At 42.7% G+C, this 49,889-nt stretch carries 48 protein-coding genes and 7 pseudogenes; 29 read left to right on the top strand and 26 right to left on the bottom strand.

All coding sequences use genetic code 11. The annotated features are described in order from the left end of the window. The first annotated feature begins 130 nt into the window (after positions 1 to 130). From DXA15_RS12685 to DXA15_RS12655, 7 genes are all read left to right on the top strand, one after another. Positions 131 to 436, top strand: coding sequence for a hypothetical protein (locus DXA15_RS12685; RefSeq protein WP_128134262.1), 306 nt, complete (start codon positions 131 to 133; stop codon positions 434 to 436). Between the two features lie 5 nt (positions 437 to 441). Beyond that, positions 442 to 627 (top strand): GNAT family N-acetyltransferase, encoded by a 186-nt coding sequence (locus DXA15_RS27980; protein ID WP_158579658.1) that lies wholly within the window; start codon positions 442 to 444, stop codon positions 625 to 627. Then, entirely contained in the window at positions 624 to 1,556 is a 933-nt protein-coding gene (locus DXA15_RS12675; RefSeq protein ID WP_128134261.1) for a hypothetical protein, read from the top strand. Before DXA15_RS27980 ends, DXA15_RS12675 begins: the two co-directional genes overlap by 4 nt. A gap of 2 nt (positions 1,557 to 1,558) precedes the next feature. After that, on the top strand, positions 1,559 to 2,356 hold the full coding sequence (locus DXA15_RS12670; protein ID WP_128134260.1) for a helix-turn-helix domain-containing protein: 798 nt from the start codon (positions 1,559 to 1,561) through the stop codon (positions 2,354 to 2,356). A gap of 64 nt (positions 2,357 to 2,420) precedes the next feature. After that, a complete protein-coding gene (locus tag DXA15_RS12665) occupies positions 2,421 to 2,831 on the top strand; it encodes a DUF6463 family protein (protein ID WP_199676312.1) in 411 nt (136 codons plus the stop codon). 90 nt (positions 2,832 to 2,921) lie between these two features. Beyond that, positions 2,922 to 4,049, top strand: a complete 1,128-nt coding sequence (locus tag DXA15_RS12660) for a GyrI-like domain-containing protein (RefSeq protein ID WP_128134258.1) — start codon at positions 2,922 to 2,924, stop codon at positions 4,047 to 4,049. Beyond that, on the top strand, positions 4,046 to 4,747 hold the full coding sequence (locus tag DXA15_RS12655; RefSeq protein ID WP_128134257.1) for an epoxyqueuosine reductase: 702 nt from the start codon (positions 4,046 to 4,048) through the stop codon (positions 4,745 to 4,747). The genes DXA15_RS12660 and DXA15_RS12655 overlap by 4 nt, the downstream gene beginning before the upstream one ends. Before the next feature lie 137 nt (positions 4,748 to 4,884). Here DXA15_RS12655 and DXA15_RS12650 read toward each other — a convergent pair whose 3' ends face one another. The 4 genes and pseudogenes from DXA15_RS12650 to DXA15_RS27630 all read right to left on the bottom strand — a co-directional run. Continuing rightward, positions 4,885 to 5,406 carry a DapH/DapD/GlmU-related protein gene (locus DXA15_RS12650; protein ID WP_128134256.1) on the bottom strand — a complete coding sequence of 174 codons (522 nt, stop codon included), beginning with the start codon at positions 5,404 to 5,406 and terminating at the stop codon, positions 4,885 to 4,887. Between the two features lie 15 nt (positions 5,407 to 5,421). Continuing rightward, positions 5,422 to 5,981 (bottom strand): annotated as a pseudogene (locus DXA15_RS12645) (flavin reductase family protein). 6 nt (positions 5,982 to 5,987) lie between these two features. Further along, on the bottom strand, positions 5,988 to 6,524 hold the full coding sequence (locus tag DXA15_RS12640) for a flavodoxin (RefSeq protein ID WP_128134264.1): 537 nt from the start codon (positions 6,522 to 6,524) through the stop codon (positions 5,988 to 5,990). 281 nt (positions 6,525 to 6,805) lie between these two features. After that, positions 6,806 to 6,931, bottom strand: a pseudogene (locus DXA15_RS27630) (HU family DNA-binding protein); the annotation flags it as partial. A 233-nt stretch (positions 6,932 to 7,164) separates the two neighbouring features. Here DXA15_RS27630 and DXA15_RS12630 point away from each other — a divergent pair. From DXA15_RS12630 to DXA15_RS12610, 5 genes are all read left to right on the top strand, one after another. Beyond that, positions 7,165 to 7,806, top strand: a complete 642-nt coding sequence (locus DXA15_RS12630; RefSeq protein ID WP_128134254.1) for a hypothetical protein — start codon at positions 7,165 to 7,167, stop codon at positions 7,804 to 7,806. A gap of 5 nt (positions 7,807 to 7,811) precedes the next feature. After that, the gene (locus DXA15_RS12625) at positions 7,812 to 8,546 is read left to right on the top strand and encodes a DUF3307 domain-containing protein (RefSeq protein WP_128134253.1); all 735 of its coding nucleotides are present in this window, start codon (positions 7,812 to 7,814) and stop codon (positions 8,544 to 8,546) included. 66 nt (positions 8,547 to 8,612) lie between these two features. Beyond that, on the top strand, positions 8,613 to 10,064 hold the full coding sequence (locus tag DXA15_RS12620) for a sensor histidine kinase KdpD (RefSeq protein WP_128134252.1): 1,452 nt from the start codon (positions 8,613 to 8,615) through the stop codon (positions 10,062 to 10,064). 22 nt (positions 10,065 to 10,086) lie between these two features. After that, on the top strand, positions 10,087 to 10,770 hold the full coding sequence (locus DXA15_RS12615) for a response regulator transcription factor (RefSeq protein ID WP_028729143.1): 684 nt from the start codon (positions 10,087 to 10,089) through the stop codon (positions 10,768 to 10,770). Between the two features lie 73 nt (positions 10,771 to 10,843). Further along, entirely contained in the window at positions 10,844 to 12,586 is a 1,743-nt protein-coding gene (locus tag DXA15_RS12610; protein ID WP_128134251.1) for an SUMF1/EgtB/PvdO family nonheme iron enzyme, read from the top strand. A gap of 30 nt (positions 12,587 to 12,616) precedes the next feature. Here DXA15_RS12610 and DXA15_RS12605 read toward each other — a convergent pair whose 3' ends face one another. Further along, a complete protein-coding gene (locus DXA15_RS12605; RefSeq protein WP_128134250.1) occupies positions 12,617 to 12,871 on the bottom strand; it encodes a TIGR03905 family TSCPD domain-containing protein in 255 nt (84 codons plus the stop codon). Positions 12,872 to 12,951: 80 nt separating this feature from the next. On the opposite strand from DXA15_RS12605, the gene DXA15_RS12600 reads away from it, so the two are divergent. The 6 genes and pseudogenes from DXA15_RS12600 (at position 12,952) to DXA15_RS12575 (ending at position 20,780) form a co-directional block, all read left to right on the top strand. Continuing rightward, a complete protein-coding gene (locus DXA15_RS12600; RefSeq protein WP_128134249.1) occupies positions 12,952 to 14,259 on the top strand; it encodes a folylpolyglutamate synthase/dihydrofolate synthase family protein in 1,308 nt (435 codons plus the stop codon). A 24-nt stretch (positions 14,260 to 14,283) separates the two neighbouring features. Beyond that, a pseudogene (locus DXA15_RS12595) lies at positions 14,284 to 15,719 on the top strand (MFS transporter). A gap of 418 nt (positions 15,720 to 16,137) precedes the next feature. Then, positions 16,138 to 16,647: an RNA polymerase sigma factor gene (locus DXA15_RS12590; RefSeq protein ID WP_007656255.1), complete on the top strand. Its 510-nt coding sequence runs from the start codon at positions 16,138 to 16,140 to the stop codon at positions 16,645 to 16,647. A gap of 244 nt (positions 16,648 to 16,891) precedes the next feature. Beyond that, positions 16,892 to 17,701 carry a 4-(cytidine 5'-diphospho)-2-C-methyl-D-erythritol kinase gene (ispE, locus tag DXA15_RS12585; RefSeq protein WP_128134248.1) on the top strand — a complete coding sequence of 270 codons (810 nt, stop codon included), beginning with the start codon at positions 16,892 to 16,894 and terminating at the stop codon, positions 17,699 to 17,701. Beyond that, on the top strand, positions 17,680 to 18,126 hold the full coding sequence (locus tag DXA15_RS12580) for a class I SAM-dependent methyltransferase (RefSeq protein ID WP_233567243.1): 447 nt from the start codon (positions 17,680 to 17,682) through the stop codon (positions 18,124 to 18,126). The genes ispE and DXA15_RS12580 overlap by 22 nt, the downstream gene beginning before the upstream one ends. Positions 18,127 to 18,287: 161 nt before the next feature. After that, complete coding sequence (locus DXA15_RS12575) at positions 18,288 to 20,780, top strand: prolyl oligopeptidase family serine peptidase (RefSeq protein ID WP_128134247.1); 2,493 nt, start codon at positions 18,288 to 18,290, stop codon at positions 20,778 to 20,780. A 76-nt stretch (positions 20,781 to 20,856) separates the two neighbouring features. On the opposite strand, the gene DXA15_RS12570 is transcribed toward DXA15_RS12575, so the two are convergent. Next, positions 20,857 to 21,858 carry a malate dehydrogenase gene (locus DXA15_RS12570; RefSeq protein WP_128134246.1) on the bottom strand — a complete coding sequence of 334 codons (1,002 nt, stop codon included), beginning with the start codon at positions 21,856 to 21,858 and terminating at the stop codon, positions 20,857 to 20,859. 182 nt (positions 21,859 to 22,040) lie between these two features. Here DXA15_RS12570 and DXA15_RS12565 point away from each other — a divergent pair, with 182 nt between their 5' ends. From DXA15_RS12565 to DXA15_RS26450, 3 genes are all read left to right on the top strand, one after another. Then, the gene (locus DXA15_RS12565) at positions 22,041 to 23,855 is read left to right on the top strand and encodes a YgiQ family radical SAM protein (protein WP_128134245.1); all 1,815 of its coding nucleotides are present in this window, start codon (positions 22,041 to 22,043) and stop codon (positions 23,853 to 23,855) included. Positions 23,856 to 23,930: 75 nt separating this feature from the next. Next, positions 23,931 to 24,830 (top strand): alkyl hydroperoxide reductase, encoded by a 900-nt coding sequence (locus tag DXA15_RS26455; protein ID WP_233567242.1) that lies wholly within the window; start codon positions 23,931 to 23,933, stop codon positions 24,828 to 24,830. After that, positions 24,827 to 25,492 (top strand): hypothetical protein, encoded by a 666-nt coding sequence (locus tag DXA15_RS26450; RefSeq protein WP_233567241.1) that lies wholly within the window; start codon positions 24,827 to 24,829, stop codon positions 25,490 to 25,492. Before DXA15_RS26455 ends, DXA15_RS26450 begins: the two co-directional genes overlap by 4 nt. 116 nt (positions 25,493 to 25,608) lie before the next feature. Here DXA15_RS26450 and DXA15_RS12555 read toward each other — a convergent pair whose 3' ends face one another. From DXA15_RS12555 to rpmB, 14 genes and pseudogenes are all read right to left on the bottom strand, one after another. Next, a complete protein-coding gene (locus DXA15_RS12555) occupies positions 25,609 to 25,989 on the bottom strand; it encodes a RidA family protein (protein WP_122327662.1) in 381 nt (126 codons plus the stop codon). Positions 25,990 to 26,002: 13 nt separating this feature from the next. After that, positions 26,003 to 26,754, bottom strand: a pseudogene (gene rlmB / locus DXA15_RS12550) (23S rRNA (guanosine(2251)-2'-O)-methyltransferase RlmB). Between the two features lie 55 nt (positions 26,755 to 26,809). Then, a complete protein-coding gene (locus DXA15_RS12545; RefSeq protein ID WP_128134244.1) occupies positions 26,810 to 27,235 on the bottom strand; it encodes a hypothetical protein in 426 nt (141 codons plus the stop codon). A gap of 62 nt (positions 27,236 to 27,297) precedes the next feature. After that, positions 27,298 to 27,645 (bottom strand): DUF1622 domain-containing protein, encoded by a 348-nt coding sequence (locus DXA15_RS12540; protein WP_128134243.1) that lies wholly within the window; start codon positions 27,643 to 27,645, stop codon positions 27,298 to 27,300. 48 nt (positions 27,646 to 27,693) lie between these two features. Further along, positions 27,694 to 28,464, bottom strand: coding sequence for a hypothetical protein (locus tag DXA15_RS12535; RefSeq protein ID WP_233567240.1), 771 nt, complete (start codon positions 28,462 to 28,464; stop codon positions 27,694 to 27,696). Between the two features lie 68 nt (positions 28,465 to 28,532). Beyond that, positions 28,533 to 30,197, bottom strand: a complete 1,665-nt coding sequence (gene recN, locus DXA15_RS12530; RefSeq protein WP_128134242.1) for a DNA repair protein RecN — start codon at positions 30,195 to 30,197, stop codon at positions 28,533 to 28,535. 9 nt (positions 30,198 to 30,206) lie between these two features. Continuing rightward, a complete protein-coding gene (locus DXA15_RS12525; protein ID WP_046147001.1) occupies positions 30,207 to 31,121 on the bottom strand; it encodes a DUF4835 family protein in 915 nt (304 codons plus the stop codon). Further along, positions 31,118 to 32,320: a bifunctional phosphopantothenoylcysteine decarboxylase/phosphopantothenate--cysteine ligase CoaBC gene (gene coaBC / locus DXA15_RS12520; RefSeq protein WP_122327860.1), complete on the bottom strand. Its 1,203-nt coding sequence runs from the start codon at positions 32,318 to 32,320 to the stop codon at positions 31,118 to 31,120. Before coaBC ends, DXA15_RS12525 begins: the two co-directional genes overlap by 4 nt. A 113-nt stretch (positions 32,321 to 32,433) precedes the next feature. Then, complete coding sequence (locus DXA15_RS12515; RefSeq protein WP_128134241.1) at positions 32,434 to 33,585, bottom strand: iron-containing alcohol dehydrogenase; 1,152 nt, start codon at positions 33,583 to 33,585, stop codon at positions 32,434 to 32,436. A gap of 4 nt (positions 33,586 to 33,589) precedes the next feature. Further along, positions 33,590 to 34,363, bottom strand: a complete 774-nt coding sequence (locus tag DXA15_RS12510; protein ID WP_007657182.1) for a 3'-5' exonuclease — start codon at positions 34,361 to 34,363, stop codon at positions 33,590 to 33,592. 10 nt (positions 34,364 to 34,373) lie between these two features. After that, positions 34,374 to 35,498, bottom strand: a complete 1,125-nt coding sequence (dnaN, locus tag DXA15_RS12505; protein WP_007657184.1) for a DNA polymerase III subunit beta — start codon at positions 35,496 to 35,498, stop codon at positions 34,374 to 34,376. Positions 35,499 to 35,692: 194 nt separating this feature from the next. Further along, positions 35,693 to 35,845, bottom strand: coding sequence for a DUF4295 domain-containing protein (locus DXA15_RS12500; RefSeq protein WP_005638125.1), 153 nt, complete (start codon positions 35,843 to 35,845; stop codon positions 35,693 to 35,695). A gap of 16 nt (positions 35,846 to 35,861) precedes the next feature. Beyond that, entirely contained in the window at positions 35,862 to 36,050 is a 189-nt protein-coding gene (gene rpmG, locus DXA15_RS12495; protein WP_007657199.1) for a 50S ribosomal protein L33, read from the bottom strand. An 18-nt stretch (positions 36,051 to 36,068) separates the two neighbouring features. After that, positions 36,069 to 36,308 carry a 50S ribosomal protein L28 gene (gene rpmB / locus DXA15_RS12490; RefSeq protein ID WP_005638129.1) on the bottom strand — a complete coding sequence of 80 codons (240 nt, stop codon included), beginning with the start codon at positions 36,306 to 36,308 and terminating at the stop codon, positions 36,069 to 36,071. Between the two features lie 265 nt (positions 36,309 to 36,573). Between rpmB and DXA15_RS12485 the strand changes: the two genes are divergently transcribed. The 6 genes and pseudogenes from DXA15_RS12485 to DXA15_RS12460 all read left to right on the top strand — a co-directional run bounded on the left by DXA15_RS12485 (position 36,574) and on the right by DXA15_RS12460 (position 43,375). Then, a complete protein-coding gene (locus DXA15_RS12485) occupies positions 36,574 to 37,176 on the top strand; it encodes a nitroreductase family protein (RefSeq protein ID WP_010803279.1) in 603 nt (200 codons plus the stop codon). Between the two features lie 15 nt (positions 37,177 to 37,191). Continuing rightward, complete coding sequence (lpdA, locus tag DXA15_RS12480) at positions 37,192 to 38,541, top strand: dihydrolipoyl dehydrogenase (RefSeq protein ID WP_128134240.1); 1,350 nt, start codon at positions 37,192 to 37,194, stop codon at positions 38,539 to 38,541. Then, the gene (locus DXA15_RS12475; RefSeq protein ID WP_128134239.1) at positions 38,541 to 39,281 is read left to right on the top strand and encodes a lipoate--protein ligase family protein; all 741 of its coding nucleotides are present in this window, start codon (positions 38,541 to 38,543) and stop codon (positions 39,279 to 39,281) included. Before lpdA ends, DXA15_RS12475 begins: the two co-directional genes overlap by 1 nt. 114 nt (positions 39,282 to 39,395) lie before the next feature. Further along, positions 39,396 to 40,765: pseudogene (locus tag DXA15_RS12470) on the top strand (dihydrolipoamide acetyltransferase family protein). An 18-nt stretch (positions 40,766 to 40,783) separates the two neighbouring features. Further along, entirely contained in the window at positions 40,784 to 42,817 is a 2,034-nt protein-coding gene (locus tag DXA15_RS12465; protein WP_128134238.1) for a thiamine pyrophosphate-dependent enzyme, read from the top strand. Positions 42,818 to 42,832: 15 nt separating this feature from the next. Then, entirely contained in the window at positions 42,833 to 43,375 is a 543-nt protein-coding gene (locus DXA15_RS12460) for a flavodoxin (protein ID WP_128134237.1), read from the top strand. 10 nt (positions 43,376 to 43,385) lie between these two features. On the opposite strand, the gene DXA15_RS12455 is transcribed toward DXA15_RS12460, so the two are convergent. The 3 genes and pseudogenes from DXA15_RS12455 to DXA15_RS12445 all read right to left on the bottom strand — a co-directional run. Then, the gene (locus DXA15_RS12455) at positions 43,386 to 43,826 is read right to left on the bottom strand and encodes an AraC family transcriptional regulator (protein ID WP_010803285.1); all 441 of its coding nucleotides are present in this window, start codon (positions 43,824 to 43,826) and stop codon (positions 43,386 to 43,388) included. Between the two features lie 234 nt (positions 43,827 to 44,060). Further along, entirely contained in the window at positions 44,061 to 45,617 is a 1,557-nt protein-coding gene (locus DXA15_RS12450; RefSeq protein WP_233567239.1) for an alpha-L-fucosidase, read from the bottom strand. Between the two features lie 176 nt (positions 45,618 to 45,793). Further along, positions 45,794 to 46,119 (bottom strand): annotated as a pseudogene (locus DXA15_RS12445) (TolC family protein); the annotation flags it as partial. 64 nt (positions 46,120 to 46,183) lie between these two features. Here DXA15_RS12445 and DXA15_RS12440 point away from each other — a divergent pair. Continuing rightward, a pseudogene (locus tag DXA15_RS12440) lies at positions 46,184 to 46,366 on the top strand (helix-turn-helix domain-containing protein); the annotation flags it as partial. A gap of 61 nt (positions 46,367 to 46,427) precedes the next feature. After that, the gene (locus tag DXA15_RS12435; RefSeq protein WP_128134236.1) at positions 46,428 to 46,934 is read left to right on the top strand and encodes a hypothetical protein; all 507 of its coding nucleotides are present in this window, start codon (positions 46,428 to 46,430) and stop codon (positions 46,932 to 46,934) included. 84 nt (positions 46,935 to 47,018) lie between these two features. Here the strand turns inward: DXA15_RS12435 and DXA15_RS12430 are convergent, their stop codons facing one another. The 3 genes from DXA15_RS12430 to DXA15_RS12420 form a co-directional block, all read right to left on the bottom strand. After that, complete coding sequence (locus tag DXA15_RS12430; RefSeq protein ID WP_128134235.1) at positions 47,019 to 47,915, bottom strand: AraC family transcriptional regulator; 897 nt, start codon at positions 47,913 to 47,915, stop codon at positions 47,019 to 47,021. Positions 47,916 to 47,980: 65 nt separating this feature from the next. Next, a complete protein-coding gene (locus DXA15_RS12425) occupies positions 47,981 to 48,493 on the bottom strand; it encodes a cupin domain-containing protein (protein WP_128134234.1) in 513 nt (170 codons plus the stop codon). 145 nt (positions 48,494 to 48,638) lie between these two features. Continuing rightward, a complete protein-coding gene (locus tag DXA15_RS12420; protein WP_128134233.1) occupies positions 48,639 to 49,556 on the bottom strand; it encodes a cation diffusion facilitator family transporter in 918 nt (305 codons plus the stop codon). Positions 49,557 to 49,889: the final 333 nt, after the last annotated feature.

Genomic DNA, 49,889 nt, shown 5'->3' with positions numbered 1-49,889 from the left:
ATTCAGGATTAACTATTAGAACAAGTTGGATTAATGATTAGGCTATTAAATAGAATTAGCAGATTGATTCATTTACACTTATTGATATGACATATGAGATTACCTTTGCAAAAACAATAAGTACATTGAAATGATACGATTACAAAATATAAACCTAACTCCACCTGAGGATATACAGCAATTAGCAAATAATCACGCTATCGCTGTAAACTTACGGGATACTTTTCCATATCCTTATAAGATTGAAGATGCTACTACATTTCTTGATTTAGCTACAAATGGATCATTAGGAAACGTCTTCGGGATATATGAGAATAATACATTCGTTGGTTGTTGCAGCCTAATACCACAGTATGATGTATATCGTATTAATGCAGAAATTGGATATGGATTGGAGAACCTTATTGGGGCAAAGGATATGCCACCGAAGCGGTAAGGTTATTGATAAAATTTGCTTTTGAAGAACTTGACTTATTGAGGATTTATGCGAAAATTTACGAGTATAATATAGGCTCAATGAAAGTTTTGGAAAAAACAGGTTTTGAAAAGGAAGCCATTATTAAGTCCTCGGTTATAAAAGAGGGACAAATAGTTGATGAACATTTATATAGTATTAGGAAAAAATGAAAAAAGATATAGGCGATCACATTATTAGTAAATTAGATTTGCAGGATATAGTTAAAGTGTTGTCTGATGAATTAAGCGGGTCGGAACTGAACACTGTTTTACTGGACGTTTTCAACAAGCGTGTCGGGCAGGTAACTCCCTCGTCTTTACTAAGTAAATATGAGGGTAACAAGCTTGTTAAGCCCGCCTTATTAGAAGATGTTTTAGAATATAAAGAAAATGAATTACGGTGCTATAAATTAATAGCAGGTAGAGGATTTGAACCCATAGAACTTTCCCCGGTCGCTCAGTTTGGGACAAGTAGTGTTATAGCAACAGTAGATCAGAAAAAAGTCCTTACTTCTTTAAGAAACACAGAAGTACAGGCAGACCCGACGAATGCAATAGCATTACATTACGCATCGTTAAAGAAAAAAGGAGAATTAGATAACAAAACCTATAATTACAGTAATATTTCACGGGTAATAAGGACACAGGTATTTAATAATCCTAATTTCACTCCTCATTTTACTGTTCTCGCCCTTATTTCATGCGGTAGAGATACTGGTAGCTTTAATTTTGAGAAAGAAGAACTATTAAAACATTTAACTACATCGTATGAAATATGTAAAAGTTACGGTGTGGAGAAAATATATTATGAGATTATTCCATGCAAAGGTTATGACAGTCAAAGCCCGCTTATAATGGAATCAATATCGTATGTCCGGGAAAAGAATAGTAATCTTGAGGTCTTGGTTATAGCACCGGAACATGATAATAACTATTATCATGGTTTCAGAATAAAGCAGCAAATAGTGATCGGCGGCAATACTATTGAAATTGCTGACGGTGGATTGCTTGATTGGACACAACAGCTATTAACCAACAAAAAAGAGCGAATGATGACATTCGGGCTTGGTATTCAGGTATTATATCACCTAACTAAATAAACATGGTAAAGAGTAAAGTCATATTTGAAGATGAAGAACAAGTAGAAATTAAATATCCTTGTTTTGAATTAAAGGATATTGTTGAGTATTATTTTGAAATATGTACTCCTAACAATTCTATAACTCCATTTTCACTTGTGGCTTTGCCCAATGCTAATATCTTAGTTTCAATTTATATCTCCGATAGTAATCAGACATTCAAAGTACATCGTGAACATGGTATAATTGATACATCGGGTGATAAGATATCTGGTAGCTTAACAGAAGCGATCACTGTAATACACGCTCCCGGAACCCATGAATTTTCAATAAAATTCAAGCCGGGAGTTTTGTACTCCTGTTTATCTAAAGATATTTCAACTTTGGTGGATAATCATTTGTCTCTGCAAAAGTATCTAAATCAAAAAGTAATAGACGAACTAAAATTGCAAAGCTCTTTTGCCGAGCGAGTTCAGTTTGTAGAGAATTGGATTTTAAGTAATATGAAAATCTTTAGTTCTGATTTCAAACTCAACACTGTAATAAAAACAATTTACTATATCAATACTAACCGTAATTACAAATTGAACACAGTAAGTAAGGAAGTTGGTGTGTCAAATCCTACACTCAATAGATATTTCAAAGAAGTATTAGGTATATCACCCAAACAATGCTTTAAAGCTTTACGCTTTAAAACTGCATTGAAGAACTATCGTGCAAATGGTAGTTATGATTTATACGACGAATTGGGATATACCGACTTTTCCCATTTTGTAAAAGAAGCTAAAAATTTGGCAAACACAACTCCATCAGAACTATAAGAAAAAGTAATAAAGACTATAAAAGCACATTAATAAAATATTATCTATGACAATGAATGAAAATATGAAACTTTGGAAATACAGTGGGACATTTCTTGTTATAACAGGAGCAATCCACACAGTATATGCACTATTACTTGGGAAAGAGGACTTTACGGAGATGATAAAAGATGGATTAATAAACTCCACAGATGACAGTTACAGCCGTGCTTTCGCCCTTTGGTTTTTAGTATGTGGGATTATACTTATTCTTTGGGGGCTAACACTCCAATGCTATATCAAAAAAGAGCAGAAACCCGCACCTCTGGTTTTGGGGTATTGTATTTTGGCGTTTGCTGTGGTTGGATGTATCATAGAGCCGATTTCCGGTTTTTGGCTGTTTTTGCCGCAAGCATTGATAATAATTACTGCAAATAAGAAAATGGAAACATTAAATAAATACAGGAAATCACAGCTAAGAACTAACAAAAAATAGATTCTTGCAGCTAAAAAACAAAAGAAGGCTATTTATGGTAACTTTTTGCATAACATATTGACTAACTTTGCACTCAACAATTAAAAGCTTATGAAAATCAATGCTGAAACAAAATATTGCCAAACGTGTGGAATCCCTTTAGACATAGATTATACAAATCTTAAGGCAAGCCAAAATGTGGAGTATTGCGACTATTGTTTGCATAACGGGGTTAAACTCTATGATTTCTCAATGGATTATCTCATTTATCTTTGGGGGCTTTTCCCCGAAGAATATTATAAAGAGACAGGAGTCAACCTCACGTCGGAAGAATTGAGAGCGGAGATGTCCAAACGACTTCCAAATATCAAGAGATGGAAACAAAAGATCAATACGGCTCATGTACAATATGATTTGATTATAAGAGTTCAGGAGTATATCAACCGCCATTTGTTTGACGACCTTGATTCCGACAAGCTATCGTATGTTGCAGGTATCTCCAAATATTATTTTCGCAGGCTTTTCAAGGCTGTTTGTGGCGAAAATATGGGAACTTACATTCAACGACTGAGATTAGAGTACATTGCATTTAAGCTAATAACAACTGACGTAAGTGTACCGAAGCTTCTCGATCAAATCAATTATCAGAACAAACACACACTTTCGAGGGCATTCAAAAGTTATTTCAATTGTTCCATTCCGGAATTTCGCAAAAAGCATTCAAACGTCAATCCCGAAAGGAAAAATCCGATACGAATTGAACCAAGTATTGAAAAAATATCTGGTATCCGAATCGCATACTTGAAATTGGAAAGAACAAATAATGTCAGTCATAGCTACTCTGTTTTGTGGAAGCAGTTGCTACAATTTTCCGAAAAATATGAATTGTCTTCAAAAGGATGTAAATACGTGAGCTTGACTCTCGATTATCCGTATATCACGCCTGAAGAACAAAGTCGTTTTATGATTGGGGTAACATTGCCGCAATCATTTGAAGCGCCGAAAGGCTTTGGCGTTTATGAAATTCATGCGGGAGAATATGCAATCTTTCGTTTCAAAGGGTTTTATCATGAACTGAATAAAGTGTACTGTCATATTTATCTTGACTGGTTGCCGACAAGCGATTATACCCTGCGAGAACAGCTCACCTTTGAGACTTACATCAACACTCCCCAAAAAACTCCGGCTTCGGAACTTATAACAGATATTTATATCCCTATTACAAAAAAAGAAACATGAAATACTTAAACCAAGAGATAGAAAACGAATTAAAAAATCAAGGAGCAGAACTGATACGTTTTGTCAGTATATCGCATTTAGACGAAAAGCAAAACAGACAACTCCCGAACGCCATTGTTTTTGCACTTCCGCTAACCGCAGAATATGCTAAAATGGTATTTAATATTCCCGACTACGTACAAGCACGGATAGCGGATAATTACAATTTCGACGATGATGAATATTCGCTAACCGAACATAAGGTGGGAGAAATAGCAGACGAATTGGCCAAGTTCATCACCGGGAAGGGGTATAAAGCCATATCGCAATCCGATACAGGATTAGTGGCCGACAGCGTTTTCGATCATGAAACAAAAAAATCAGTATTACCCCATAAAACCGTTGCACTACTTGGCGGATTAGGGTGGATTGGAAAAAACAACCTGTTAATTACTCCTGAATATGGCGCAGCACAATGTCTCGGTACGGTTTTAACTGATGCTCCACTGGAAACGGTATTGCATGAACCTCTATCTCCAAAATGCGGAAATTGCATTACTTGTGTCAAGATCTGCGAGAGAAAAGTCCTTAAAGGTAAAGTTTGGAGTAGATCTGTTTCAAGAGATGAAATCGTTAACATACATGGATGCAGTACCTGTTTGAAATGCCTTGTGCATTGTCCCAGAACACAAACATATATAAAGAGGAATATTGTCTGAGTTTCTACAAGTGACAAACGAAGAATAACAAGTAGAAGAAGCCCAAACAAGGGTTCACAAGAATAAAAAACGGAAGGGATTGATTTCTCTTCCGTTTTTTTATTCTTATATTTTTATCATACCAATAATCGAAAAATCTAAATCTTCCGAATTACTCTGGCGGGATTACCTGCCACAATCGTGTTCGGTTCTACGTCCCTGGTCACAACACTGCCCGCCCCTACAACACTATTCTCACCGATTGTAACTCCCGGAAGGATCGTAGCCCCTGCTCCTATCCATGCCCTGTTACAAATATGTACCGGTCTACAAGTAATAATCGAGCGATTGTCAAGATCATGATTATTCGATATAAGTTGTACATTGGCGGCTATCTGAACATCATCGTCAATCGTAATACCACCGGCAGACATCATCAGGCAACCATTCATTATAACGACATGGCGGCCAATCTTCACCTCATGGGGACGAATGACAGTAAGCGGGGTATTCACACGACTGCCTTCCCCCATATTTGGAAAAAGACGATGAAGCAGCCCATCATATTCGTCCGTCATCGGCATAGTATGGTTCAGGCGGAATACCAATTGTGCCTGTTCTTTTGCCAAAGCAAGCTCCGCCTCACTCTGGTGTGCGCAGTCTATTCTTATTTCTTTCATATATAATGCTACTCCTTATTTCAATCTCTTTCCATCCGAAAAGGCATTACCTACCTTTTTACCCACTTCCAGGTAATCGTTATTGAATGGATCGAATATAATAGGAGACACTTTGGATACATCTACTTTTCCGTTTTCGTCAAGAGCACGTTCGTCTACACTTACGTTTATTATTTCGCCACGCAAAATACAGGTTTCTGAATTATAATCCTTCAATTTACATTCCAGCACTACAGATAATTCGTCAATCAACGGTGCATCTACAAACTCCGAACGGGTAGCATGGAAACCTGCACGAGCAAATTTATCCGGAACCTTATTACCGGAAACAATACCCACGTAATCACAGGCTATCACCTGTCCGACCTCTGCCATACTCACGGTAAAAGCCTTACGCTTCAGTATATTGGCTGTCGTTTTATGTCCCTCACTAATACAAATACTAATTTCATGCATCTCGCTGATACCACCCCAAGCCGCATTCATAGCGTTGGGAGTACCATTTTCATCATAAGCAGCGATAATAAACACCGGCTGCGGATAAGTAAAGGCTTTGCCCCAAAATTCTTTCTCATAACAATTTATTTTTTAGTCCATTTCTTAATATCTTCCTTCGTCGCACCATTCAAAAGCCGGCCCTTTTGCCATTTCAGATCAGGATAGGTTTCCTGCAACTCTTTTTCCGCATTAGAAATACTGCTGCTACCCGATGTTGCAAACGGAATAATTGTCTTGCCGGCAAAATCACCGCTTTCAATAAAAGTATTGATGATTCTCGGAGCTGAATTCCACCAAATAGGGAAACCTATATAAATGATATCGTAATCTGCAAGATTCTCCGGTTTAGATTTTAATGCAGGACGTGATTTAGCATTTGACATCTCCACACTGCTACGTGAAGATTTGTCATGCCAATCCAAATCAGCAGTGACGTATTCTTTTTCAGGTTGTATTTCGTAGAGCGTTCCACCTGTAACTTCTACAATCAACTTCGCTGCTTTTTCCGTCGTTCCTGTTGCCGAGAAATAAACCACCAATGTCTTATCACTTTGCGTCTGTGCATTTATGGGGATACATAACATCATGATCACTACCATAATCATACCTTTAACCTTCATTGCTGTCATATGTAATTCTTATTTTTATTGTTATGACACAAAATTACAGAATAGTATTCAATATAAAAGTATATAAATCACTGATTATCTAACCCAAATTACTGATCGTAAACCGCCAGCATATACGATTGTATTATTATTTATTTTTCAATAGCTCTTCACCCTCCGCAAAACTCCACCACCGTCGTCTTCCCTGCCAACACCAGCACCTCTTCACAGGCAATCTCCCCTTTGCCGATATGCCAGGCCAACGTACCGATCTTTCCGCAAATCTGAAAACAAAACTTTCCGGGTTTGAACTTGACACTTGTACGTGCCGGTATTGCACAAGAGATACCGGTACGGGGATTACGGCCGATACGCTCTTTTTGCAACCACGGAATAAAAGTACCGAAAACTTGAAGCAAACAGGATTATTCTGTTTCATTGCAATCCGCAAAGGATCAGTTAGAAAGTAATAGAAAAGAGTATTTCCGCCTGGAACTTTCCATAATCGATCGTTTCAACAAGAATCAACCTATTCCGGTTGTTTTTCCAAAATCAACCCAAACAGGTTGTTTTTATTAAATCAACCCAAATAGGTTGTTCTTTTAATAAATATCAGTATATTTGCTTCCGGATAAAACCTTTCCATAAATATATGAAAATAAAAGGAGTAATTACAGGAGATATCATTCAGTCCACTCACATAAATCCAGCAGACAGAAATCTATTGCTGGACACTATTCAGGGTATTATACAATGCACCCGAAAATGGGGAGAGAACCGACTGGATATCTATCGCGGCGACAGCTTTCAAATACTAGTGGACAACCCCATACAAGCATTAAGGATTACTCTGTTGATACGAGCTGGATTGCAGGCTAAGTCACCCACCGCTTTCCGATGGGACGCACGGGTTGCATTAGGTCTGGGAACGATTGATTTTGAAAGAGAACAAAGTGTAATCGAATCCGATGGAGAAGCTTTCCGTAACTCCGGTTGGGAGTTTGATAAATTAGGTCGTTCAAAAAAGCTGGCAATCAGAACTCCCTGGGAAAACTTCAATGAAGAATTTATAGTCAGCACCGCTTTGGTTGACGATATTGTTTCGAATTGGACGATCACACAGGCTCAGGCAATATTTTTGTTTCTATCAACCGGTAAAACACAAAAAGAGATTGCCGATGATTTACAAAAATCATCACAAGCAATCAGTAAACTATTAATTGGGGGAAAAGTAAACTTAATAGAACTTTACCTGAATCGCTATGAACAATTGACAACAACCTTAATACAATAATAATTATGGAATTAACAGACCTGAATCTTTTACTAAAACTATTATTCTCCCATTTGATTGTAGATTTCATTTTACAAACAAATAAAATTGTAAGAAAAAAACGGGAAGGTAAATACCAATATCATATCATCCACAGCCTGACACAAGCCTTGGTTACTTATATTGTTGCAGGACTATGGAATTGTTGGTTCATCATTCCTGTTATTTTCATAACACATTTCGCCATCGACTTATGGAAAATCACTCAGAAAGAGAAACTATATTCATTTATCATAGATCAGGTCTTACACATCCTGGTACTTTGTACGTTATGGGTGGTAATAACCAAACAATATGCAGCTGTCGGAGATATACTTCAAAACATTATGAAATGTGACAAATGTTGGATATATCTGATCGGTTATCTGCTTATACTAAAACCTGCATCTATATTCCTCGGACTGTTCACCAAAAGATGGAGAGATAAAGGTAACGTATCTGAAAGTCTTCAAAATGCAGGTCAATGGATTGGCTATCTCGAACGAATATTGATTATAACTTTTATATTGATTGGAAAAATTGAAGCAATAGGATTTCTTCTAGCGGCCAAATCTATTTTTCGATTTGGAGAATTGAATAAAAGTAAAGAAATCAAAACTACTGAGTATGTTCTGATCGGGACACTTGCCAGTTTCACCATTGCCATAATTATAGGGCTTATTATGAATTGGCTTTCTACTCATCCGGGAAGTGTTATTTAGTCTTATCATACCCCCGAAACTCCCGAACTTATCCATTACTTTTGTCTGAAAGAAGAGGTTTTAGACATGAAAACAAAATTAAGCTTCAAGATTATAGCCGCATTGATCAGTATATCACTGGCGGCACTGTTGTTCTCGCAGGGATACTGGCTGAAAGGATTGTATGACTCGACCTGGATACAAATCAATGGTAACATAGAGGAAGCTATGCGTATGGCTGATTATAAGGAAATATTTATCCGCATCGACGAATTGACCCAAGGAGAAACCCATGGAGAGATAAGTCAAAGTTTTACCTTTTCAAAAGAAGAGGATGAAGAAACTGAAAAAGCAGGAATGATGGATACTTTTGCCGTCCATACGGATAAGAATCCATTCAAAAATAAGGATATATCTAAATCGCTGAATGAATATCTTAGTTTGCTTACCGACCTGGAAGGGCAAATACAACAAGCACTCCACATGAAAATAGATTCACTCATGCCAGTCAACTATAATAAATACGACAGCCTCCTTTCCATAGAACTCAAACAGCATGATATTTTTGTACCTCACAAGCTGGAAGTCGTACAATTGGTCGACAGCTTGCCGAAAGTAGTAATGAGCATCCAGTCCACCGACTCTGTTATTGCGACAGAGAACTGGGATAAAGCCTCCCAATTCAACTATCCGATCTCTACACAATCGGAGCAATATTACCGATTAACATTAAAAACTCCTTTTCAACTGGTATTCAAACAAATGGCAGGAATACTCATCTCCTCCCTCCTGCTCGTGATCCTGATCCTGATAGCATTTATCTATCTGATCCATACTATTCTCCGGCAAAAAACCGTAGAAGAATTGAAAACGGACTTCACCAACAATATGACACACGAACTGAAAACACCGATCTCCGTTGCTTATGCGGCCAACGACGTATTACTCAATTACGACAACAACGCCAACGAAAAACAAAAGAAATACCTCGGAATTATCCGTGAACAACTGACCCAGCTAAGCGGCCTGGTCGAACAGATCCTTACGCTTTCGGTAGAGAATCGCAATACATTCCGTCTGAAACAGGAATCGATTCCTATCACGGATATCATTCCCCCGCTCATTGAACAACATAAGTTAAAGGCCGGTAAGCCTGTCAACTTCACCGTAAATATCCCGAACAACATTGCAGTATTTGCAGACCGCACGCATTTCTATAATATGTTGGGAAACCTGATCGATAATGCCGTGAAATATTCGGGAGACAAACCTTATTGTAATATCTCCATACAAGCAGAGACACAGACAAACGGGATCCGTATCTCCGTTACCGACAACGGAATCGGTATCAGTGAAGCCAGCCTGCCACATATATTCGATAAGTTTTACCGGGTACCCAGCGGTAACCTGCATAATGTAAAAGGATTCGGCCTGGGACTTTATTACGTAAAGGACATGATGAGCAAACACGGAGGATCGGTATCTGTAAAAAGCCAACCGGGCAAAGGAACCACATTTACCCTCCATTTTAAAAACTGAAAAAGAAAAGAAAAGAAAGACTATGGCAAAAATAAAAGTATTACTGGTTGAAGACGAACCGACCCTTGCAATGATCATCAAAGATACATTGGATGGCGAAGAGTTCGACATCGTGTTGGCAGCCGACGGCGAAGAAGGCCTGGCTCTTTACAAAGAAGTAAAACCGGATATCATTGTAACAGATATCATGATGCCGAAGATAGACGGCTTCACCCTGATACGCCATATCCGCAAGACCGACAGCCAGATCCCTGTCCTTTTCCTTTCGGCCCGTTCAGCAGCGAATGATGTGGTCGAAGGCTTCGAACTGGGCGGTAACGATTACCTCAAAAAGCCCTTCGGCATGGCCGAGCTGATCATCCGTATCAAAGCCCTGCTGAATAAGATCACCGTCCGTAAAGAAGAAAAGTCGACCTTCAACCTCGGACAATACACATTCGACTCCATCACGCAAACCCTGCAATACTGTGGAGAAAAGCAACTGTTAAGCAACCGCGAGTCGGAAATACTCAAACGTCTTTGCGAAAACAAGGATCATGTATTACCGATGAAAGATGTCCTACTCGACCTTTGGGGCGACGACTCTTTCTTTAATGCCCGCAGCCTTCATGTTTTCATTACAAAGCTGCGTCATAAACTATCGGACGATCCCAGTATAAAGATACTGAATGTACGGGGAATCGGTTACAAACTTATTATTGACTAAAAGTGCATTCTATGCCAAGACAGTGGATAAGTAAGGAATAACTATAAATGAACCATAGAATATACTGATGAATATGAAAATACTGATAAGCTTGTTACTTCTCTGCTGTACCTCATGGCTAACAGCAAACGACCGGTACGTAATACAAGCGCATATAACAGGCGTAAAAGACGGCACTGTCTTCTTTCTGAAACAATTCGATAACCAGCGGATCATCAACTCCATGCGGATCGAAAAAGATGCTTTCCAAATGAGAGGGACCTTATCGGATATTCCCCAGCATTTATGGTTATGTACAACTATTGAAGATGAATTTTATTACTGTGACCTCCTAATCGATAAAGACACTCTATACATCGAAGGTAACCTCTCCGACTTCCCGCACAATCTCAAATACAGGGGAGCTGAAACACATATAGGATATACAGATTATTTAAATAAGACCAGCCAGGTTAACCAAAGAATAGATAGCCTCAACATTATTTCCATGTATTTACATGATTTGAGAGCAAAAAAAGACAAACGTCTTGGTAATAAGAAAATGGCAAAAGCTGCCTTGGAATCTATCAAGAAAGAAATGGCTGCCAAAACTTTCGAACCCCAGACTGACTTGAGGTTACGTATAGCCCAACAAGAACGGGATTCCATCCGTATTTCATTTATTGAGCATAATATGGACAAATATGCCGGCCAGTTCCTCCTTACCCGTATCATGAAAAAGTTATCGCCAGACTCATTACGTCAGTTCTATCGCCTGATCCCGGTAGAGATGAAAAAGACGAAATTCGCCCGCCTCATCAGTAACCAGATCAATCCCTATGCAGATGACTGCATCCGGCAGGCAGACAACCTGCTGTCATTAAGCGGCAGTGCTATTCAAATCAATAAATACACGGAAGAAGCATATAAACTATATGAACAGGGAGTGCGCCTGGACCCGGAACGAACCGACGGATATATTGCCCTGTCAACGATGTACGAACGCCTGCTTCCGCTAAAAGGGGATGAAGCATACGACATATCCATCTCTTACCTCAACAAATTCATCGAAAGTGATGTCAGGGAGGAAGATCGCGAAGAAGCCCGGAAACGGATAAAAGATATAGAATTTCGCAAATGGCTGTCGACCAATATCAATCCGGAAATGATTGAAGTGAAAGGCAGTACATTTACAATGGGATCAACCTATAAAGAAGACAATAATCCACCCCATAAAGTAACGGTTAAAAGTTTTTCCATCAGTAAATACGAAATAACCAATTTCCAGTTTGCCGCTTTTTTAAAAGCTTACGGAAGTCAGGTGGTAAAAGAAGGGCCGGATGCAGGACAACCCTTATATTATGAATGTAACTGGGGAATCGGACAAGGGAAACCGATCCCCGGGTATGAAGCACATCCGGCCATTTATATTACCTGGTACGGAGCACAAGCTTATTGCCAATGGGCGGGCGGACGTCTGCCGACAGAAGAAGAATGGGAATATGCTGCCCGCGGCGGATTATACGGTAAACGCGATCATCTGTACAGCGGAGGGATGGAACTCGACAGCCTGGGATGGTATGCCGGAAACTCGGAAGGCAAACCGCATCCGGTCGGCATGAAGAAACCGAATGAACTGGGCATCCATGATATGAGCGGAAATGTATGGGAATGGTGTTCCGACAGTTTTGAAAAGGATGGCAAACTATATGCTGTCGTACGTGGAGGTACCTGGTTCAACGAACGGGCGAGTTGCCGTCCTACCTGTCATTATTATATTTACCCGGGAAGTAAACATTTCAACAACGGATTCAGGATCGTGAAAGATATCCCTTAATCCGTCGGAAATAAAACCTGGCAGCAGGGTTCAACTCAATTTCTTTAAAGCCTGTGCCAGTTGGTCCGGGCAAGAGGTACCCCGTTCACGGCAATCGATGCCCTCCAATCGTTGTATGGCGTCCTGTACTTCCATGCCAACCAGTAATTTTGATAAACCTTGTGTGTTTCCCTGGCATCCGCCTACAATCTGAACTCCGGTAATCACATTGTCTTCAGCGTCAACAATCATCATTTTAGAACATACCCCTCCTGTAGGAGTGTAAGCTATACGTTGTTTACTCATCTCTTTGTACTTTTATATTCACGGGGTGCAAAGGTATAAATAAAATTAAGTACTTTTGCCAATTATAAAAAACTAACAGCATGACTTACGAAGAAACGCTTCACTATCTATATACAAGCATTCCGGTATTTCAGCACAGCGGAGCATCCGCTTACAAGCCGGGACTGGACACCAGTATTGCACTGGACAATTATCTGGGGAATCCCCATAAAGCCTATAAGACAATCCACGTAGCAGGGACAAACGGAAAAGGTTCCGTCAGCCATTTACTGGCAGCGATCCTTCATCAGGCGGGATATAAAGTCGGACTTTTCACATCTCCCCACCTGATCGATTTCCGCGAACGCATCCGTGTCAACGGTAAAATGATACCCAAAGAATATGTAATAGATTTTGTAGAGCGCCATCGTACCACTTTCGAACCACTTCACCCTTCCTTCTTCGAACTGACTTCTACCATGGCTTTCGATTATTTCCGAGCTGAAGAAGTTGATTTTGCCATTATCGAAGTAGGCATGGGCGGACGGTTGGACAGCACCAACATTATCACTCCTATCCTGAGTATTATCACGAATATCAGTCTCGACCATACCCAGTTTCTGGGCGATACGGTAGAAAAGATCGCCTTTGAAAAAGCAGGGATCATCAAACCCAAAGTTCCGGCACTGGTAGGTGAAATATATACCCAAAGCGTTGCACAGGTATTTGCCGATGCAGCTCACAGGAATGAGACACTGGTTTATTTTGCTTCACAGGAAGACCTGCTAAACGAATCATATCTGATGGATACCGGCGAATGGTATTTTGATTCCGTCGAGTACGGACAACTATTCGGTGAATTGGGCGGAGTGGCGCAAGTAAGAAATGCCAAAACTGTACTGGCTGCTCTCAATCTGCTTTACACTCAGGGAATCGATATACCTCAGGAAGCTGTACGCGAAGGATTCGAGCATGTAGTTGAATTCACCGGACTAATGGGACGCTGGCAGGTTTTGCAGGAAAAACCAAAAGTGATATGCGATACAGGCCACAACACCGGCGGATGGCAATATCTGAACATGCAGCTGAAAGAAGTAATGAAGCGTTCCCGTCATACTTATATGATCGTCGGCATGGTAAACGACAAAGATATTAACGGTGTGCTGGACCTGATGCCCCAGGATGCTTTCTACTTTTTTACACAGGCATCCGTTCCACGGGCAATGCCGGCAGCCGAAATTGCCGCCATGGGTATGATGCACGGTCTTAGCGGCGTCACATGCGACTCTGTCGCCATTGCTGTTGAACGGGCGTTAGCCAGAGCCGGCGAAGAAGATACGATCTTTATCGGAGGAAGCACGTTCATCGTAGCCGATGCCCTCCCCCTTTTCATGAAAGAAGACAAATAATACAACTTAATAAAAACAAATATCATGGTAAAACAAATTCAAATGAAATTGAGCGAATCCAAAACGGCACGATGGTCGGTTTTGGCACTCGTTGCATTTACAATGCTTTGCGGTTACTTCATTACAGATATGATGGCTCCGCTTCAGGATTTATTACAAACCCCCGTCATGAGCGGCGGCCTTGGGTGGAGTGGCGATGACTACGGTAAATTTACAAGTGCATACGGCTGGTTCAATGTTTTCCTGTTAATGCTTATTTTCGGCGGTATGATCCTTGATAAGATGGGAGTACGTTTCACTGGTTTAATGGCCACCGGTATCATGCTGGTCGGTGTTTTCATTAAATGGTTCGGTATCTCTCATGATTTCGGTGGTGAAACAGTTTCTGTTTTCGGAACCGAATGGGGTTATCCTCTACTCATTGCCTCTTTAGGCTATGCACTCTTTGGCGTAGGCATCGAGATTGCCGGTATAACCGTATCGAAAATCATTGTCAAATGGTTTAAAGGTAAGGAAATGGCATTAGCAATGGGACTTGAAATGGCGTGTGCCCGTATCGGAACAGGTTTAGCAATCGGTATAACGCCTATTCTGAGCCGGGCTTTCAATAATTCTATCAGTATACCTATTTTTATCGGACTAATCTTATTATGCATCGGATTCCTGTCATTCATCGTATTCGTTGTAATGGATAAAAAACGGGATCAGGAAATCCTCGACGAAGGTGAAGAAGAGGAAGAAGCTCCTTTCCGTGCCAAAGATATCCTGGATATTATTACCCTTAAAGGCTTTTGGTATGTCGCCCTTTTATGCGTATTGTTCTATTCCGCCGTATTCCCGTTTCTGAAATACGCACCCAGCCTGATGATTAACAAATTCGGTATTGAACCTACTCTTTCCGGAATCATCCCCTCGATCCTGCCGTTTGGTACTATCCTGCTGACTCCGTTCTTCGGCAACCTGTACGATCGGAAAGGGAAAGGTGCCACCATCATGATGATCGGTGCAATCATGCTTGTATGCATCCATTTCACATTCTCTTTACCATTCCTGGATAATTGGTTGGTAGCACTTGTACTGGTTATCCTGTTAGGAATTGCTTTCTCGCTTGTACCTTCAGCCATGTGGCCTTCTGTTCCAAAAATTATTCCGGAAAATAAGTTAGGAACAGCATATGCCTTATTTTTTGGGTACAAAACTGGGGATTAATGGGTGTGCCTTACCTCATAGGTAAAGTACTCGATAAATACTGTATAACCGGTTATGTCAATGAAAAACCGACTTACGATTATACCATTCCAATGATTATCTTTACCTGTTTTGGTATACTTGCACTTCTCATTTCATATCTCCTGAAAAGAGAAGACCGTATAAAAGGTTACGGTTTGGAATTACCTAATATCCAAAAAGATGCAGATAAATATCTGGCTGAAGAGATGATCGGTGAAGGTCAGAGATAAATTCATTATATAAAAAAGACAATCATAAAGAGAGCGATGTCGGTAAATTACATAAATTACTGACATCGCTCTCTTTATTTATAAAAACCCGCATTCGATTTACTCTTGTTTCTTTTAATGATAATTACTATTCTTATCCGATAATTTTCTATATTTGTATTGATTGCTCAAGATTCATTTTATGCCTTGTTGAATAAATCAACACCAAACTTGTAAATGTTAAACATATACAAGCTACAAACTTGCAAATCCTACTCAGTATCAGACGTTTTTAGCCTATAAATATTAAGATTGAGCGTTAAGTATTAATATTATGCAAAGAATTAGTCTCATTGATTTAAATTACATATTTTTGTATTGTGCTTCAGTATTGAAACACAGCACATAACCGACAATAAACATTCAAAAAGTTAGTAATATGAATGGGATACAATTTCAACAAAAATTATTGAGCTTGCAAGAAAACATGATGAATTTTGCACTTATGCTCACTGCAAACCGGGACGATGCTCAGGATTTGCTACAGGATACTACATTAAAGGTACTAGATAATCAGGATAAATTCGTTGACAATGTTAATTTCAAAGGATGGGTTTTAACTGTCATGCGTAATATTTTCATAAACAATTACCATAAGATTGTGCGTGTACAGACAGTTGTTGACTCAAGTGCAGATTTATATAATCTGGATGTTGTCAATGATTCCGGATTTGATTCACCGGATAAAGCGTATCAAATTAAGGAGATCACCAAAGCGATCAACGGATTGAACGATGATCTGAAGGTTCCCTTCTCCATGTTTTTAAGTGGCTATAAGTATAACGAAATAGCAGAAAAACTTAATGTGCCCTTAGGAACAGTGAAGAGTCGTATCTTCTTTGCTCGTCAAGAATTACAGAAAAGGTTAAAGGACTTCCAAAATATGTAATCCCTCTTCCCTTTCCCAGTATAACATAAAAGCGACTACTATTCATTTGGTAGTCGCTTTTGCTATTTTCAAACAAATGTTTAGCGACCGATAAATTACATGACAACTATTTAATTGAAAAATAAATAAGTTCTTTTCTTTAGATTTATGACAGCTTCGATTATACAAGCTATACGTTACGTTTGTTTATCCTAATTATTTTGCCTACGTTTGTCTAAAAAACATAATTTAAAGGATCTATTCTATGATTTGTTTTCCTAATGCCAAAATAAACCTGGGACTAAACGTTGTTAGTAAACGGACAGACGGTTATCATAACATCGAGACTGTATTCTATCCTATCCCTGTGAAAGATGCACTTGAAATAGTGAATGCTGAAAAACTATCTTTCACCCAGACAGGAATACAGGTGGATGCTCCCATGGAAAAAAACCTTGTGATAAAAGCACTGAACCTGCTGAAAACACAATATGAAATACCGCCTCTGGAAATCCATCTCCTTAAAGCTATCCCTTTCGGAGCCGGACTGGGTGGCGGATCGGCTGATGCCGCTTTCATGCTGAAATTGCTGAATGATTTCTGCAAACTGGATATCCATGCAGACGAACTGGAAAAAATCGCAGCTTCCATCGGTGCTGACTGTCCGTTCTTTATCCGCAATACACCGGTATTCGCTACCGGAACAGGAAATATATTCGAACCAGTCGAATTATCATTAAAAGGCTATCATTTCTGCCTGATAAAACCGGATGTTGCCGTTTCCACTCCGGAGGCCTATTCATTAGTCACCCCAAAAGTTCCGGCAATCTCACTAAAAGATATTATAAACAAACCGGTTTCCGAATGGAAAAACTTAATGGTAAATGATTTCGAAAAGAGCGTCTTCAGCAAACATCCGGTTATCGGTCGGATCAAAGAAACACTCTACCAGGCTGGGGCCATCTACGCTTCTATGTCTGGGTCAGGTTCCTCCGTATTCGGATTGTTCGAAGCACCGACTCAGTTCAAAGAGCAATTCACCGATTGTTTTGTATGGGAGGGACAATTACCATGAATGTTATAGCCGGTTTCTTTGATGCATTAGCAGATCGCTGGGACGAACTTTGCTATCATGCACCAGAAAAAATCAATCAGATACTGGAACAGACCACTCTGCATAAAGGACTTCGCATATTGGATGTCGGATGCGGAACCGGTGTACTCGAACAGTATCTGTTAACTTATTCACCAGCCCATATTACAGGAATAGACATTTCGCCGCGGATGATTGAAGCAGCACAAAACAAATATGCTACCCCGATAGTCGATTTCCGTTGCATGGATGTTATGGAACTGAAAGACGAACAGTTCGATTTTATTATTGCCTATAGTGTTTTTCCTCATTTCGAACATCCGGATGAGATAATCGGCCATCTGGCAGAATTACTTGTCCCGGGAGGTGAACTTGTGATCTGCACAGCGAAGGGAGGGAAAACATAAACGGACATCACAATAAACAAGCAAACAGAATATCGTTCGGCCTGCCTACGGCTAGGGAAGTTGCCGCCTTGATGGAACCTTATTTTCATATCGAGGCAATGGAAGATACCCACGAACTTTATATGGTCAGCGGAATTCGCTATTAATTAATACAAGATAACATGAATAAATGTACCTATTTACTTTCTGCATTACTTCTCTCCGCCTTTACTCTACAGGCAGCAGAAGATATAAAAGTGATGCAATTTCTGCATACCGGTCCTGTTCCGGTTAATAAACCGATCATGGCAGACAGCCTGAATGTAAACGGAAAACCTTTCGAGATCAAAAATCTGTTAAAATCGACAGTCCCTTTCGACAAAGCATTCGCCAACGCGACCATTCTGGATGCAGATACAGCTGGAATAATCAGTTTCCAGGCTCCGGAAAAAGGATATGCCCTGCATCTTTTCTCCTTTTATCTGAACAGTGACCGTTATACCAAAGGAACTTTAGAAGTTTCCGGCCCCGGTTCTTTCGATGTGTATATAAATAACAAACCGGTGAGTGCAACTTCTGAACTGACAATGGAACCGCACCGGTATGAAGTGGTTGTGAAATACCTGACAGCCGACAACGATACCTGTCCGCCTACATTAAAGGCAATCTATAAAAGTAAGGAAGAAGCGAAAGTCGTTGCTTCACTTAATCCGGATAAAAGATATACCTCACGGGATATTCTGGAAGGAACAAACTTTCGTGGCGTTAGCCTGTCTCCCAACGGCAAATATGTATTAGTGAAATATTATACACGCCTGGAAGGTGGAAAAAGCGAATCATACGCTCAATTGCGTGAAGCCGCCAGCGGACGCATCCTTTTGCAGGATAAAGGATTTATCATGAGTGCCAGCTGGATGCCGACTAGTAATAAAATGTATTTCACCCGTACCGGCATGAATGGAAAGGAACTGGTGACAGTCGATCCGGCCAACATGCAGGAAGAGATACTGGCAGATAACCTGCCGGAAGGTAGCTTCAACTTTACCCCGGATGAAAAGACACTCCTCTTCACCATACAGGAGGAAGGTCCGAAGGATGGCCCCGACATGCTCCGTATCCTCGAACCGAACGACCGTCTGCCGGGATTCCGTAACCGTTATTTCATTTGGCGCTACGATCTGCAATCCGGACTATACGAACAACTGACATTCGGACATAACAGTACATATATTAATGATGTCAGCCCGGATAGCCGTTACCTGTTGTTCAGTACCAGTGAAACGGATTATACATCTCTACCTCATTCCAGCAACTCGTTATACAAACTCGACTTGCAAACGATGGCAGTCGATACCCTTTGGGAACATGCCAAATATGTGAACGGCGGAACTTTCTCTCCCGACGGAAAACAATTACTGGTTAGCGGATCGGGAAATGCTTTCGGTGGAATCGGTTTAAATATCAGGGAAGGACAAATCTCAAATACATACGACGGCCAGTTATTCCTGTATGATCCGACTACCCGGAAAGCAACGGCACTAACCAAGGATTTCAATCCGAATGTAACTGGTGCACTCTGGAACAAATACGACGGTCAGATTTATATGATGACGGAAGACCAGGACTATCTGCGTATCTATACCTGTAATCCGGCAAACGGAAAAATCAAACAGATCAATACTTCTGAAGACGTCGTTTATAATTACTCATTGGCAGAAACAGCTCCGGTAATGTATTATTACGGACAAAGTACTTCAAACGCAAATCGTTTATACGCTTATGACTTGAAAAGTGGAAAGAACCGTCTGATCTACGACCTGTCTGCAGAAAAACTCAAAGACGTTAAACTTGGAGAAGTTCATGACTGGAACTTCACGGCAGAAGACGGAACAACCATACAGGGACGTTATTATCTGCCACCAAATTTCGATCCGGACAAAAAATACCCGATGATCATCTATTACTATGGAGGAACTTCGCCGACGAACCGTGCTTTGGAATTCAGCTACTCCATGCATATGTATGCCGCCCAGGGATATGTAGTCTATACGCTCAATCCCAGCGGAACAACCGGATTCGGACAAGAATTTGCTGCCCGCCACGTAAATGCCTGGGGAGAACCGACTGCCGATGAAATTATCCGCGGCACAGAATTGTTTTGTAAAGAACATTCCTTTGTAAACCCTAAAAAGATCGGTTGTGCAGGTGCCAGCTACGGAGGGTTTATGACACAATATCTGCAAACCCGCACCGATTTATTTGCTGCTGCTGTCAGCCATGCCGGTATCAGTGCACTGAGCAGTTATTGGGGAGAAGGATATTGGGGATATGGTTACTGTTCCGTAGCCAATACCGGAACTTATCCCTGGAATAACCCTGAGTTCTTCACTAAACACAGTCCGTTGTTCAACGCTGACAAGATCAAAACTCCGTTATTGCTGTTACATGGCAATGCCGATACAAATGTCCCGGTTGGCGAAAGTATCCAGATGTTCCTGGCATTGAAACTACTCGGCAAGACAGTGGAATTTATCCAGGTTGACGGAGAAAACCACGGTGTAGCTGATTACAAAAAACGCCTGGAATGGCAGAACACGATTTTTGCCTGGTTTGCCAAATGGCTAAAAGATGAACCGGAATGGTGGGATGCCCTGTATCCGGAAAGAACATTATAAATAAAATTACAAAGAAAGAAAGGGAGTGCCGATTAACGGTCGCTCCCTTCTTCGTATATAACATATAAGAAACGGCTTATTTCATGTGCGGATTCAATGTATGCCACAGATGGATTTCAGGAATAATACCCATGCTGATCACTTCATCACGCAGTTTACTCAGATGAACATAACTTTCTGCCAGTTCTGCATTTTCTTTCGGTGTTCCTTCTACTTCTTTATAGAAAATACCGTCTTTAGTGATTTCTGTTTCCATCGCCATCATGATATGGTCGAATTTACCGGAGTGAACATATGTCCCGGCAGGCCAGCGGAATGCTTCGCCACCCATAGCGGCACGGATCATTTCGATTGACAGGTAAGACGGACTCTGGAAAGAAGAACGACCGCGAAGTTCGATGATACGTTTTCCACCCTGTATAACTTTCACTTTCAGGTCTTCCCATTGTTCGTCTGTCAGTTCCGGAGTACCGATCAAATCCAATAACGGTTTACCGTCGACAGTTGCAGTAGAAGCAAAAACAGCCATCTGTTCGCCATGACCTCCATAAGTACGGCAACCTTTTACCAGGTTCTGACGGATTCCGAAATGCTGTGCCAAAGCTGTTTGCAGACGGGTGCTGTCAAGTGCAGCCAAAGTACTTACCTGGGAAGGTTTCAATCCGGAATACAGCAATGTGATCAATCCGGTAATATCGGCCGGATTAAAAATAACTACCACATGTTTTACGTCCGGACAATAAGCACGGAGATCCTTTCCGAACTGAGCAGCAATTTCAGCATTACCTTTCAATAAGTCCTCACGGGTCATACCGGCTTTACGGGCTGCACCACCGGATGAAACAACATATTTGGCACCTCTCAGCGCTTCGCTGATATCGGATGTATAGGTTATGTTTGCATATTCAAATCCGGACTGGAACATTTCTTCTGCAACACCTTCCAAAGCCGGAGCAAAAGGGTCGTAAAGACAAATATTAGAAGTTAACCCCATCATTAAAGCTGTCTGGGCCATGTTTGAACCGATCATACCTGCTGCACCTACGATAGTGAGCTTTTCGTCTGTTAATGCTTTCATACTGTATTATTTTTTAATAATTATGTTTATTAAGAGAACACATATCTTATTGATAATGTTTACCGTTTCGCCTATATTTTTCTTTTCGGTTACAAAGGTAAAACATCCTTTCCTTATATGCCAATCATTAAAATCTATCCACTATAAGCTAAAGTTATAGCTCAAATTCCTACCTTTGCAACATGAAAACATTCAGACCGGAAGCATGGTTGCCCACCACCAAGAAAGAAGTTGAAGCGCGTGGATGGGATTATATAGATGTAATTCTTTTCAGTGGGGATGCCTATGTGGATCATCCTTCGTTTGGTGCTGCCGTTATCGGACGTACCTTGGAAGCCTTGGGGCTTCGGGTGGCTATTGTTCCGCAGCCGGACTGGCGCGGAGATTATCGTGATTTTAAAAAACTGGGCATTCCCCGCCTCTTCTTCGGAGTCTCACCCGGAGCAATGGATTCGATGATCAATCATTATACGGCCAATAAACGGTTACGTAGCGATGATGCCTATACTCCGGATCGCCGGGCAGGAATGCGCCCGGATTATCCCAGCATTGTCTATACCAAAATACTGAAAGAGCTTTATCCCGACGTACCGGTCGTACTCGGTGGAATCGAGGCTTCTTTACGCAGGCTGTCTCATTATGATTACTGGCAGGACAGGTTACGACCAGGTATCCTGATCGACAGTCCGGCAGATCTCCTGATCTATGGAATGGGAGAACTACCCATAAATGAATTAGTTACCCGCCTGAAGGCCGGAGAATCTTTTAATTCATTAAAAGATATTCGCCAAACAGTTTATCTGACAGGAAAGGAAGAGATAAAGCCCGATGACATCGTGCTTTTCTCACATGAAGAGTGTCTTCGCGATAAATTAAAACAGGCCAAAAACTTCCGTCATATCGAAGAAGAATCGAACAAATATAATGCATCGCGTATTCTCCAGCAGGTTGGAAAGCAGACTATTGTAGTGAATCCTCCTTTCCCTTCTATGACGGAAGCCGAAGTAGATGCTTCGTTCGATCTGCCTTACACCCGCTTGCCGCATCCCAAATATAAGGGAAAAGTCATACCGGCATTCGAGATGATCAAGTTTTCAGTAAATATGCACCGGGGATGCTTTGGAGGCTGTGCATTCTGTACAATCTCCGCCCACCAGGGAAAGTTCATCGCTTCCCGGAGCAAAGAGTCTATCCTGAAAGAAGTAAAGGCTATCACGGAAATGCCAGATTTCAAAGGATACCTGAGTGATTTGGGAGGTCCTTCCGCCAATATGTACCGGATGAAAGGCAAAGATCAGAGTATTTGTGCCAAATGTAAAAAACCGTCCTGCATCTCTCCTGCCATCTGTAAGAATCTGAATGCGGACCATACTCCGTTGCTGGACATTTATAAAGCAGTGGACAGTATGCCACAGATCAAACGCTCATTTATCGGTAGCGGCGTACGTTATGATCTGCTGTTGCACCGTTACGACGATGAAATCGTGAATAAGTCAGCTCAGAGCTACACGGAAGAGTTGATCGCCCGGCATGTATCGGGCCGTCTGAAAGTGGCTCCCGAACATACGGAAGACAATGTTCTGAAAATGATGCGTAAACCTTCTTTCGATCAATTCGGACAATTCAAAAAAATATTCGACCGTATCAACAAGCAGCAGGGACTTAACCAACAATTAATTCCATACTTCATTTCCAGCCATCCCGGCTGTACGGAAGAAGATATGGCAAAACTGGCTATCGAGACCAAGAAACTGCATTTCCAACTGGAACAGGTACAGGACTTCACTCCTACCCCCATGACACTGGCTACGGAAATATATTACACAGGTTATCATCCTTATACATTAGAAAAAGTATATACAGCCCGTACAAAAGAACAGAAACTGGCACAACGGCAATTCTTCTTCTGGTATAAACCGGAATTTCGCAGGCAGATAACCCAGGCGTTACAAAAAATAGGAAAAAAAGACCTGCTTACTAAATTATTCGGCCGGTAAACAATAATATTTCACCTATCCTGCTTGTTAATTACGAAAAAATCGTAATATTGCATTTACTTAATTCATATAAATATGGTAAAAGCACTTTTAGCAGGTATATCGCTTATATTCGTTATATCTGCACAAGCACAAAACGAATTCACGATAAAAGGCAAAATCTCCGGACTGGAGGACAGTACCCAGATTGTCCTTTATCGTAGTGACGGACAAGTCATGAGCCAGATCGCTCAGGATACGGTCATCAATGAATGTTTTACCTTCAAAGGTGAAACCGTCGACAATGCTCCCGAAGCATTAATGGTCTCCAGCCATGACAAAGGGTTTCCAAACACCTGGCTGGATGTATGGGTGGCTCCCGGCAAAGAGACAACCGTTACCGGTAATAATAAACTTATCAGGACATGGAATGTATCGGCCGATATCCAGGAACAGCAGGATTTAAACCGGTATGCCGACGCTTGCCGGGAAGAATGTAGTAAAGAACAGGAAATCTATATACAGTTAATGGATTTGTTCTCCAAAGGAAGGACGGGCAATCCTTCCGAAGAAGAAAAGAATGCGATCAGGAATGAAATGAAAGAACTTCAGAAAAAAACGGATTCATTACGACTGATCTCCTCCCAAAAAGAAATCGAAATAATGCAGCAAACTCCTAAAGGAACAGTCTGGATGGATAAATTGCTTGGCCAATGCAAGCAAAGTAAATACATGGAAAACTATCCTTATAAGGAAGATTTGATTGCTTTATACAACAAGTTATCCGATAATGAGAAAAACTCTCAGGCTGGTAAGGAAATCACGGTATGTCTTTATCCTCCCATTACAGTGAAAGAAGGCGATGAAATGGCGGATACCGACCTCTACGACTTGCAAGGCAATATTCATCATCTGGCCGACTATAAAGGTAAATATCTCCTGGTCGATTTTTGGAGCCGCGGTTGTGGTCCTTGTATGATGCTTTGCCGGAAATGAAAGAAATATCCGAAACATGGAAAGACAAAGTAACTGTCATTAGTCTGAGCACAGACACAGAAAAAGGATGGAAAGAGATTTCTAAAACGAAAGATATGTCATGGGTAAACCTGAATGATTTTGGAGGAATGAGCGGACTGGCAGCTAAATATAATGTAAGAGGAATACCTCATTATGTCATTATCTCACCGGAAGGGATCATCCTGCATAGCTGGAGCGGATACGGAAAAGGATTACTTAAACGTAAGCTAAACAAATGGGTAAACAAATCAGACCGTGTTATGTCTGTGAAAAAGGAAGGAAACACGACCATTGTTGATTTTCCTATCGAAAAATCAAGCAATACGGAAACTGTAGAGATCAACAGAATAGAGTTGACCGGTTCTGAAACGATTTTCCATATGAAAGCCTTTAACTCTCCCGGATACTGGGTAAGTATAGGCAAGGACACTTTCCTGAAAACAGAAGACGGTACTCATTATCCGCTAACATCAGCAGACGGCATCACACCGGACGAACGCTTCACAATGCCGGAATCAGGTGAGTACTCTTTTAAGTTGCACTTCCCCGCTTTGCCGGCCGGAACAAAAACAGTCGATTTCATCGAAGGTGATTGCGATTCCTGTTTCAAAATAGTAGGTTTGTCACTGACTCAAGAATAAAAATACGGGCTTGTCTGAAAAAAATAAGGGACTTTTGAAATGTTAAGACAGGACTTTTAAAAACGAAAGTCCTGACTTTTAACTTCAAAAGTCCCTTATTTTTTTGACAGTGATTATCAAGCCTTTACAGCGATCACTTCAATCTCTACCAAACCATTCTTCGGCAAAGTCTTTACAGCAACAGCCGAACGTGCCGGAAAAGCACCTTCAAACTGAGAGGCGTATACTTCGTTCATCGCTCCGAAATCACCCATATCAGCAAGAAATACAGTCGTTTTGACTACGTCGCTGATATCAAGACCGGCTTCTGCCAGGATAGCCTTCACATTCTTGAAAGCCTGAGCTGTCTGTTCCTTTACAGCTCCTTCTACGAAATTACCGGTTGCCGGATCGATACCCAGTTGTCCGGAAGCGAAAAGCATATTTCCTACTTGTATGGCCTGGCTGTAAGGACCGATGGCGGCCGGTGCATTTGTTGTTGCAATAACTTTTTTCATTGTGTTTATCTTTTTAGTTGTTTTGTTCTTCATTCATACGCTGGCGGACAACCTCATAAATCAGGATGGAGCTGGCTACCGAGACGTTCAGGGAACCGATCGTTCCGAACTGCGGTATTTTCACCATGCTGTCGCAGATTCGCAGGTTATCCATAGAAACTCCTTTATCCTCTGCTCCCATTACGATAGCAACCGGACCGTCATATTTGATAGAAGTATAGTTCTCGTAAGCTTTTTCGCTGGCTGCATATACCTTGACACCGCTTGCCTGTAAAAAGCGGATGGATTCTTCAATACTTTTCTCTTTACAAACAGGCAATACATGCAACGCTCCGGCAGATGTTTTGATGGCATCCGCATTCACCGTCACGCTTCCTTTGGCCGGAATAACAATGGCATCCACACCGGCACATTCGCAGGTACGGGCAATTGCCCGAAATTACGGACATCGGTTATACCGTCCAAAAGTACGATGAAAGGATTCTTTCCCTGTTCATAAACGAAAGGAATAATATCTTCCAGACGCTGATAAGTAACAGCTGGAATAAAGGCGATCACTCCCTGATGATTCTTCCGGGTCAGGCGGTCAAGACGTTCGGCCGGTACACGCTGTACAGGAATATCACGTCCTTTCAGCACCTCGAACAATTCACGGGAAAGTTCTCCCTGCAACTCGCGCTTAACAAGTATTTTATCTATTTCCTTATCGGCCTGGATAGCCTCGATTACGGCACGTATGCCGAACACCATTTCGTTTTCCTTCATCAAATATATATTAACTGTATGTCCTCTTTTAAATACGAATGCAAATATACAAACATTATTTACTGTTTCGCCATTCCTTCACGCCTTGAATAAGAAATAATACTCCTGTTATAATCAGTGCAGATGACAAACCTGTATAAAAAACGGAAATAAAAGAGTCCGGCAATATACGGGAATGACGGATTCCCACTCCTAAAGTGATCATAAAAAACATTACAATCCAACCTTTGGCATCAAAGAAAGAGAAAGGACAATTCTTTTCTCCTTTTTGGGCAATACGACGGCTATGCTTTCTGAACAAACGTAAAAACACAAAATTGAGGAATAACAGAAACACAATAACTGCTTCTCCTACCTTTAACACCGAGTAATGGGCATCATGCATCCACGTAAGAATTCCGATCCGGAGAATATTGACTCCGGCTATAATCCATACGCAACCTGCTATAAATAATAATATCCGCTTATTAACTCTGAACATCCGTCTACTTTTACTGAAATGCAAAAGTACGATTTTTAACGACATATCCTAATCCTGAAAGTTCATGAGGCCTCCTTTTCACTATCCAACTCTTTAATCTCCTTATTCAGAAAAACGGAAAGGATGGTCCTTAAAACAACAATACCGCCAAGGATAGCCAGTTCGTCCAAACTGGGTTCCAAGACGGTTTTAAGAATATCTGAAGCGATCAGCAACTCCAATCCCAATAATAAATAAGTACCTAATTCCGCTCGCAGCCGACGGATATTGACTGTTGAATATTGTCCGGTAAATCGCTTGAGTTCGTTTCCCAGAAAAGAGATAAAAGCGACCAGTGCCCCATAAGTAACGATCAGCAGGCTTACCACACTGATAATCGTAGCCAGAATATTTAGAAAATGCGTGAACATGAGTTTATTCTTTATACTAGGAACAAACTCATGTTCCGGAAAGTTCAATCAGTAATTTTCAGCTTCTGCGGTAAACTTCAGAGCGTTTACTTTCCTGCCGTTTATTGTCTTTTTCCTTTTTATCCTTTTCTTTTCTGTCTTTGTCTTTCCTGTCTCTATCACGGTCGTGGTCTCTCCGGTTGTCCGGTCTTTTATCCTTATCGTACCGATCATTTCCCGGTCTGGACGGTTTATTGAAATGCTGGTTATTATTGGGACGATTATGATTGTCCGGACGCCACTGTCCGTTATCATGATGATTGGGACGATCGTATTTACCCCGATACCACTTGCCGTCATCAAAACGCCCATTCCATCGTCCATTTGAATATTCCCATTGATTATGCCAGTAATGGTCTTCATAGCGCCAGCAAATATCAGAGGACGATAATTCGGATAGTGGGGGTTATTATACCATCCCTGATAATCATGGATACGCTGCGGACGTTCGCGAACAAAACGAACATACAGACGGAATTGCGAAGGAGAAAGAACTCGTTGCAACTTACGGTCACGTTCCATACGCAGATTAAATATCTTCTTGGCAGACTGGTCCCAATAGCGATAATGCTTACGGGCTTCCTTTTCTATTCTCTGACCGTACTTATGTACGATATTATGATAATCGGCGGCCTGTCTTCCGTTCAGGCGCATGGCCTGTTCCATCCAGAGACAACTCTGGCAATGTGGCTCATTCCAACCAAAACTGATCCAAAACTGAGCTTGTCCCGGCAAACTGCACAATAAAATCAACAAACATATAAAGCTAATCCGTTTCATGACTGTTCATTTTTAGTTAATAATTACATCTATGACCGTTCTAAGAAGAAAAGGTTTAACAGACATAATCAACGTTTGGTTTTCAATAACTCTTTTGCATTGGCTATCGAAGCGCCGGTTAGTGACGCACCGCTCAACATGCGGGCAACCTCTTTAACACGTTCTTCTTTATTCAATTTTTTAATGCGGGTTATCGTACGTTCCGTTGTATCTTCCTTATAGACAAAGAAATGATCTTTACCTTTCGCAGCAATCTGTGGCAAATGGGTAATGGTTATCACTTGCATCTTTGTACCCAGATCCTGCATAATATCCCCCATTTTATCGGCGATATCACCGGAAACTCCTGTATCCACTTCATCAAAAATAATAGCGGGAAGAGCTGTGAAGCCGGCAATCATTGCCTTGATGCATAACATAAGACGGGATATTTCACCACCGGAAGCAGTTTGGGCAACCGGTTGCAGTTCGCCACTCTTATTGGCAGAGAAAAGGAAACGAATATCGTCCATTCCATCGCTTTCCGGCTCCGGACGGGTAACAAAATCGATAGCAAACCTCACGTTCGGCATCCCCAGCGGAATAACCATTTTTACCAGTTGAGAGGCAATAGCTTTGGAGGCGATCTTACGTTGCTCACTCAAAACAGCGGCCTGCTGAAGTAATTCCTGATATGATATTTCCAACTGGGCTTTTATACCCTCGATCTGCTCGTCGAAAGAGTCTATATCATGTAGCTGTTCCGTATATTTATCCTGAATGGCAATCAACTCTTCCACTGTCGGAACCCGGTGTTTCTGTTCCAATGTGTACAAAGTGTTCAGGCGTTCGTTCACCCATTCGAGACGTTCAGGATTGAACTCGACATCTTCTTTAAGAACATCGGTTTCTGAGGCCAGGTCGTTCAGATCAATATAGGCAGAACGCAGACGTTCGGCAATCTCCCTGGCTTTTGGATAAAACCTTTCCAACGAATCGGCGGTCGAAAGGGCCTCTTTGATAAGCTGTACGCTTCCCTGCTCTTCGCCATTCAACAATTCTGTTATTTTATATAAGGATCCTTTAATATCTTCGGCATGCGACAATGTCTCCAACTCCTGCTCCAGTTCTTCCTGTTCACCGGCAACCAGATGAGCATCCGTCAGTTGTTCCAGTTGGAAACGGATATAATCCTCTTCCTGCCGATTCTGGTCAGCCTTCTCCGTCAAATCTTTCAACTCCCGTTTCAAAGAGAGATAACGCTGGTATTCTTTACGATACAGGATCAGAAGGATTTCGTTTTCCGCCATTACATCGATTACCTTCATCTGGAAGCGATTATCTCCGAGCAACAGGTTCTGATGTTGCGAATGTATATCGATCAGTCGGCTTCCCAGTTCCTTCATGACGGTAAGCGGCACAGGTGAATCGTTAACGAAAGCACGCGACTTGCCGGATGCAAACAGTTCCCTGCGAAGAATACATATTTCCGGATCATACTCCAGATCATTCACATGAAAAAATTCTTCCAGTTGATATTTGGAAACATCAAATGTTGCTTCGATCACACATTTATCCGAACCACTCTTGATACTTTTCCCGTCGGCCCGTTGGCCCAATACCAGCGACAAAGCCCCTAAAATAATAGACTTCCCGGCTCCCGTTTCACCGGTTATCACCGAAAAGCCGTTATCAAACTGAATATCCAGACTATCTATTAAGACAAAATTCTGTATGAATAAAGATCTCAGCATAATTCTCTTTTACTTTTTAAGTGGCTCCAAACGGGTTGTCATTGCCGGATACAGGTTAGAAAGCATTTTGTATCCTTCCTGCTTTTCGGTCGTAGTTGCTTTAGAATATATGGCAACAACTTCATCCAATTTGGAATCGGCAAACATTTGTAACAGGACAGATGTCGGACGGGTTTTCTTCAATTCCTCCAATGTCGGCAATAAAGACAAGATCGTAGTACGTCCGCGATCCACATTAGCAGCCATTTCATCGAGACCTTTCCGGTGATAATTATACCACATGTCACGATATCCTTCCGAAGCATTTTCATTCAATGCTGTTGCTATTGCGTGCCGGTTACGGTCACTGTCAAAGGCTTTCCAACCGTTCCACGACATTTGAGACTGCGCCAGGGTGACAACCTGTTGCGCTTGTTGGAAAAAAGCTGTTCCGCCTCTAGGTGAAAAGCTGTCGAAATCGAGTCCCAGAATCGTATATAAATAGAAAACAACAGTAGCGATCAGGTTACTGTTTAACGTATTCTCCGTATATTCCAACTGTTCGAACTCTGTGTAATCAAAGTCTAATTGTGTATCACGGAAATTCAGCAAAGTCGTTACATAACTTGAGTTGTACACCGGACGACTAGCCTGAATCTGCAATTCAGCCTTATAACTGTTATCAGTAGCCTCGTTGATAATGATATTAAAAGTACAGTCAATCCGTTCGTTGATACCAAAGGTTGCATCCGTCCATTTCCGGGTATTGATAAACTGAGTCAAAGCGTCCTGCAAAGTAGTATATACCTGCTTATTAGTCCCCTGGATCTTATCACTGTTGATTTTGACCTGGGCATTAAACTCGTTTGCTCTATCTTGCGCATAACCGATAAAGGATGTAGTTCCCAACAGGAACAGGAATAACAGTCTTTTAATCATTTTCATTTCAATAATGTTGCCAACTTGTTTACGATATCAACAGCTACCCCTTGTTTTGATTTCAACGGATAACCGGTTGTTTCTCCCTGACGGTCGATAATGGATATCTTATTGGTATCGCAACGGAAACCAGCGCCTGCGTCACGAAGCGAATTCAACACGATGAAATCGAGATTTTTCCGCTTCAGTTTACTTTCGGCATTCGTTGCTTCGTTGTTTGTCTCCAAAGCAAAACCAACCAAAACCTGTCCTTCCCGTTTAATTGCCCCTAAGGAGGCAGCAATATCTTTGTTCGGAACCAGGTGAAGCATCATTTCCCCTTTACTTTCGCGTTTGATCTTTTCGTCTGCTTGTATCTCCGGACGATAATCGGCTACAGCCGCACATAATATACCGGCATCCGCTTCGGGAAAAGCCGTCATGGCCGCCTGATACATTTCTTCGGCAGATTCCACATCAATCCGTTGTATATTCGGATGCGTGGTCGTCAACGATACCGGGCCGGCTATCAATGTAACTTCGGCCCCTTGCTGTGCACAGGCCTCTGCCAGTGCAAATCCCATCTTCCCGGAAGAATAGTTACCTATAAAACGTACGGGATCAATCTTTTCGTACGTCGGACCGGCTGTTATTACAATCTTTTTTTTTTCAAGGACGGTGCGGGAAGCGAAAAACTCTTCCAGAACAGCTATAATCTTGTCCGGTTCCTCCATCCTGCCTTTACCTACCAGATGGCTTGCCAATTCACCTTCAGCTGGTTCGATGATATGGTTTCCGAATGAACGGAGACGGTCCAGATTCTGTTGTGTAGAAGGATGGGCAAACATATCCAGGTCCATTGCCGGAGCGATGAAAACGGGTGCTTTGCAAGACAGGTAAGTTGTCACCAGCATGTTATCGGCTATTCCATTAGCCATCTTGCCGATTGTCGACGCTGTTGCCGGAGCAATCAGCATGGCATCTGCCCACAGTCCCAAATCGACATGGCTGTGCCACGAGCCGTCGCGGTTAGAGAAAAACTCACTGATAACGGGATTACTACTTAAGGCAGAGAGTGTTATCGGTGTAATAAACTCTTTCCCAGCAGGTGTTATTACAACCTGTACCTCGGCACCTTTCTTTACCAATGCACGGATAATATAAGCAGCTTTATAAGCAGCTATACTTCCTGTAATTCCTAATATGATATGTTTACCTTTCAGCATCATTCTTATTCATTCAAATAAATATTCATCCGAAAGGGATTTTAGTTTCATCCGGAAGAAATTTGGTTTTCTCCCGGATGGAATTAATTTTCCTCCCGGATGTATCTTTTTCCTTATAAACGCAACAACAGGATATCGCGCGTTACCTTACTGTCAATATTGTGATGTTCACCCAGATGCCAGCCTTGTCTATCCACCGGAGCAGCCAATGCATCCAGGTCGTTTTCTGTAATGCCACATTCACTCAAACGGGTCTTCAACCCCATCCGGCGGAAGAAATCTTCGCAGGCCGTGATTGTTCGACGGGCACGTTCTTCTTCCGTTCCGCCGGTTATACCGAAAACCACTTCACCCATACGGGCCAGTTTTACCTGTTTCTCCTTAAACATATATGTCATAACGCCCGGCAAAAGTATTGCCAACGTCTGTGCATGGTCCAGGCCGAATTGGGCAGTCAGTGCATATCCCATACGGTGAGACGACCAATCCTGAGGAACCCCTTGTCCGATCCATACGTTCAAAGCATTGGTAGCGGCCCACATCAGATTGGCACGGATATCATAATCATGCGGATTATCCAACACCTTGAGACCTTCCTCATAGATCACTTTCATCAGTCCTTCGGAAAAAGCATCCTGTACCTTGGCATTAACCGGATAAGTAAGATATTGCTCTACGACATGAATAAATGAATCGACAACACCATTGGCTACCTGTCTCGCCGGTAATGAATAAGTTACTTCCGGATCAAGTATTGCAAACTGCGGAAATACCAACGGAGATGCAAAATTCAGTTTCTCACGGGTTTCGGCACGTGAAATAACAGAACGCTCATTCATTTCGGAACCGGTAGCCGATAATGTCAATACGACACCCAGTGGCAATGCTTTCTTAATCACACCGCCTTTGGATAAAATATCCCAAGGTTCGCCTTCATAATAATAAGCTGCGGCAATGAACTTGGTGGCATCGATAACCGAACCGCCTCCTACTGCCAGCAGAAAATCAATATTTTTCTTTTTAACGACATCAACGGCCTTCATGCAGGTTTCATAATGCGGATTGGCTTCGATTCCTGAAAATTCAGTTACTTCAAAACCATTCAATGCATTTGTCACCTGGTCATAGATTCCGTTTTTCTTAATACTTCCGCCTCCATAGACCATTAACACTCTACTTCCGGCAGGAATCAAGGCGGATAAACGTGCAATTGTACCTTTCCCGAATACAACTCTTACAGGATTAGCAAACTCAAAATTATTCATTGCGTTATTTCGAATTAAAACCTCTCAATTTGATTTCGGTAAGAATCTTCTTCGTATTCAGCGGGAAGTCTCCATTCATAATCCAGGAATAATATCCGGGGTCTGTTTTCAGAACTTCTTCCACCAACTTTCCTTTGTATTTACCAAAGTTAATGACTTCTTTGCCATCTTCATTGTAGATCATGCGGCCGGCAAAATCAACATTGTTGGTAAAACTGGAATATTTGGATAAGAAGTCAATATCATTCTGCAAATCGTCCGGATAACGGTCTAACTGAGCTTTCAGAATCTCATAAGTCGCCATTGTATCGGCCTCTGCCGTGTGAGCATTTTCGAGGCTTTTGTCACAATAAAACTTATAGGCTGCAGATAATGTACGTTGCTCCATCTTATGAAAAATGGTCTGCACATCGACAAATTTACGTTTGTTCAAATCAATATCTACTCCGGCACGAAGGAATTCTTCTGCCAGTAGAGGGATATCAAAACGGTTGGAGTTATATCCGGCCAGGTCACAGCCTTCAATCTGTGCTGCCAGCGATTTGGCTATTTCTTTAAAGGTCGGGCAATCTTTTACATCTTCGTCCGTAATACCATGAATCGCTGTCGACTCCGGTGGAATGGGCATTTCCGGATTGATCCGTCTCGTCTTTGATTCTTCCTTGCCGTTAGGGTGAACTTTTACAAAAGAGATTTCAACGATACGGTCTTTTACTATATTTATACCCGTAGTCTCCAAGTCGAAAAAGACTATCGGGTTTTTCAGGTTTAATTGCATTTCTTATTTATTAGTCATTCAACATCATTGGCATAAGCAGCATCAGCTGGTCCTCATTCTCTTCGTTTTCAGCAGGAACAATTAAGCCGGCACGTGAGGGATCTGCCAATTCGAGAATTACTTCTTCCGAATTGATGTTACTTAATATTTCAATAAGGTAAGTTGCCTTGAAACCGATGTTCAATTCTGTTCCGTCAAACTGGCAAACAATCTTTTCTTCAGCAGAAGTGGAGAAGTCGATATCCTGTGCGGAAACCACCATTTCACTTTCCTTCAACTGCAATTTAACCAGGCTGCTTGCCGGATTAGAGAAAACAGATACACGTTTCAATGCATTCAGGAAAGAGATGCGGTCGATAGTAACCTTAAACGGATTTTCCTGTGGAATAACGCTGTTATAATTCGGATAACGACCTTCGATCAGACGACAAACCATTTCAAAGTTCGCACAGTTCACATAAGCATTGTTATCATCAAACTTGATATTAACCATTTCTGTTTCCTTACCCAGCAGGTTCTTCAGTAGGTTAGCCGGCTTTTTAGGCAAAATGAAAGAAGCTCTTTCCGGTGATTTCACTGAAAGGTTACGCAAACGAACCAGTTTATGTCCGTCTGATGCGACAAACGTCAAATCGTCTGTATGAATATCAAAATAGATACCGTTCATCACCGGACGAAGTTCGTCGTCAGCAGTTGCGAAAAGCGAGCGGCTGATGCCGTTCAGCAACATTTGTGAATCCACAATGATTGCAATTGCATTATCATTCAACGGCTTTTGGAGCGGATAAGTATCCCCTTTCTGTCCGATAAAATTATATTTACCGTTCTGGAAATGGATAAAGATTTCCAGGTTTTCGTCATTGATATCAAAAGTAAGCGGTTGTTCCGGCAGTTCCTTCAACGGATCGAGCAGAATCTTGGCAGAAACAGCGAAAAGTCCGGTACCTTTTGAATTCATCACCTCAACAGAAGTAACCAGACGTGTTTCAGCATCCGAAGCTGTTATAGTCAGTTTATTACCATCAAGGTCGAACAGGAAGCTGTCGAGGATCGGTAAAGAGTTCTTAGACGCAATAACTTTGCTGATAGACTGCAAACGGGATAACAGCGCAGTGCTGGATACATCAAATCTCATGGTTCTTAATTGTTTATATTATTAATTTTATTATTTGACAATATAGTCAGAGCATATCACAAACGCCCATACAAAAGTAAAAAAATATTTGATTAGTGAGGCTATCTTTATGTTCTTTTCAGCAGAAAGGAAAGAACAAAAAAAGAGGCCCTTCATATCGAAGAACCTCTTTTCTATATCTTTATTAGGAAAGATTATTTCGCGAAATAATCTTTTACAGCTTCATTAGGAATCATTTCTTCCTGGAAGATGTAAGCACCAGTCTTCGGAGACTTAACCATCTTAATTACTTTTGAGTAAGTACGACCGTCACCTTTCTTAAATGTTGCAACTGCTTTTTTTGCCATCGTTTAAAATCTCCTATTACTTAATTTCTTTGTGTAAAGTCATCTTCTTCAGGATCGGGTTGTATTTCATCAACTCCAATCTCTGAGTAGTATTTTTTCTATTCTTAGTAGTAATATATCTGGATGTACCCGGCATACCACTTTCTTTGTGTTCAGTACATTCCATGATTACCTGAACTCTGTTACCTTTTGCTTTCTTTGCCATTTCTTATTTTCCTCCAAATTAAGCGTTTAAATAACCTTTTTCAGCTGCTTTTTTAATTGCTGCATCTAAGCCCAGCTTATTGATAGTACGCAAGCCTGCGGCTGAAATATTCAGGCTAACCCAACAATCCTGTTCTACCCAGTAGAACTTTTTAGTAAACAGGTTAACATCAAACTTACGTTTCGTTCTTCTCTTAGAGTGAGAAACGTTGTTGCCAACCATTGCTTTCTTTCCGGTAATTTGACAAATTTTAGACATTGCTATCTTCTTTTTTTATTAACGCAATAAATTAATTACAACTCCTGCTATCTGTCTTCCCTTTCCGAACTAGCATCATGATCAGAACGAAGATTCTAATAGAGTTTCTCTCTTTACAGGGCGCAAAGGTAAAAATTATTTTTGATTATTCCACACAAAACGCCAATAAATTTCACTTATAAATACATACAAGCTTCCGTACAACAAAAATACAACTTTATTGGTTCTTGTAATAATAATAAACATAAATACTTACGTAAAAATTATGACTAGAAACTTTAAAGAAGCAGTAGAACACAGGAGAACCTACTATAACATCACCAACAGCTCTCCTATTTCGGACCATGAGATTAAAGAACTCATCGCATTCGCAGTGAAAAACGTACCTTCTGCCTTCAACTCGCAGTCGACACGAATCGTTCTTCTTTTGGGCAAAAATCATAAGAAGTTCTGGGACATCACCAAAGAAGCATTGAAAGCTATCGTTCCGGCAGAAGCTTTTGAAAAGACACTTGCCAAAATAAATACCAGTTTCGATTGCGGATATGGCACCGTCTTGTTCTTTGAAGATATGGAAGTGGTTGAAAATTTGCAGAAAGCATTTCCCAGCTACAAGGATAATTTCCCTGTCTGGTCGCAACAGACTTCTGCCATGCACCAGTTCGCTATCTGGACGATGCTGGAAGATGCCGGTTTAGGTGCTTCCCTTCAACATTACAATCCTTTAATCGATGAAAAGGTGCAAAATGAATGGAAACTCAATCCGAACTGGAAGCTTATCGCACAAATGCCGTTCGGAACACCGACCCAAAAGCCGGGTGAAAAAGAATTCAATCCCATCCAGGAACGTTTCTTTACTTTTGAATAATTTAATTTGCAGGTTATGAAATATGACATAGCCATTATCGGAGGAGGACCGGCCGGCTATACAGCTGGTGAACGGGCCGCCGAAAATGGATTAAAAACAATCCTCTTTGAGAAGAATGCCATTGGCGGGGTTTGCCTGAACGAAGGGTGTATCCCGACTAAGACATTATTATATTCAGCCAAAATACTGGATAATATAAAGAGTGCCGCCAAATACGGAATCCAGGCAGACAATGCCCCAGGCTTCGACTTGGGCAAAATTATCGCACGTAAAAACAAGACCGTCAAAAAACTGACACTGGGTGTCAAAGTCAAGCTGAACGGCAACGGCGTGACAATCATACAGGGAGAAGCTGTAATCCGGGGAGAGGAAGACGGATATATATTGATTCAGTGCGGCGAGGAAGTTTTTGCGGTAAAGAATATTTTGCTCTGTACCGGTTCGGAAACCGTCATTCCACCGATAAAAGGATTGTCGGAGATTGCTTACTGGACTTCGAAAGAAGCACTGGATGTGAAAGAACTTCCCCGGTCGATTGCTATTATCGGCGGCGGAGTAATCGGAATCGAATTCGCCTCTTTCTTCAACAGCATGGGAGTTAAAGTGAAGATTATCGAGATGATGCCCGAGATACTCGGTGCGATGGATAAGGAGATATCTGCAATGCTGCGGTCCGAATATACCAAAAAGGGCGTCGAATTCTTTCTTGAAACTAAAGTCATCGAAGTCACCCCCGATAGCGTGATTGTGGAAAAGGACGGAAAGACTGAGACAATCGAGGCCAACAAGATACTGGTCAGTGTCGGGCGAAAAGCCAACACGAAAAACCTGGGCATCGAAACACTGGGCATCGAACTTCTCCGAAACGGCATAAAGGTAAATGAATACATGCAAACCTCCCACCCTAACGTCTATGCCTGTGGGGACATCACCGGTTTTTCCATGCTGGCCCATACTGCATACCGGGAAGCGGAAGTTGCCATCAACCACTTACTGGGACACGATGACCGGATGAGCTATAAGGCTGTCCCGGCCGTGGTCTACACCAACCCGGAAGTTGCCAGCGTAGGAAAGACGGAAGAGGAATTACAGGCTGCCGGTATTATATATAATGTAGTAAAGATACCGATGACCTACTCCGGACGCTTTATGGCCGAAAACGAATCGTTCGCCGGACTGTGCAAACTAATAACGGATACCGACGACCGTATTATCGGTTGCCATCTTCTGGGAAATCCGGCTTCCGAAATCATTATTGCCGCCGGCATAGCCATCGGGAACGGCTTTACCACCGAAGAATTCAAAAAGAACATCTTCCCCCACCCGACAGTCGGGGAAGTCATCCACGAAAGCTTATATTTATAATGCTTTGCATTCATAACACCCATACAGACGCCTGGTTCAATCTTGCCGCAGAAGAATACCTCTTAAAGAATTTCTCAGAAGATATCTTCATGTTGTGGCAGAATGAACCGGCTGTCGTTATCGGCAAATACCAGAATATCCGGGCAGAAACGGATATCGAATATGCCCGGCAAAAACGAATCAGGCTGGCACGCCGTTATTCCGGTGGCGGTGCCGTTTATCACGATATGGGAAACCTGAACCTTACTTTCATCGAAAACAGCAATCAGATACGTTCTTCCGTATTCACCGAAAGTATTATCCGCTTTCTGGAACATTACGGACTACATGCCCGTTCCGACGAAAGGCAGGGGCTGACAATCGACGGCCTGAAAATTTCCGGCAGCGCGCAAGCTATCCATAAACGGAGAATGCTGCATCATGCCACGCTCCTTTTCTCCACAGACTTGGAGATACTCGACCGGGCCCTCCAGCCTTCTCCCGAATATACCGGCGGGGAAGTTACGACACATCCTTATTACGTTCCATCAGTAAAAAGTCCGGTAACCAACCTGTCAGACAAGCTGCCTATCCCCGTTTCCATCGACGAATTCAAACTGTCTTTGTCCGATTATTTCTCCTGCGAAAACACCTCTTGCGACCGATACGAATTCACCTGCCACGACCTGGAAGAAATCCGGTTGTTAAGGAATAAAAAATATGCTGACGTAAACTGGATTTTCAATACTTACACCCTGTAATATAGAACTTTCACCCACCCTTCCTTGTTCCATTATAACAATAGAATAAACCCGGACACGTCCGTTTGATTTATTCATCCGGCGGTAAACAAAAAGATAAAAGTTAATTATATTATGGCTACATTTGAAATAAAAATGCCCAAACTGGGCGAAAGCATTACAGAAGGAACGATTATCTCCTGGTCTGTAAAAACCGGCGACTCTATCAATGAGGACGACGTACTCTTTGAAGTAAGCACAGCCAAAGTCAGCGCGGAAATCCCCTCTCCCGTTGCCGGGAAAGTCCTTGAAATATTATTCCAGGAAGGCGACACCGTTGCGGTAGGCACAACCGTTGCCATCATCGGACTCGAAGGCTCGGAAGATGATACGGATAATGATACAGCCGGTCATACGACCATTCCCGAAAAAGAATCTGCTGAAACACCGGCAAATAACAAGAACATACCTTCCGCCGCCCCCGTCCCTAAAGCACAGGTCGCCAAAGAAGACGAAAGATGGTATTCACCCGTCGTACTTCAGATGGCACGCAACGCTAATCTATCGCAGGATGAACTGGACCGGATTCCCGGAACCGGCTATATGGGGCGCCTGAGTAAAAAAGACATGAAAGATTATCTCTCGGGAAAGAAAGATGCGACAATGATAACGCAATCCCAACCAGCTTCACAGACTGTAACTGAAAGTAAACCGGCTCCGGCTTCACAGGCCAAACCGGCACAGACAAGTCCGGCATCTTCCACTCCCGCTTCACAAGTAATATCTTCCGCCCCGGTATCAGCCGGCAGCGAAGACAAGGTAATGGAAATGGACCGTGTAGGCAAGATTATCGCCGACCATATGGTTATGTCGAAGAACGTATCGCCCCATGTGACAACTGTCGTGGAAGTAGATGTCACCAAACTGGTTCAATGGCGCTCACGCAACAAGGAGGCATTCCGGAAACGGGAAGGCATCAGCCTGACTTATATGCCAGCCATTACGGAGGCAACAGCAAAAGCCTTGTCCGAATTTCCTCAGGTAAACGCCTCCGTCAACGGCTACCAAATCATTCTGAAGAAACATATCAATGTAGGAATCGCAGTCTCGCTGGATGACGGGAATCTGATTGTCCCGGTTGTTCGCGACGCCGATAAGCTGAACCTGAACGGCCTGGCTGTCGCCATAGACACTCTGGCAAACAAGGCACGCGATAACAAGCTCGCGCCGGACGATATTCAGGGAGGCACCTTCACAATCACGAACTTCGGAACATTCAAGAACCTGTTCGCTACACCAATCATCAACCAGCCCCAGGTTGCTATCCTGGGAGTCGGTATATAGAGAAAAAGCCGGCGGTCATCGAAACACCGGAAGGCGACACCATCGGAATCCGGCATAAAATGTACCTGTCCCTGTCATACGACCACCGTCTTATCAACGGTGCTCTGGGAGGTGCTTTTCTCCGCCGCATTGCCGATTATCTGGAAAACTGGAGTCTTTAATAATTAAATCAATTAAACATGAAAAAGTACGATATAAAAAATACGGATAAAGAAACACTGAAAAAGTGGTTCTATCTGATGACACTCGGCCGGGCTCTCGACGAAAAGGCCCCTGCCTACCTGCTGCAATCGCTAGGCTGGTCGTATCATGCTCCCTACGCCGGACATGATGGGATTCAGCTTGCGGTCGGGCAGGTTTTCAAAAAGGGAGAAGATTTCCTGTTCCCTTATTACCGTGACATGCTCACCGTTCTATCGGCAGGAATGACTCCCGAAGAAATTATACTCAACGGCATCTCCAAGGCGACCGACCTGACTGGCGGAGGCCGCCACATGTCCAACCATTTTGCAAAAACAGAATGGAACATCGAAAATATATCCTCCGCAACCGGTACACATGATTTGCATGCTGCCGGCGTCGGGCGTGCCATGGTTTACTACGGGCACAAGGGGGTTGCCATCACTTCCCACGGTGAATCGGCCACTTCCGAAGGCTTCGTCTATGAAGCAATCAACGGCGCCAGCACTGAACGCCTGCCGGTCATTTTCGTTATTCAGGATAACGGATATGGCATTTCTGTCCCGAAAGAAGACCAGACCGCCAACCGCAAGGTTGCCGACAACTTCTCGGGGTTCAAGAACCTGAAGATTATCCATTGCAACGGCAAAGACGTCTTCGACTCCATGAATGCCATGACGGAGGCCAAAGAGTATGCCCTCAACCGTACGCCGGTCATCGTACAGGCCAACTGCGTACGTATCGGTTCGCATTCGAACTCGGACAAACATACGTTATACCGCGATGAAAACGAGCTGAATTATGTAAAGGCGGCAGACCCTCTGTATAAGTTCCGCCGCATGCTTCTCCGATATAAACGTTTCACCGAAGAAGAGTTAAAGGAGATAGAAGACAAAGCAAAGAAAGACCTGTCCGCAGCCAACCGGAAAGCGCTTGCCGCTCCCGACCCTGATCCTGCCACGGTTACCGATTTTGTCTTGCCCGAACCTTATATTCCCCGGAAGTATACAGATGGCATACCACACGATGAAAAGGGAGAAAAAGAAACATTGGTCACCGCCATCAACAAGACGCTGAAAGCGGAGTTCCGGTACAATCCGGACACGTTCATCTGGGGGCAGGATATTGCCAATAAAGAAAAAGGCGGCGTCTTCAACATCTCGAAAGGGATGCAGCAGGAGTTTGGCGACGCCCGCGTCTTCAACGCTCCGATTGCCGAAGACTATATCGTCGGCACGGCCAACGGCATGTGCCGTTTCGACCCTAAAATACATGTCGTGATAGAAGGTGCCGAATTTGCCGATTATTTCTGGCCGGCAGTCGAACAGTATGTGGAATGTACCCATGAATACTGGAGAAGCTACGGACAGTTCACGCCCAACATCACGCTCCGTCTGGCTTCGGGCGGATACATCGGCGGCGGCCTGTATCATTCGCAAACGATAGAAGGGGCACTGACGACCTTGCCGGGTGCACGAATCGTTTACCCTTCATTTGCCGATGATGCCGCCGGCCTGCTCCGGACAAGCATGCGTTCGAAAGGGTTTACCCTCTTCCTCGAACCGAAGGCTTTATATAATGCGGTGGAAGCCTCGACCGTGGTTCCCGATGACTTCGAGGTTCCTTTCGGCAAGGCACGCATCCGCCGCCCGGGAGACGATATGAGCATTATCACTTACGGCAATACCACGCATCTCTGCCTCAACGTTGCCGAACGGTTACAACGGGAACATAACCGGAATGTCGAAGTTATCGACCTCCGCTCCCTGATACCGTTAGATAAAGAGACTATTTTCGAATCTGTCAAGAAGACAAGCAAAGTCCTGATTGTGCATGAAGACAAGGTCTTCTCCGGTTTCGGGGCGGAAATTGCCAGTATGATCGGCGCCGAACTGTTCCAATACCTCGATGCTCCGATACAGCGCGTCGGCTCCCTCTTCACGCCCGTCGGATTCAACCCGATACTCGAAAAGGCAATCCTGCCGAATGAAGAGAAGATTTATAAGGCGGCTAAAGAATTGTTGGATTACTAAAAAAGCAAACGAATAATGAAAAAAATAGGATTATTTTACGGAACCGCGACAGCTAAGACTGCTGCTGTCGCCAAAAAGATAAAGGAAGCGTTCGGAGGAGATATCGTCGATATCATTCCTGTCGAACAATCCGATGAAAAGGAGTTTAATGCATATGAATATATCATCGCTGGCTCTTCCACCTGGTTCGACGGTGAATTGCCGACCTACTGGGACGAGACGCTTCCCGAACTTACCGGTCTCGACCTGACCGGCAAGAAGGTCGCCCTCTTCGGATTGGGAGACCAGAAGAAGTATCCGGATAATTTCGCCGATGGAATCGGCATTTTAGCAAAAGCCTTCACCGACCGGGGAGCCACCCTGGTTGGAAGAACGTCGCCGGAAGGATACCATTTCAACCGATCCGGTGCACTGCAAAACGGGCAATTCCTCGGATTGATACTGGACATAGAGAACCAGTCCGATAAAACCGATGAAAGAGTCCGGAAATGGGTCGGACAGCTAAAAACCGAGTTTGAGAAGGGTGCCCCTTCTTCCGACGAAGAATTTAACTGCTGATCGTTCCTCGTCAAGAAATACGATAGTTCCACCGCCAATCTTCCGGCGACATCTTAAAGCGTCGCCGGAAAACCCGGAACAGGCCGCTGGGACTATAACCACAACGCTGTGCCACCGCCCGTATTTCAGATTTACTATGTGCCAGCATGTATTTGGCCATCTCCAACGAATAGTCTTCGATAAACTTCGCGACCGACGTACCGGCCAGCACTTTTATCGCACCGTTTAAATCGGAGACGCTCACTTCAAGTTCCTTGGCATAATACTCCACAGGAAGCGCCCCTCCGGCATGAAGCAACGGCATAAAATGATCGATAAACGTATTGCCGCTCGGACGATAACCGGGAACAATAGCAGGAAGGCCCATCCAGCGCTCTTCTTCGGTTGCCGGACGAGGGTCGATGCTTACAAACAGTTTGGTGACTGATATGGTAGGAAATTTATGGCTCATGCGTTGTTCTTTTAAAGTTACGCAGGTAAAGATAAGGGATAAAAAGCGGAGAAACAAGTCCGGACAAATAAAAATATTGCCAAGCTGATTAGCGCGGCAATTTCGGAATCCTACAACAGTGCCGACTTATTCAAAAAGGCATTTTCCGCCAACTTCAAAAATGCCAAACTATTTAACGAGGCACTGCCGTGGATCTTCAATATTGCCGCGCTAATCAGCCTGGCAATATATACATTATATTTCTTCTTCTGAAGCCTTATAAAATCCTATCTCCGATAGTTGTGGAATATCCCTCGACCCGTTTATAATAATCCGAGCCTTGTTGCAACGTACGGGAGCAAAGCGGAGAATCCGTTTATATCCGACCGTAGTCCCTTCTGCCACCGTTTGCCATCCGTCACTTGTCAGGCATTCCAGCGCAAAACGTTCGATACGTTGTCCTTCTGTGATATTCTCCTGCAAAAGGAGCCGGTCGAATACCTGTTCGTCCTTAAAAGAGATTTCGAGCGTATTGGCTTCTCCGGAACTCTGCCAGTAAGTCTTCAGGTCGTTATCCGTCAGTTCGGCAGTTTTACCGGAAGACAGGATGGCATTCTCCAGCAGGTTCTTTTCAAACGTCTTTCCCAATATCCGTTGCATATTTTTCAGGGAGGAAATATCGTTTTCGTGGATCAGACCGCGTTTGTCGGGAGGCAGGTTCAGGAGCAGCAGCGAGTTCTTCCCGACCGAACTATAATAAATATCTATCAACTTCTGAGGCGTTTTCACCGAAGAATCTTCCGAGGCATGGTAATACCAACCCGGGCGGATGGAGACATCGACTTCCGAAGGATACCAAATCGCTCCCTTCGCATCCGTCAGTAAAGAACGGCTTCCCAAATCCTGCGCCATTTTATCTCCTTCCGGTAAGAATGTACCGCTACCCGCCTCTTGCTGCGAAGATTCGGCAATGGCATTCAGGCTGGATACAGCGGCAGGCAAAACGCTCCATTCGGTATCGCGACCGTAACCGCTTTCCGTCCCGACCCATCTCACGTCAGGCCCCATAACGGCAATGACAGCCTGCGGCTGCAAGCGTCGAATCTCTGCATAATAGCGCATAAAATCATACTCCTGCTTTTTCCCGTTCGGGCCTTCACCACAGGCACCGTCGAACCAGACTTCGTCTACACGACCATATTGCGTCAGCAATTCCGTCAGTTGGTTGACAAAATAATCATTATATTTTTCCGTGCCATAATCCGGATGATTCCTATCCCAGGGAGACAGATAGACGGCAAACTTCAAGCCGTATTCCTTGCAGGCATCCGCCACATCGCGGACAAGGTCTCCTTTCCCCTCTTTCCAGGGAGTGGAAGCCACCGAAAAATCGGTATAGGCCGAAGGCCACAGGCAGAATCCGTCATGATGTTTACAGGTCAGCAGGATCATCTTCATTCCGGCCTCTTTCGCCGTCCGTGCCCACTGTCGGGCATCCAGTTCAGTCGGGTTGAAGACGGAAGGGTCTTCTTTCCCCGTCCCCCATTCCACATCGGTAAAGGTATTCACGCCGTAACAGATAAAACAGGTAAATTCCATCTTCTGCCATTCCAATTGCCGCTCGGAAGGTACGACATGGGCCGCCAGACGTGCTTTTTCATCTGCGGAAGCATTTTCTGGAAATAAACAGGAAGTTATATATATTTCTTTTTGCCCGTCGGCATTGCTCCCGCCCTGCTGCCGTCCGCAACCGAGAAACAACAAAGATAGCATCACGCATCCGGCACACAGATTTCCTACTATTGTTTTCATGATATTACAATTAGATTAAGTGAAGGCAAAAATAGATATTCTTTTTCACACCTTAATTGTACAATCAGAGACTATTATTGTATAATCTTATTACTGAAGGGCATAAAAACGGGCTGCCCTAAAATCACTTTCCAGGCAACCCCTCCTTTGTTGTACGAAAAATAAAAAACAGTGGGCTATTCTCTTCCGCCCCCCAAAGCCCTGTAGAGATTAATCACGCTTTGTATCTCAGTAACTGCTTCCAGGGACGTGATTTGCTTGTCCAGCAAGAAACTCTTTTCGCGGCTGGACAAGCAGTCAGGGCGTCATTTACCTCGCTTCCGGCATTCAGCAACGATTGCTGGAAGGCAAGAGCCGCCTCTTCCTGTTGCAGCTTGGTAATCTTGTACTGGGCGATAATCTCCCCACGGGCAAACAGTGGCTGTGTCAGCGAACCTACTGCCAAAGCCAGGAACTTGCCCGGGTTTACAATCATCGAACCGGCATTGTTCGTCCATCCCGCGTAATAAGCCGCCTCCATCTGCGATACGGCTGATTCGTTGGACAAGCCGGCTTTCATCAGGGCACCATTGGAACTAATCAACGAAACAGCCATCGAGCATATCAAACACCGCCTGAAACACTCCGACAAATCCATCAAAGAGATAGCAGAAGAGTTCAACTTCCCCAACCAATCCTTCTTCGGCAAGTTTGTAAAAGCTCACACCGGCATGTCCCCCGCACGTTATCGTGATGCGAGGGTAGAATAGTTTGTTGTTTTTTCTTATATTTGCTGAGTAATAACCTTTGAACACTATTAAACAGAAAATCATGAAAGAATTTGAAGAAGCACTAGTTTGCAAATGTAAGAATGAGAGAATACCGGAAGAATTCAATTACTTCGGAAAAGTCATTGGCGAATGGGACCTCGACTGGAATGACCGCCTCAATACCTCCACCCCACGCCGTGTGAAAGGCGAATGGATATTTTCCTGGGTACTTGACGGTATGGCCGTACAAGACGTTTTCATTGTCCCTTCAAGAGCCGAGCGGCTCATTGATATTCAGCCCGACGCCGCCTACGGAACCACCATCCGCCTGTTCAACACCGAAAGACAAGTCTGGGAAATATTCTACGGATGCCCCGAAGAATGCGCACGTCTCGAAGCACGCAAGGAAGGTGACGAAATCATCCTCACTGAAATAACCTCAAAAGCTATGAAATGGATTTTCTCCGATATCACCGATAATTCATTCACCTGGCGCAGCATCGCTAAAAGCCCTGCAGGAAATTGGATTACACTCGCAAGAGTCTACGCTACCCGCAAAAAGAAATAAAAACAGTAATCTTTCATAATAACGAATGGCATGCAAATTAAAATTATTTATTCAATCTGCATGCCATCCATTATTTCTCATACTTTAGTTCTGCGCCCGGTACTCGTTCGGAGAAGTTCCTACGCATTTCTTGAAAAGACGGGTGAAATGCTGCGGATACTTAAATCCCAGTTCATAAGCTATTTCGCTGATAGAACGGCTGGTGTCGAGCACCTTTTCCTTCGCCATGTCAATCAACATCAACTGTATATGTTCCTGAGCCGATTTGCCTGTTTCCTTTTTAATCAGGTCGCCCAGGTAATTTGCGGAAAGATGTAACTGGTCTGCACAATATTGCACGGACGGCAACCCAATCTCTTGTGGCTTATCCGACAGAAAATAGTCGTTCAATATCTTCTCAAACTTCGACAATGTATCTTTATTTACGTTCTCGCGGGTAATGAACTGGCGGTCATAGAAGCGCAAGCAGTAGTTGAGCAACAGTTCGATATTGGAAACAATCAGCATCCGGCTGTGTTTATCGATCCCCCTAGAAAGTTCCAGTTCTATATTCTTCAGGCAATCGATTACGATTTGCCGCTCCTGTTCCGACAAGTGGAGAGCCTCATATACTTCATAGGAGAAGAAATTATAATTCTTTATATTGCGTCCGAGTGTCGTCCCCCGAATCAAATCCGGATGAAACAACAACGCCCATCCTTTCGGCTTTATCACCTCTCCGTCATTCGACACACCGACTACCTGGCCCGGACCCGTGAAAACCATCGTGCCTTCCTGGTAATCATAATAATTACGTCCGTATTGCAAGTCGCCGCATTTTACCTCTTTCAGGAAGACTGCATAAAAGCCGTAACTCATCCGGGCACGTTTTATACCCGCTACTTTCGAGAAGTCGATCACGCTAACCAGCGGGTGCAACGTTTCCTGCCCTATCCGGTCATTATACTGGCAGATATGATCCATTTTTTCTATTTCAGCCATAGTCTTTCCTTTTAAATGTTTCAGTACAAAGTTAATAGATTTTTGTTATATCAGTCAAACTTCGACTATTTTACAGCTTCCGTATATTCCTCATCAGTCACTTCGCCAAGCCATTCCGCACTGTTTTCGCTTACCTTCGGAGTGATTCCGATATGTGTAAAACGGCTGTCGAGTGCAGCACCATGCCAGTGGACGGTATTGGCCGGAATATTTACCACATCGCCCGGTTGCAGACGTTGGGCCGGTTTGCCTTTTTCCTGGTAATAGCCGACTCCTTCAGTACAAAGCAGGATTTGTCCTACTGCGTGGGAATGCCAGTTGTTGCGGGTGCCGGGGGCGAAAGTTACATTATAAATGTTACAATCATATTCCGGTTGTGTGGAAAGCATCTTCAGCCAGGCATCGCCGCTGAAGTTAGCAGTAATAGGATTGCCCAGTCCCAATACCGGTTCTTTTACCTGAGTTTTATCTTCCATTGTTTCTACTGTTTGATTATTTCCGTTATTGTTTTTACTGTTGCACACATTCACTGCAAAGAGTGCCATGCAAATCAGGATAATTACTGAATTATTTTTCATACGCTTCCTTATTTAATGGTATTTTATCATCTTCCTTTCGATGTTGCAAAAATAAGGAAACAGTGACAACCAGACTGTAGACGGATTACAGATATTTATACCCAAATTACGGATTACCATTGGGATAATAACACACGTCGACAGATTATTCTACCATCCCCTTGTCGATACCAAACTTCTCATCCGTCTGGCATTTCCCGGCAGGTTCCACATGTACTAGAATATCATATACATTATCTATCGAGTTTTCAATACTTTTCTCTACGGCATCGGCAATTTCATGGGCTTGCATAAGTGTCATCTGTGGATCCACTTCTATGTCGAGGGTAATATTATACAGGTTTCCTATCATCCTCGACCTAACCCGGTGTGGATTACCTGCACCAGGCACCTTCTCTACAGCTTCAAATATCTTATTATATACATTGACATCTTTCACGCCATCCATCAGTTCCACATTCGAATCCATAAAGATGCTGACAGATGATTTAATAATGAAGAGACTTATTATCAACCCGGTAATTGAATCAAGTATCGGCAGTTTAAATATAAAAGTAAATATCAACCCCAATAAAACCCCGGATGAAATAACAACATCATTACGCATATTGATAGCATTTGCCGTCAGCATGGAACTATTGATTTTCTTCCCTTGTTTATACTGATATAACGCCAGCAGAAGTTTGCCGGCAATAGAAAAAACAGTAACATATATAGCAATAGCAGACGGTATCTCTTTTGCCTCGTCCGAAAAAATACTTTCAACAGACGACAACAGCATCTGTACACCGGCATAAAATATCACGAGTGACAGAATCTTCGTCGCAATACTCTCCGCTTTCTCATAGCCGAACACATACTTTTTAGAAGGTGGCCGACTCATAATACGCGCCGTAAAAATCATCACAACAGAAATAATTACATCTGTCGCCGAGTCAATGCCGTCCCCCAATACGGCTAAACTGCCAGCCAATAAACCTACAATAATTTTCGATACGGAAAGCACAGCGTTACCAATCGTGCTTATCCATGATGTTCTTATCAATATTTTCTCCCGTGACATATCTTAGCCTTATTAAGTAAATAGATTTTACAAACAGGGGATAAATATAAGCATAATATATCTGTCCGCACAGCCAAACGAAACAACTATTTTTCCTTATTGGTTTTAATTTACCTCAATTTTTCAACACATCCTGTTTCCCAGCTACTTATCAGGTATAAAACCTTATGAAAACCCATTCCTGCATTCTTTACCTTTACAAGGTTATTGTATTTTTTATATCATTAGATAAGAGAAAAGATTCAAATAAAATCAGCCATAAAACAAATCGGGATATAGTATATAAACAAATAGCTATCAATATATTACAATAAAAACGAATGACTAAAATAA

Origin of the sequence: Parabacteroides sp. AM58-2XD (genome assembly GCF_003463685.1) — a bacterium.
Taxonomy (GTDB): Bacteria; Bacteroidota; Bacteroidia; order Bacteroidales; family Tannerellaceae; genus Parabacteroides; species Parabacteroides segnis.
This window is presented reverse-complemented; position numbering and strand designations above follow the sequence as displayed.

Bases quoted from the DNA above. Each gene is read 5' to 3' on its own strand.
- DXA15_RS12685 (WP_128134262.1), top strand. From the start codon at position 131: ATGATACGATTACAAAATATAAACCTAACTCCACCTGAGGATATACAG.
- DXA15_RS12675 (WP_128134261.1), top strand. From the start codon at position 624: ATGAAAAAAGATATAGGCGATCACATTATTAGTAAATTAGATTTGCAG.
- DXA15_RS12670 (WP_128134260.1), top strand. From the start codon at position 1,559: ATGGTAAAGAGTAAAGTCATATTTGAAGATGAAGAACAAGTAGAAATT.
- DXA15_RS12665 (WP_199676312.1), top strand. From the start codon at position 2,421: ATGAAACTTTGGAAATACAGTGGGACATTTCTTGTTATAACAGGAGCA.
- DXA15_RS12660 (WP_128134258.1), top strand. From the start codon at position 2,922: ATGAAAATCAATGCTGAAACAAAATATTGCCAAACGTGTGGAATCCCT.
- DXA15_RS12655 (WP_128134257.1), top strand. From the start codon at position 4,046: ATGAAATACTTAAACCAAGAGATAGAAAACGAATTAAAAAATCAAGGA.
- DXA15_RS12650 (WP_128134256.1), bottom strand. From the start codon at position 5,406: ATGAAAGAAATAAGAATAGACTGCGCACACCAGAGTGAGGCGGAGCTT.
- DXA15_RS12640 (WP_128134264.1), bottom strand. From the start codon at position 6,524: ATGAAGGTTAAAGGTATGATTATGGTAGTGATCATGATGTTATGTATC.
- DXA15_RS12630 (WP_128134254.1), top strand. From the start codon at position 7,165: ATGAAAATAAAAGGAGTAATTACAGGAGATATCATTCAGTCCACTCAC.
- DXA15_RS12625 (WP_128134253.1), top strand. From the start codon at position 7,812: ATGGAATTAACAGACCTGAATCTTTTACTAAAACTATTATTCTCCCAT.
- DXA15_RS12620 (WP_128134252.1), top strand. From the start codon at position 8,613: ATGAAAACAAAATTAAGCTTCAAGATTATAGCCGCATTGATCAGTATA.
- DXA15_RS12615 (WP_028729143.1), top strand. From the start codon at position 10,087: ATGGCAAAAATAAAAGTATTACTGGTTGAAGACGAACCGACCCTTGCA.
- DXA15_RS12610 (WP_128134251.1), top strand. From the start codon at position 10,844: ATGAAAATACTGATAAGCTTGTTACTTCTCTGCTGTACCTCATGGCTA.
- DXA15_RS12605 (WP_128134250.1), bottom strand. From the start codon at position 12,871: ATGAGTAAACAACGTATAGCTTACACTCCTACAGGAGGGGTATGTTCT.
- DXA15_RS12600 (WP_128134249.1), top strand. From the start codon at position 12,952: ATGACTTACGAAGAAACGCTTCACTATCTATATACAAGCATTCCGGTA.
- DXA15_RS12590 (WP_007656255.1), top strand. From the start codon at position 16,138: ATGAATGGGATACAATTTCAACAAAAATTATTGAGCTTGCAAGAAAAC.
- ispE (WP_128134248.1), top strand. From the start codon at position 16,892: ATGATTTGTTTTCCTAATGCCAAAATAAACCTGGGACTAAACGTTGTT.
- DXA15_RS12580 (WP_233567243.1), top strand. From the start codon at position 17,680: ATGGGAGGGACAATTACCATGAATGTTATAGCCGGTTTCTTTGATGCA.
- DXA15_RS12575 (WP_128134247.1), top strand. From the start codon at position 18,288: ATGAATAAATGTACCTATTTACTTTCTGCATTACTTCTCTCCGCCTTT.
- DXA15_RS12570 (WP_128134246.1), bottom strand. From the start codon at position 21,858: ATGAAAGCATTAACAGACGAAAAGCTCACTATCGTAGGTGCAGCAGGT.
- DXA15_RS12565 (WP_128134245.1), top strand. From the start codon at position 22,041: ATGAAAACATTCAGACCGGAAGCATGGTTGCCCACCACCAAGAAAGAA.
- DXA15_RS26455 (WP_233567242.1), top strand. From the start codon at position 23,931: ATGGTAAAAGCACTTTTAGCAGGTATATCGCTTATATTCGTTATATCT.
- DXA15_RS26450 (WP_233567241.1), top strand. From the start codon at position 24,827: ATGAAAGAAATATCCGAAACATGGAAAGACAAAGTAACTGTCATTAGT.
- DXA15_RS12555 (WP_122327662.1), bottom strand. From the start codon at position 25,989: ATGAAAAAAGTTATTGCAACAACAAATGCACCGGCCGCCATCGGTCCT.
- DXA15_RS12545 (WP_128134244.1), bottom strand. From the start codon at position 27,235: ATGTTCAGAGTTAATAAGCGGATATTATTATTTATAGCAGGTTGCGTA.
- DXA15_RS12540 (WP_128134243.1), bottom strand. From the start codon at position 27,645: ATGTTCACGCATTTTCTAAATATTCTGGCTACGATTATCAGTGTGGTA.
- DXA15_RS12535 (WP_233567240.1), bottom strand. From the start codon at position 28,464: ATGAAACGGATTAGCTTTATATGTTTGTTGATTTTATTGTGCAGTTTG.
- recN (WP_128134242.1), bottom strand. From the start codon at position 30,197: ATGCTGAGATCTTTATTCATACAGAATTTTGTCTTAATAGATAGTCTG.
- DXA15_RS12525 (WP_046147001.1), bottom strand. From the start codon at position 31,121: ATGAAAATGATTAAAAGACTGTTATTCCTGTTCCTGTTGGGAACTACA.
- coaBC (WP_122327860.1), bottom strand. From the start codon at position 32,320: ATGCTGAAAGGTAAACATATCATATTAGGAATTACAGGAAGTATAGCT.
- DXA15_RS12515 (WP_128134241.1), bottom strand. From the start codon at position 33,585: ATGAATAATTTTGAGTTTGCTAATCCTGTAAGAGTTGTATTCGGGAAA.
- DXA15_RS12510 (WP_007657182.1), bottom strand. From the start codon at position 34,363: ATGCAATTAAACCTGAAAAACCCGATAGTCTTTTTCGACTTGGAGACT.
- dnaN (WP_007657184.1), bottom strand. From the start codon at position 35,498: ATGAGATTTGATGTATCCAGCACTGCGCTGTTATCCCGTTTGCAGTCT.
- DXA15_RS12500 (WP_005638125.1), bottom strand. From the start codon at position 35,845: ATGGCAAAAAAAGCAGTTGCAACATTTAAGAAAGGTGACGGTCGTACT.
- rpmG (WP_007657199.1), bottom strand. From the start codon at position 36,050: ATGGCAAAGAAAGCAAAAGGTAACAGAGTTCAGGTAATCATGGAATGT.
- rpmB (WP_005638129.1), bottom strand. From the start codon at position 36,308: ATGTCTAAAATTTGTCAAATTACCGGAAAGAAAGCAATGGTTGGCAAC.
- DXA15_RS12485 (WP_010803279.1), top strand. From the start codon at position 36,574: ATGACTAGAAACTTTAAAGAAGCAGTAGAACACAGGAGAACCTACTAT.
- lpdA (WP_128134240.1), top strand. From the start codon at position 37,192: ATGAAATATGACATAGCCATTATCGGAGGAGGACCGGCCGGCTATACA.
- DXA15_RS12475 (WP_128134239.1), top strand. From the start codon at position 38,541: ATGCTTTGCATTCATAACACCCATACAGACGCCTGGTTCAATCTTGCC.
- DXA15_RS12465 (WP_128134238.1), top strand. From the start codon at position 40,784: ATGAAAAAGTACGATATAAAAAATACGGATAAAGAAACACTGAAAAAG.
- DXA15_RS12460 (WP_128134237.1), top strand. From the start codon at position 42,833: ATGAAAAAAATAGGATTATTTTACGGAACCGCGACAGCTAAGACTGCT.
- DXA15_RS12455 (WP_010803285.1), bottom strand. From the start codon at position 43,826: ATGAGCCATAAATTTCCTACCATATCAGTCACCAAACTGTTTGTAAGC.
- DXA15_RS12450 (WP_233567239.1), bottom strand. From the start codon at position 45,617: ATGAAAACAATAGTAGGAAATCTGTGTGCCGGATGCGTGATGCTATCT.
- DXA15_RS12435 (WP_128134236.1), top strand. From the start codon at position 46,428: ATGAAAGAATTTGAAGAAGCACTAGTTTGCAAATGTAAGAATGAGAGA.
- DXA15_RS12430 (WP_128134235.1), bottom strand. From the start codon at position 47,915: ATGGCTGAAATAGAAAAAATGGATCATATCTGCCAGTATAATGACCGG.
- DXA15_RS12425 (WP_128134234.1), bottom strand. From the start codon at position 48,493: ATGAAAAATAATTCAGTAATTATCCTGATTTGCATGGCACTCTTTGCA.
- DXA15_RS12420 (WP_128134233.1), bottom strand. From the start codon at position 49,556: ATGTCACGGGAGAAAATATTGATAAGAACATCATGGATAAGCACGATT.